At 75.9% G+C, this 55,954-nt stretch carries 54 protein-coding genes (2 of these 54 only partly in view); 21 read left to right on the forward strand and 33 right to left on the reverse strand.

Annotated features, from left to right (window positions below; all coding sequences use genetic code 11):
- A protein-coding gene (gene thrC, locus I4I82_RS06495; RefSeq protein WP_218591832.1) for a threonine synthase crosses the window boundary here: on the forward strand, window positions 1-148 show its 3' portion. It extends 1,139 nt beyond the left edge of the window; the window shows 148 of its 1,287 coding nt (coding positions 1,140-1,287); its start codon lies off the left edge, out of view; the stop codon is at window positions 146-148.
- Here thrC and I4I82_RS06500 read toward each other — a convergent pair.
- From I4I82_RS06500 to rsfS, 6 genes are all read right to left on the reverse strand, one after another.
- Window positions 54-2,504, reverse strand: a complete 2,451-nt coding sequence (locus I4I82_RS06500) for a DNA internalization-related competence protein ComEC/Rec2 (protein WP_218591831.1) — start codon at window positions 2,502-2,504, stop codon at window positions 54-56. The two genes, thrC and I4I82_RS06500, sit on opposite strands and share 95 nt — an antisense overlap.
- Entirely contained in the window at window positions 2,501-3,448 is a 948-nt protein-coding gene (locus tag I4I82_RS06505; protein ID WP_308112771.1) for a ComEA family DNA-binding protein, read from the reverse strand. The genes I4I82_RS06500 and I4I82_RS06505 overlap by 4 nt, the downstream gene beginning before the upstream one ends.
- A 140-nt stretch (window positions 3,449-3,588) precedes the next feature.
- Window positions 3,589-4,479, reverse strand: a complete 891-nt coding sequence (locus I4I82_RS06510) for a DegV family protein (protein ID WP_218593825.1) — start codon at window positions 4,477-4,479, stop codon at window positions 3,589-3,591.
- Window positions 4,480-4,488: 9 nt separating this feature from the next.
- A complete protein-coding gene (gene octT, locus I4I82_RS06515) occupies window positions 4,489-5,223 on the reverse strand; it encodes a diglucosylglycerate octanoyltransferase (protein WP_218593824.1) in 735 nt (244 codons plus the stop codon).
- 4 nt (window positions 5,224-5,227) lie between these two features.
- Entirely contained in the window at window positions 5,228-5,854 is a 627-nt protein-coding gene (locus I4I82_RS06520) for a histidine phosphatase family protein (protein WP_218593823.1), read from the reverse strand.
- Window positions 5,851-6,249, reverse strand: coding sequence for a ribosome silencing factor (rsfS, locus tag I4I82_RS06525; RefSeq protein WP_218593822.1), 399 nt, complete (start codon window positions 6,247-6,249; stop codon window positions 5,851-5,853). The genes I4I82_RS06520 and rsfS overlap by 4 nt, the downstream gene beginning before the upstream one ends.
- 163 nt (window positions 6,250-6,412) lie before the next feature.
- On the opposite strand from rsfS, the gene I4I82_RS06530 reads away from it, so the two are divergent.
- Window positions 6,413-7,153, forward strand: a complete 741-nt coding sequence (locus I4I82_RS06530) for an alpha/beta fold hydrolase (RefSeq protein WP_218593821.1) — start codon at window positions 6,413-6,415, stop codon at window positions 7,151-7,153.
- A 3-nt stretch (window positions 7,154-7,156) separates the two neighbouring features.
- Here the strand turns inward: I4I82_RS06530 and I4I82_RS06535 are convergent, their stop codons facing one another.
- From I4I82_RS06535 to I4I82_RS06555, 5 genes are all read right to left on the reverse strand, one after another.
- Window positions 7,157-7,990, reverse strand: coding sequence for a hypothetical protein (locus I4I82_RS06535; protein WP_218593820.1), 834 nt, complete (start codon window positions 7,988-7,990; stop codon window positions 7,157-7,159).
- Entirely contained in the window at window positions 7,987-8,583 is a 597-nt protein-coding gene (gene nadD, locus I4I82_RS06540) for a nicotinate-nucleotide adenylyltransferase (protein ID WP_218593819.1), read from the reverse strand. The genes I4I82_RS06535 and nadD overlap by 4 nt, the downstream gene beginning before the upstream one ends.
- A 25-nt stretch (window positions 8,584-8,608) precedes the next feature.
- The gene (locus I4I82_RS06545; protein WP_226369907.1) at window positions 8,609-9,199 is read right to left on the reverse strand and encodes an alpha-ketoglutarate-dependent dioxygenase AlkB; all 591 of its coding nucleotides are present in this window, start codon (window positions 9,197-9,199) and stop codon (window positions 8,609-8,611) included.
- A gap of 193 nt (window positions 9,200-9,392) precedes the next feature.
- Window positions 9,393-10,814: a M28 family peptidase gene (locus I4I82_RS06550; RefSeq protein ID WP_218595461.1), complete on the reverse strand. Its 1,422-nt coding sequence runs from the start codon at window positions 10,812-10,814 to the stop codon at window positions 9,393-9,395.
- Window positions 10,815-10,868: 54 nt separating this feature from the next.
- Window positions 10,869-12,299 carry a vWA domain-containing protein gene (locus tag I4I82_RS06555; RefSeq protein ID WP_443690116.1) on the reverse strand — a complete coding sequence of 477 codons (1,431 nt, stop codon included), beginning with the start codon at window positions 12,297-12,299 and terminating at the stop codon, window positions 10,869-10,871.
- 96 nt (window positions 12,300-12,395) lie between these two features.
- Between I4I82_RS06555 and I4I82_RS06560 the strand changes: the two genes are divergently transcribed.
- Genes I4I82_RS06560 through I4I82_RS06585 form a run of 6 tightly spaced genes read left to right on the forward strand, consistent with a single transcriptional unit; the run spans window position 12,396 to window position 17,020 of the window.
- Window positions 12,396-13,073 (forward strand): response regulator, encoded by a 678-nt coding sequence (locus I4I82_RS06560; protein ID WP_218595462.1) that lies wholly within the window; start codon window positions 12,396-12,398, stop codon window positions 13,071-13,073.
- The gene (locus I4I82_RS06565; RefSeq protein ID WP_226369908.1) at window positions 13,070-14,080 is read left to right on the forward strand and encodes a HAMP domain-containing sensor histidine kinase; all 1,011 of its coding nucleotides are present in this window, start codon (window positions 13,070-13,072) and stop codon (window positions 14,078-14,080) included. Before I4I82_RS06560 ends, I4I82_RS06565 begins: the two co-directional genes overlap by 4 nt.
- The gene (locus I4I82_RS06570; protein ID WP_218595464.1) at window positions 14,077-15,528 is read left to right on the forward strand and encodes a DUF4153 domain-containing protein; all 1,452 of its coding nucleotides are present in this window, start codon (window positions 14,077-14,079) and stop codon (window positions 15,526-15,528) included. Before I4I82_RS06565 ends, I4I82_RS06570 begins: the two co-directional genes overlap by 4 nt.
- 57 nt (window positions 15,529-15,585) lie before the next feature.
- Complete coding sequence (locus tag I4I82_RS06575; RefSeq protein WP_218595465.1) at window positions 15,586-15,924, forward strand: ArsR/SmtB family transcription factor; 339 nt, start codon at window positions 15,586-15,588, stop codon at window positions 15,922-15,924.
- Complete coding sequence (locus I4I82_RS06580; RefSeq protein ID WP_218595466.1) at window positions 15,921-16,397, forward strand: SRPBCC domain-containing protein; 477 nt, start codon at window positions 15,921-15,923, stop codon at window positions 16,395-16,397. The genes I4I82_RS06575 and I4I82_RS06580 overlap by 4 nt, the downstream gene beginning before the upstream one ends.
- Window positions 16,394-17,020, forward strand: a complete 627-nt coding sequence (locus tag I4I82_RS06585) for a dihydrofolate reductase family protein (protein ID WP_218591304.1) — start codon at window positions 16,394-16,396, stop codon at window positions 17,018-17,020. Before I4I82_RS06580 ends, I4I82_RS06585 begins: the two co-directional genes overlap by 4 nt.
- An 81-nt stretch (window positions 17,021-17,101) precedes the next feature.
- Here the strand turns inward: I4I82_RS06585 and I4I82_RS06590 are convergent, their stop codons facing one another.
- The 3 genes from I4I82_RS06590 to I4I82_RS06600 all read right to left on the reverse strand — a co-directional run bounded on the left by I4I82_RS06590 (window position 17,102) and on the right by I4I82_RS06600 (window position 19,230).
- Window positions 17,102-17,266, reverse strand: coding sequence for a hypothetical protein (locus I4I82_RS06590; RefSeq protein WP_218591303.1), 165 nt, complete (start codon window positions 17,264-17,266; stop codon window positions 17,102-17,104).
- 67 nt (window positions 17,267-17,333) lie between these two features.
- A complete protein-coding gene (locus I4I82_RS06595; protein ID WP_218591302.1) occupies window positions 17,334-18,218 on the reverse strand; it encodes an AAA family ATPase in 885 nt (294 codons plus the stop codon).
- A gap of 115 nt (window positions 18,219-18,333) precedes the next feature.
- Complete coding sequence (locus tag I4I82_RS06600; protein WP_218595467.1) at window positions 18,334-19,230, reverse strand: hypothetical protein; 897 nt, start codon at window positions 19,228-19,230, stop codon at window positions 18,334-18,336.
- Window positions 19,231-19,394: 164 nt separating this feature from the next.
- Between I4I82_RS06600 and I4I82_RS06605 the strand changes: the two genes are divergently transcribed.
- Window positions 19,395-21,560 carry a RecQ family ATP-dependent DNA helicase gene (locus tag I4I82_RS06605; protein ID WP_218591300.1) on the forward strand — a complete coding sequence of 722 codons (2,166 nt, stop codon included), beginning with the start codon at window positions 19,395-19,397 and terminating at the stop codon, window positions 21,558-21,560.
- A 7-nt stretch (window positions 21,561-21,567) separates the two neighbouring features.
- Here I4I82_RS06605 and I4I82_RS06610 read toward each other — a convergent pair whose 3' ends face one another.
- Window positions 21,568-22,629, reverse strand: coding sequence for a phosphotransferase family protein (locus tag I4I82_RS06610; RefSeq protein ID WP_226369910.1), 1,062 nt, complete (start codon window positions 22,627-22,629; stop codon window positions 21,568-21,570).
- Between the two features lie 124 nt (window positions 22,630-22,753).
- Between I4I82_RS06610 and I4I82_RS06615 the strand changes: the two genes are divergently transcribed.
- The 4 genes from I4I82_RS06615 (at window position 22,754) to I4I82_RS06630 (ending at window position 27,000) form a co-directional block, all read left to right on the forward strand.
- Complete coding sequence (locus I4I82_RS06615) at window positions 22,754-23,782, forward strand: LLM class flavin-dependent oxidoreductase (RefSeq protein WP_218591298.1); 1,029 nt, start codon at window positions 22,754-22,756, stop codon at window positions 23,780-23,782.
- A gap of 73 nt (window positions 23,783-23,855) precedes the next feature.
- Window positions 23,856-25,391, forward strand: coding sequence for a long-chain-fatty-acid--CoA ligase (locus tag I4I82_RS06620; RefSeq protein WP_218591297.1), 1,536 nt, complete (start codon window positions 23,856-23,858; stop codon window positions 25,389-25,391).
- 48 nt (window positions 25,392-25,439) lie between these two features.
- A complete protein-coding gene (locus I4I82_RS06625) occupies window positions 25,440-26,249 on the forward strand; it encodes an alpha/beta fold hydrolase (protein ID WP_218595468.1) in 810 nt (269 codons plus the stop codon).
- Between the two features lies 1 nt (window position 26,250).
- Window positions 26,251-27,000 (forward strand): SDR family NAD(P)-dependent oxidoreductase, encoded by a 750-nt coding sequence (locus I4I82_RS06630; protein ID WP_225920531.1) that lies wholly within the window; start codon window positions 26,251-26,253, stop codon window positions 26,998-27,000.
- Here I4I82_RS06630 and I4I82_RS06635 read toward each other — a convergent pair.
- Window positions 26,990-27,598: a TetR/AcrR family transcriptional regulator gene (locus I4I82_RS06635; protein ID WP_218591295.1), complete on the reverse strand. Its 609-nt coding sequence runs from the start codon at window positions 27,596-27,598 to the stop codon at window positions 26,990-26,992. The two genes, I4I82_RS06630 and I4I82_RS06635, sit on opposite strands and share 11 nt — an antisense overlap.
- 101 nt (window positions 27,599-27,699) lie before the next feature.
- Window positions 27,700-28,791 (reverse strand): LLM class flavin-dependent oxidoreductase, encoded by a 1,092-nt coding sequence (locus tag I4I82_RS06640; protein ID WP_218591294.1) that lies wholly within the window; start codon window positions 28,789-28,791, stop codon window positions 27,700-27,702.
- A 116-nt stretch (window positions 28,792-28,907) separates the two neighbouring features.
- Between I4I82_RS06640 and I4I82_RS06645 the strand changes: the two genes are divergently transcribed.
- From I4I82_RS06645 to I4I82_RS06660, 4 genes are all read left to right on the forward strand, one after another.
- On the forward strand, window positions 28,908-30,557 hold the full coding sequence (locus tag I4I82_RS06645; protein WP_218595469.1) for a PucR family transcriptional regulator: 1,650 nt from the start codon (window positions 28,908-28,910) through the stop codon (window positions 30,555-30,557).
- A gap of 10 nt (window positions 30,558-30,567) precedes the next feature.
- Window positions 30,568-31,863: an acyl-CoA dehydrogenase family protein gene (locus tag I4I82_RS06650; protein ID WP_218591292.1), complete on the forward strand. Its 1,296-nt coding sequence runs from the start codon at window positions 30,568-30,570 to the stop codon at window positions 31,861-31,863.
- A gap of 28 nt (window positions 31,864-31,891) precedes the next feature.
- Complete coding sequence (locus I4I82_RS06655) at window positions 31,892-32,323, forward strand: nitroreductase/quinone reductase family protein (RefSeq protein ID WP_218595470.1); 432 nt, start codon at window positions 31,892-31,894, stop codon at window positions 32,321-32,323.
- A 286-nt stretch (window positions 32,324-32,609) separates the two neighbouring features.
- Window positions 32,610-32,759 carry a hypothetical protein gene (locus I4I82_RS06660; RefSeq protein ID WP_218595471.1) on the forward strand — a complete coding sequence of 50 codons (150 nt, stop codon included), beginning with the start codon at window positions 32,610-32,612 and terminating at the stop codon, window positions 32,757-32,759.
- Between the two features lie 326 nt (window positions 32,760-33,085).
- Here the strand turns inward: I4I82_RS06660 and I4I82_RS06665 are convergent, their stop codons facing one another.
- The 11 genes from I4I82_RS06665 to I4I82_RS06715 all read right to left on the reverse strand — a co-directional run bounded on the left by I4I82_RS06665 (window position 33,086) and on the right by I4I82_RS06715 (window position 47,741).
- The gene (locus tag I4I82_RS06665) at window positions 33,086-34,267 is read right to left on the reverse strand and encodes a methyltransferase domain-containing protein (RefSeq protein WP_226369911.1); all 1,182 of its coding nucleotides are present in this window, start codon (window positions 34,265-34,267) and stop codon (window positions 33,086-33,088) included.
- Window positions 34,268-34,306: 39 nt separating this feature from the next.
- Window positions 34,307-35,362, reverse strand: a complete 1,056-nt coding sequence (locus tag I4I82_RS06670; RefSeq protein ID WP_218595472.1) for a class I SAM-dependent methyltransferase — start codon at window positions 35,360-35,362, stop codon at window positions 34,307-34,309.
- An 87-nt stretch (window positions 35,363-35,449) separates the two neighbouring features.
- Window positions 35,450-37,318 carry an ATP-binding protein gene (locus tag I4I82_RS06675; protein ID WP_218595473.1) on the reverse strand — a complete coding sequence of 623 codons (1,869 nt, stop codon included), beginning with the start codon at window positions 37,316-37,318 and terminating at the stop codon, window positions 35,450-35,452.
- A gap of 71 nt (window positions 37,319-37,389) precedes the next feature.
- Complete coding sequence (gene proB / locus I4I82_RS06680) at window positions 37,390-38,517, reverse strand: glutamate 5-kinase (RefSeq protein WP_218594654.1); 1,128 nt, start codon at window positions 38,515-38,517, stop codon at window positions 37,390-37,392.
- Window positions 38,514-40,088: a GTPase ObgE gene (gene obgE, locus I4I82_RS06685; RefSeq protein ID WP_218595474.1), complete on the reverse strand. Its 1,575-nt coding sequence runs from the start codon at window positions 40,086-40,088 to the stop codon at window positions 38,514-38,516. Before obgE ends, proB begins: the two co-directional genes overlap by 4 nt.
- Before the next feature lie 82 nt (window positions 40,089-40,170).
- Window positions 40,171-40,428, reverse strand: coding sequence for a 50S ribosomal protein L27 (gene rpmA, locus I4I82_RS06690; RefSeq protein WP_172159459.1), 258 nt, complete (start codon window positions 40,426-40,428; stop codon window positions 40,171-40,173).
- Window positions 40,429-40,441: 13 nt separating this feature from the next.
- The gene (gene rplU, locus I4I82_RS06695; protein ID WP_218595475.1) at window positions 40,442-40,750 is read right to left on the reverse strand and encodes a 50S ribosomal protein L21; all 309 of its coding nucleotides are present in this window, start codon (window positions 40,748-40,750) and stop codon (window positions 40,442-40,444) included.
- A 122-nt stretch (window positions 40,751-40,872) separates the two neighbouring features.
- Window positions 40,873-44,349, reverse strand: coding sequence for a translation initiation factor IF-2 N-terminal domain-containing protein (locus I4I82_RS06700; RefSeq protein WP_225920532.1), 3,477 nt, complete (start codon window positions 44,347-44,349; stop codon window positions 40,873-40,875).
- Between the two features lie 126 nt (window positions 44,350-44,475).
- Window positions 44,476-45,258: a TIGR03936 family radical SAM-associated protein gene (locus I4I82_RS06705; RefSeq protein WP_218593375.1), complete on the reverse strand. Its 783-nt coding sequence runs from the start codon at window positions 45,256-45,258 to the stop codon at window positions 44,476-44,478.
- A 9-nt stretch (window positions 45,259-45,267) separates the two neighbouring features.
- Entirely contained in the window at window positions 45,268-45,789 is a 522-nt protein-coding gene (locus tag I4I82_RS06710) for a GNAT family N-acetyltransferase (RefSeq protein ID WP_226369912.1), read from the reverse strand.
- A gap of 8 nt (window positions 45,790-45,797) precedes the next feature.
- Window positions 45,798-47,741 (reverse strand): TIGR03960 family B12-binding radical SAM protein, encoded by a 1,944-nt coding sequence (locus I4I82_RS06715; protein WP_218595476.1) that lies wholly within the window; start codon window positions 47,739-47,741, stop codon window positions 45,798-45,800.
- A 109-nt stretch (window positions 47,742-47,850) separates the two neighbouring features.
- Here I4I82_RS06715 and I4I82_RS06720 point away from each other — a divergent pair, with 109 nt between their 5' ends.
- The 3 genes from I4I82_RS06720 to I4I82_RS06730 are packed head-to-tail and all read left to right on the forward strand — an operon-like array spanning window position 47,851 to window position 51,039.
- Window positions 47,851-48,666 carry a class I SAM-dependent methyltransferase gene (locus tag I4I82_RS06720; protein WP_218595477.1) on the forward strand — a complete coding sequence of 272 codons (816 nt, stop codon included), beginning with the start codon at window positions 47,851-47,853 and terminating at the stop codon, window positions 48,664-48,666.
- A 38-nt stretch (window positions 48,667-48,704) separates the two neighbouring features.
- Window positions 48,705-50,249 (forward strand): AfsR/SARP family transcriptional regulator, encoded by a 1,545-nt coding sequence (locus tag I4I82_RS06725; protein WP_218595478.1) that lies wholly within the window; start codon window positions 48,705-48,707, stop codon window positions 50,247-50,249.
- A gap of 46 nt (window positions 50,250-50,295) precedes the next feature.
- Window positions 50,296-51,039, forward strand: coding sequence for an alpha/beta fold hydrolase (locus I4I82_RS06730; RefSeq protein ID WP_218595479.1), 744 nt, complete (start codon window positions 50,296-50,298; stop codon window positions 51,037-51,039).
- Here I4I82_RS06730 and dapA read toward each other — a convergent pair.
- Window positions 50,942-51,820, reverse strand: a complete 879-nt coding sequence (gene dapA / locus I4I82_RS06735) for a 4-hydroxy-tetrahydrodipicolinate synthase (protein ID WP_218593371.1) — start codon at window positions 51,818-51,820, stop codon at window positions 50,942-50,944. The genes I4I82_RS06730 and dapA overlap by 98 nt on opposite strands.
- Before the next feature lie 616 nt (window positions 51,821-52,436).
- On the opposite strand from dapA, the gene I4I82_RS06740 reads away from it, so the two are divergent.
- On the forward strand, window positions 52,437-52,583 hold the full coding sequence (locus I4I82_RS06740) for a hypothetical protein (protein ID WP_218595480.1): 147 nt from the start codon (window positions 52,437-52,439) through the stop codon (window positions 52,581-52,583).
- Between the two features lie 16 nt (window positions 52,584-52,599).
- Here I4I82_RS06740 and I4I82_RS06745 read toward each other — a convergent pair whose 3' ends face one another.
- The 4 genes from I4I82_RS06745 to I4I82_RS06760 form a co-directional block, all read right to left on the reverse strand.
- A complete protein-coding gene (locus tag I4I82_RS06745; RefSeq protein WP_218592644.1) occupies window positions 52,600-53,391 on the reverse strand; it encodes a TspO-related membrane protein in 792 nt (263 codons plus the stop codon).
- 75 nt (window positions 53,392-53,466) lie between these two features.
- Window positions 53,467-54,282, reverse strand: coding sequence for an ABC transporter permease (locus I4I82_RS06750; protein ID WP_218595481.1), 816 nt, complete (start codon window positions 54,280-54,282; stop codon window positions 53,467-53,469).
- Window positions 54,279-55,118, reverse strand: coding sequence for an ABC transporter permease (locus I4I82_RS06755; RefSeq protein ID WP_218592642.1), 840 nt, complete (start codon window positions 55,116-55,118; stop codon window positions 54,279-54,281). The genes I4I82_RS06750 and I4I82_RS06755 overlap by 4 nt, the downstream gene beginning before the upstream one ends.
- Window positions 55,118-55,954: the 3' portion of an ABC transporter ATP-binding protein gene (locus tag I4I82_RS06760; RefSeq protein ID WP_218595482.1), read on the reverse strand. The gene runs 87 nt beyond the window's last position; 837 of the gene's 924 nt are visible here — the last part of the coding sequence; its start codon lies beyond the right edge, outside the window — the gene reads right to left on this strand; it ends in the stop codon at window positions 55,118-55,120. Before I4I82_RS06760 ends, I4I82_RS06755 begins: the two co-directional genes overlap by 1 nt.

The following is a 55,954-nucleotide window of genomic DNA, read 5'->3' on the forward strand; positions in this document are numbered from 1 at the left end:
GGGCAAGCTCGACCCCGACGCCGAGACCGTCCTGCTGATCACCGGCGACGGCCTCAAGACCCTCGACGCCGTGGCCGGGCAGATCGGCCCGACCGCGACGGTGCCCTCCACCAGCGCGGCGGTGCGCGAGGCGCTCGAGAACCGCTGAGGCGCACGCGGCGGCGGCGGGCCGGCAACGGGTCGCCCCGCCGCACCAGCTCGGCCGTGCCCGTGCCGTCGGGCCCGAGCACGGCGACGTCCCCGGCCTGGTCGGTGCGGGCCACCGCGACCCCGGCGCGCTCCAGCCCGGACATCAGCCCCGGGTCGGGGTGGCGGTAGCTGTTGCCCTGCCCGACGCTCACCAGCACCGCGCGCGGTGCGACCGCGTCGAGGAACTCGACACTGGTGTAGCGGCTGCCGTGGTGCGGCATCTTCAGCACGTCGGCGCGCAGGTCGGCCCCCGACGCCACGAGGTCGGCCTGCGCCGCGAGCTCCACGTCGCCGCTGAGCAGGACCGTGCCGGCCGCGGTGTGCGCGCGCAGCACGAGCGACCCGTCGTTCACGGAGGTGCCGTCGTCGGGGTCGAGGTGCGGGTCGGGGCGCAGCGGGCCGAGCACGTCGAGCACGAGACCCGGCCACTCCAGGCGCTGCCCGGCCGCCAGCGACACGACCGCGACGCCGTGCGCGGCCGCCGTCCTTCCCACCCCGGCGAGCCCACCCGTGGGCAGGAGCACCGGCCCGACGGCCACGCCGCCCGTCGACCGCCCGCGCAGGGCGCCGTCGAGCCCGCCGATGTGGTCGGCGTGCAGGTGGCTGAGCACGACCAGCGCGAGGCTCCGCACCCCGAGGCGGTCGAGGCAGGCGTCGACGGGGCCGGTGTCGGGACCGGCGTCGACGAGCACCGCCCGCCCCGGTTCGCCCGTGGCGAGCACGACGGCGTCGCCCTGCCCGACGTCGCACGCCACCACGGCCCACCCGGGTGGCGGCCAGCCCGGCGGCACCACCCGCGTCGGGACCAGCACGAGCGCCAGCCCGAGCAGGACCGCGAGCAGCAGCGCCCGCCCGCGCCGCGCCCGCCAGACCAGGACGAGCACGACGAGGACCGCGGTCAGCAGCAGGCCGCCGGACACGCCGTCGGGCCAGGGCAGCGCCGCGTCCGGCACGGCGGCCGCGCGGTCGGCCACCGCGACCAGCCACCCGGCGAACGGCCACGCCAGCCAGGCGCACATCTGCGCGGCGCCCGCGCTGAGCGGGGAGACGAGCGCGGCCAGCACGCCGAGGACCGTGGCGGGCGCGACGGCGGGCACGGCGAGCAGGTTGGCCAGCACCGCCACCGGTGCGACCTGTCCGGACAGTCCGGCCACCACGGGGGCCGTGGCCAGGAACGCCGCCGCGGGGACGACCAGCGCCTCCGCCGCCCATCCCGGCGCGCCACGCGCCCGCAGCGCCGCCGCCCACCCGGGCGCGACGAGCACCAGCGCGCCCGTGGCCAGCACCGACAGCGCGAACCCCGGGTCGACCGCCAGTGCGGGGTCGACGAGCAGCAGCGCGAGCACGGCGACGGCGAGCGCGGGCACCGCCGAGCGCCCGCGTCCCAGCGCCAGCGCGAGCAGCACCACCGCCCCCATCGCGGCGGCCCGCACGACGCTGGGCGAGGGCCGGGCGAGCACGACGAACCCGAGCACCGCCAGCCCGCCCGCGGCGGCCGACACCCGCGGGTCGGCCCGGAACAGGCGCAGCAGCGCGAGCACGGCCCCGGCGACGATGGCGAGGTTGGCGCCGGACACCGCCGTGAGGTGCGTCAGCCCGGACGCGCGGAAGTCGTCCTGCACCTCGGTGGTCATCCGGGTCGTGTCGCCGACGGCGAGACCGGGCAGCAGCCCTCCGGGCGCCTCGGGCAGCGCGGCGGCGGCGTCGCGCAGGCCGGTGCGCAGGGCGCCGGCGCCGGTCTGCCACCACGGCGGCGGGCCGACGTCGTCGGGCGCACCGCGGACGCGCAGGACGGCGACGGTGAGGTCGGCGCGCCCGGCCGGGGCGAGCAGGCCGTGCGCGGCGAGGGACTGACCGGGCAGCAGCCCGCGCCACTCCTCACCCGGCGCGAGGAGCAGGACCCGGCCGCCGGTGTACCACGTCCCGCCCGCCGCCTCGGCGCGCACGAGCCGGGCCGCCACGAGCACCTGCGGCTCCCCCGGCACGGCCGACCGGATCGGCTTCGGATCATCGGTGGTGACGACGTGCAGAGTGGCCGCCGCCCCGGCCTCCGCCGCTGCGCGCACGGGGTGGCCGGCGACGAGGACGCCGTGCGCCGCGACCACCAGCCCGGCCGCGGCGGCGCACCCGGCGGCGGCGAGGAGCACGGCCGAACGGCGGCGCACCCCGGCCGCCGCGACGACGGCCGCGAGGGCGGTGACGACGGCCGCGGCCACCGGCCCGAGCGCCAGCCCGACGAGGACCACAGCCCAGGCGGCCAGTGCGGCCGGAACCAGGCGCAGGTCTGGCGGGCGGCGGGGGCCGGGTGGGCTCACACGACCACCAGCTCGCGGAGCTGGGCGAACCGCCGCTCGCCGATGCCCTCGATCTCCCGGAGCTGCTCGATGCGGGTGAAGCGGCCGTTGCGCCTGCGCCACTCCAGGATCCGCTGGGCGGTGACCGGCCCGACGCCGGGCAGCGCGTCGAGCTGCGCCTGCGTGGCCGTGTTGAGGTCGACCGGGCCCGTCGTCGCTCCGCCGGCCCCCGCTGCGCCCTCCCCCGGCGCCGCGCCGCCGACGGCGCCGGCGGGCCACGCCGGGGCCGCGTCCACGGCCGCCGGCACCCCGACGGCGATCTGCTCCCCGTCGAGGACGCGGCGGGCCAGGTTGAGCGTGGAGAGGTCGGTTCCGGGCAGCGCCCCGCCCGCAGCCTCCAGCGCGTCGGCCACGCGGGAGCCGTCGGGCACCTCGACCAGGCCCGGCCGCGCGACCTTCCCGGACACGCTGAGCACCAGCGGCCCGCTCGGCGCCGCGGTCGTGGGAGCTGCGGACGGCCCGACCACCGGAGCGGGTGCCTCCGGCGCGGACGTCACCACCACCGCGGGCAGCGCCGCCACCGGCTCGGACCGCGGCCGGTCGAGCCACACCCCCGCGGCGGCGACCGCCGCGGCCAGCGCCGCCACCAGGGCCAGCGCGGTGGCGCCGGGCCGCCCGGGATCGACGCGCGCCCCGCGCCAGGCCGCGGGGACGACGGCGGCGACGAGCCGCGCCCGCCACCCCTCCTGCGTCTCGTCGGGGGGCGCGGCACCGCTGCGGTCGGGTCCGGGATCGGGACCCGGATGCGGCGCGAACCCCGCCAGCAGCAGCGGCACCGTCGGCGGGTCGACGGAGCCGACCGGCTCCCGCAGGGCCGGCGGCCACGCCCCACCGGGCGGCATGCGCTCGGGCACCGACCCGACCGCCGCCGCGAGCCGGCCGCCGGGGTCTCCTCGTCTGGCCACCCCCCGACGCTAGGACCGGATCGGCCCCGCGGACGGACGAGCCGTTCCCCTGTGGACGGAGCGGGCCCGATGTGGACAACTCCCCCGTGACGACCCGTGGGCGGGTCGGCCGCCTGCCACGATCGAGCGGCGGCCGGGCCTCAGCCCGTGCCGACCGCCGGTGCCGGCGGCTCCCCCGGCACCACCACGACCCCGAGCACCCCGAGGCCCACGTGCGCACCGATCACCGCTCCCACCTCGCTCACCAGCAGCCGGGCGATCCGCGGCACCCGCTCCCGCAGCCGCGCGGCCACCTCCTCGGCCCGCGCCGCCGCCCCGAGGTGGTGCACCGCCAGGTCGACGGGGCCGTCGCCGGCCGCCCGCACCGCCAGGTCGACGAGCCGCTGCGCCGCCCGCGCCGTGGTCCGCACCTTCTCCAGCGGCACGATCCGGCCCTGCACGACGTGCAGCAGCGGCTTCACCGCGAGCGCCGTGCCCAGCAGTGCGGCGGCGGCGCCGATGCGTCCCCCGCGGCGCAGCCGGTCGAGCGTCTCGACGGAGAAGAACACCCGGCAGCGCGCGGCCACGGCGGCCGCGGCCGCCTCGACGTCGGCCCCGGACGCCCCGGCGTCGGCGGCGTCGGCGGCGGCCAGCACCGCGTACCCGAGCCCCATCGCGGCCGCCCGCGAGTCGACCACCCGCACCCGGTCCGGCCCGACCTCGTCGGCCGCGATCCGGGCCGCCTCCCACGTGCCCGACAGCTCCCGGGACAGGTGCACCGACACCACCGACGCGGCCCCGGCGTCGAGCGCCTGGCGGTAGCAGTCGGCGAACTGCGCGGGCGTCGGGCGGGAGGTCTGGACGTCGAGCCGGTGGTCGGTGAGCGCCGCGGCGAGCGCGGCGGTGTCGATGTCGATGCCCTCACGGCCGGTGCGCGAGCCGAGGCGCACCTCCAGCGGCACGATCCGCACGCCGCGCTCCTCGGCCACGCCCGGCGGCAGGTACGCGGTGGAGTCGGTGACGATCGCCGTCGGACCGGAGGAAGGGGACACGGGCGGACACTAACCGGCCCGCAGCAGGCCGCGCACGACGTCGGCGCAGGCCCGGCCCACTGCGGCGTGGGCGTCCCAGCCCCAGTGCATGCCGTCGGGGTTGCCGTGGCCGCCCAGGACGTGGTCGCCGACGAGCGCGCGCAGGTCCAGCAGCGGCACCCCGGCGGGTCCCGCCCACGCCCGGATGGCCCGCTCGGCCGCCGGGCGTCCGGGGTGCACGGGCCCGTAGACCGCCGCCCGGTGCACCGGTGGCACCGACGCGACCACGGGGATCCCGGGCCGGATCGCCCGCACGGCCGCGGTCGTGCGCTCCAGGTACTCGACGGTCAGGTGCGGGGGCAGCGCGACGGGCCCGCCGCCGGGCAGCGCCCGCGCGAACGCCCGCGCGAGCCACGGCTGCGCGCGCAGGTACCCGGAGCGGACACGGCGGCGCAGGCCCTCGGGCCGCAGCACCGGGATCAGCTCGCGCAGAGCCGTCGGCAGGGGCGAGGGCAGCGTGTCCATCCCGCCGATGCCGAACACCACCACGTCGACGTGCGGCAGCAGCGTCCACACGTGCGGGTCGTGGGTGAGCGCGTGCCAGGCGTGCCGGGCCGTCCACCCGATCCCCGCGACGAGGTCGGCCCGGCCGCCGAGCGCGGCGGCGGCCACGTTGGGCCACAGCCGCGGCTCGTCGGCGGGCTCGGCGCGGTCGGGGCCGTGGAAGCTCAGCGAGTCGCCGAACACCAGCAGCCGGGGACCCAAGCCCTCAGCCCTCGGTGCCCACGTTGTAGGCGACCAGGCGCCAGCGGGGGTGGTCGGCGCGGCGGGCCAGCGCGGCCCACCGGCAGTTGCCGATACCCCCGATGGCGGGCCACGACTCGATCGGCATGGCCAGCAGCCCGCAGACGAGCCCGGCGATCATGCCGCCGTGCGCCACGAGCACCGCGGTGGACGACTCCGAGCCCTCGGCCAGCGAGTCGTCGAGCTCGTCGACGACGGGCGTGCAGCGCCGGACGACCTCCAGGCGCGACTCGCCCCCGGGCGGTGCCCAGCCCGGGTCCTGGCGCCACACGGCGATGGCGCCGGGCCACTGCTCCTCGATCTCGGGCACCGTGCGGCCCTGCCAGTCGCCCAGGTGCGTCTCGCGCAGCCGCGGGTCGATCTCGACGTCGAGCGAGCACGCCTGGCCGACGACGTCGGCCGTGGCGGCGGCGCGCAGGAGGTCGGAGCTGATCAGCCGCTCGGGCTTGAGCCGCGCCACCTCCGGCGCCACCACGGCGGCCTGGGCGAGGCCCTCGGCCGTGAGGTGGGAGTCGAGGTGGCCCTGCATGCGGCCGGTGGCGTTGTAGTCGGTCTGCCCGTGCCGCAGCAGCACGAGCTGGCGCAGGGTCACTCGACGCCGGTCTCGAGCGGGGGGCCGTCCGGCGTGAGCGCCTCGGGGAACTCGATGCGCGGGCAGTCCTTCCACAGGCGGTCGAGCCCGTAGAACCCGCGCTCCTCGGTGTGCTGGACGTGCACGACGACGTCGACGAAGTCCAGCAGCACCCAGCGGCCCTCGCGGGTGCCCTCGCGCCGGGTCGGCTTGGCGCCGTGCAGCCGCAGCTTCTCCTCGACCTCGTCGACGATCGCCTGCACCTGGCGCTCGTTGGGCGCCGAGGCGATCACGAAGCAGTCGGTGATGACGAGCTGCTCGGACACGTCGAGCACGACGATGTCCTGGGCCTTCTTGTCCGCGGCGGCCGTCACGGCCACCCGGGCCATGTCCAGCGCCTGGTCGGTGGCGGTCACGCGTCCCCTCTCCCGCGGGTGGGGCCACCCGGGTCTCACCCGCCAGTGTCCCAGTCCCCGGTCCGGCCGACCCGACGGGTGGGGGCCGACGAGTCCGGGCGGCGGGGATCGTCTCCCCCTCGACGTCCCGACCACGACCGCCACGATCACCACGGAGCTGCGCATGACGACCACCGGATACGCCCAGGGCGACGGTGTCGCGACCTTCTTCGAGGTGCACGGCACGGGCGACCCGCTCGTCCTGCTGCACGGCGGGCTGCTCACGACCCCGCTCACGTGGGACGCGCTGCTGCCGCGCCTGGCCGCGTCGCGGCAGGTCGTGGCGATCGAGCGGCAGGGCCACGGGCACACCGCCGACACCGGGCGCGAGCTCACCCTGGCGAACCTGGCGGGCGACGTCGTCGCCGTGCTCGACCACCTCGGGCTCCCCCGCGCCGACCTGTTCGGCTTCAGCCTCGGCGCGATGGTCGCCACCGAGACCGCGGTCGCGCACCCCGACCGCGTCGACCGGCTCGTGCTCGCCTCGGTCCCGTTCCGCCCCGAGGGCTACGTCGACCTCGGCGCGTTCCCCGAGCGGATGCCGACCGCCGACGACTTCGCGCTCATGCAGCAGGCCTACACCGACGTCGCCCCCGACCCGACGCACTTCGACGCGTTCGCCGAGAAGGCGAACGTGCTGGTCGGCGGGTTCGCGGGCTGGCCCGTCGAGCAGCTCGCGGCGATCACCGCGCCGACGCTGGTACTCGTCGGCGACACCGACTTCGTCACCGTCGAGCACGCCGCCTGGATGGCCGCGACGGTGCCCGGCGCCGGCCTCGCGGTCCTGCCGCACGCCACGCACATGGACGTCCCGCGGCGGGCCGACGTCGTCGCACCGCTGGTGGAGGAGTTCCTGCGGCGGTGACGCCTACGCGTGCCCCACCAGCGCCGAGATCCGCTCGCGGAACCCGGCCAGGAGCTCGTCGCGCTGGGCGGGCGACATCGTCGTGGGGCGCACCTCGTCGCGCCAGCGGTAGTCCTCGAGCCAGGTGGCGACGGGCAGGGCCTCCCAGCGCAGGCCGCCGGTGCCGACGAACTCGCGCAGCGCGTCGATGCTCTGCGCCGCCGGCGCGGAGCCGCCGGGGCCGTGCGCGGCGCGCAGGGCGGGCAGCTCGGGCAGGTAGAGGTCGCTCTTGGCCAGCGCGAGCACGAGCCAGCGGGGGCGGCGGTGCGCGGCGATCGCCATCTTGAGGTGCGTCAGCGTCTCGTCGAGCTCGGCCTGCTCCTCGCGGCGGTGGTGCTCGACCAGCTCGTCGAGCGACAGCGCGGCGGTGGCCGGCTCGGCGCCGTCCTCGCGCCGGCTGCGGAACCCGTTGGCGACGACGTGCACCACGCCGACGACCGGCTCCGTGTGCAGCAGCCGCGCCAGCGAGGCGTAGCGCACGCCGCCCTCGCCGTGCCCGGGGACGACCCGGAAGCGCACGCCCCGGCCGCGCCACAGCGGCTGGTCGATGTGCTCCTCCTGCTCCGACCGCGCCTGCGACGGCGTGTAGCTGCGCATCCGCGAGCGCTGCAGGTGCTGGGCGAGCACGGTCTTGCCCGAGCCCGCCGCCCCCGTCACCACGACGAGCGGGAACCGCTTGCCCCGGGCCTCGGTGACGGCCCCGAGCGCGTCGCGCCCGGCCTCGGCCGCGAGCCGTGCGAGCCCCGCCGCGGTGCCGATGACGGCCCCGCCCCCGGCCCTGCTGACTGGTCTGGTCACTGCTCCCCCTGCTCCCGGTACAGCCCGCGCTTCGCGATGTACTGCACCACGCCGTCCGGAACGAGGTACCAGACCGGGTGCCCCTCCGCCACGCGGCGGCGGCAGTCGGTGGACGAGATCGCCATCGCCGGCACCTCGACGAGGGTGACCGCGCCCTCGGGCAGGTGGTCGTCCTCGAGCTCGTAACCGGGCCGCGTGACGCCGACGAAGTGGGCGAGGGAGAACAGGTCCTCGACGTCGCGCCAGGACAGGATCGCGCCGAGCGCGTCGGCACCGGTGATGAAGAACAGCGACGCGTCGGGCATCTCCGCGCGCAGGTCGGTCAGCGTGTCCTTGGTGAAGGTGGGGCCGGAGCGGTCGATGTCGACGCGGCTCACCCCGAACCGCGGGTTCGACGCCGTGGCCACGACCGTCATCAGGTAGCGGTCCTCGGCCGGCGTGACCGACCGCGCGCCCTTCTGCCACGGCTGCCCGGTGGGCACGAAGACGACCTCGTCGAGACCGAACAGGTCGGCCACCTCACTGGCGGCCACGAGGTGGCCGTGGTGGATCGGGTCGAACGTCCCGCCCATCACTCCGATCTTGCGCTGCACGGACGAAGCGTAGTGCGCGGGCCGATCAGCGCTGGTAGGCGTGCCGGAACTGCACGCTGATCCGCGGCCCGGCCACCGCGCAGCGCGGCACCGCGTGCTGCCAGGTGCGCTGGCAGGACCCGCCCATGACCAGCAGGTCCCCCGGCCCCGGGAGGTAGCCGACCGACACGCCGCCGCCGTGCGGGCGCAGCCGGAACGGGCGCACCGCGCCGAGCGACACGAGCGCGACGACGGCCGAGGGCAGCTCGCGGGCGACGCGGTCGCCGTGCCAGGCCACCGCGTCGTCGCCGTCGCGGTAGAGGTTGGCCCCGACCTGGGTGAAGGCGACGCCGTACCGCTCCCTCAGCCGTGACGCCATGGCGCGCAGCGGCTCCGGCGCGTCGACGGCCTCCCAGCGGTGGGTCAGCCGCGGCTCCACCACCATGCGGTCGTACATCCGGACCCGCCGCTGCGGGCCCCAGGGCGTGTGCGCGAGCAGGTCGGCGAACAGGGCGTCGGCGTCCGGGCACCAGCCCGGCTCGTGGTCGACCCACGCGCCGCCGGCCAGCTCGCGCCGCACGCACCCGCCGCCGACCTCGGCGCCGTCGAGCAGGGCGGGCTGCCACGCGAGGTCCACGAGCCCACGATAACCGAGATCGAACATCAGTTCGAGCCCTTTCGTCCACGAGCGAACGGCACTCTCACCCAACAGGCTTGGGTGGAAGTGCCGTTCGCGCGAGGAGGGAGGGGGGAGGGGGGAGGGGGGAGGGGGGAGGGGGAGGGGGGAGGGACGCCGCGCGGCGGGGAGGGAGGGGAGGGGCAGGGCGGGGTTACGAGGCCAGGGTGAAGGTCGCGTAGGCCACCGCGTCGACGTTCTGGTCGAGCACCGCGGTGTCGACGTTGTCGAACGTGTCGCACGCGGCGTGGTAGCAGGGGTCGTAGGCCTCCCCCGCCGTGCCGCCGTAGCGCTCCGCCTGCTCCGGGGTCTTCACGCCCTCCGCTCCGGTGAACAACCCGCCCGCCGGGATGCCCGCGGCGATGAAGGGGCCGTAGTCGGAGCGGCCGTTGAAGTCGGTGCCCTCGTAGGCCAGGCCGCGGTCGTCGTAGAACCCCTCGAACACGTCCTCGATCGCCGCGGAGCCCTCCGGGCCGGCCGGGGCGCCGACGGCGTCGGAGTCGTCGCCGTCGTAGACGAAGCGGACGGCGTTGGGCGAGCCGACCATGTCGAAGTTGAGGTAGGCGCGGATCCGCGCGCGCTCGGGTCCGGGCAGGTTCGTCACGTAGGAGTCGGCGCCGACCAGGCCCAGCTCCTCGGCGCCCCACCAGGCGAACCGGACCGTCCGCGCGGTCTCGGCGCCCGCCATCGCCTGCGCGACGGCGAGGACCGCGGCGCTGCCGCTGCCGTTGTCGTTGATGCCGGGGCCATCGGGCACCGAGTCGAGGTGCGCGCCGACCATGAGCACCTCGTCGCCGGTGCCGGGCTTCTCCGCGAGGACGTTGGTGGTGGTGCCGGTGCCGCTCTGCGAGGTCGTCGCGAGCGAGACGGTCGCACCGGCCAGCGCGTCGGCGAGCGCCGCCGTGGTGCCGACGACCGGCAGGTCGACCGGCTCGCCCAGGGTGGCCTGGAGGAGCCCGGAGTTCTCCGGCGTCTCCCCGGAGTTGACGACGATCGCGGCGACGGCACCGGCGTCGAGCGCGTTGGCCGCCTTGACCCCGAACGGGCACGTCCCGCGCTGCAGCAGCGCGATCTCCCCCTCCGGGAAGTCGGCGAAGTCGACCGGCTCGCAGCCGCTGGTCGACGACCCGCGGGGCGGGACCTGCAGGTCGACGGGCACCGCGGTGCCGGTGACGTCGCCGCTGCCGGAGAACGACATCGTGGCGAAGTCGGTGCCGGCGACGAACTCGGTGCCGCCCGCCTCCAGCGACTCGCTCTCCACCTCGAAGAACGGGAACTCGACGGCCTCGGTGGTGACGGTCAGCCCGGCCTCGCGGGCCGTGCGCGCGACGTACTCGACCGACGCGTCGTAGCCCGGCGTGCCCGACGCGCGGTTGCCGCCGTTCGCGTCGGCGACGTCCTGCAGCGCCCGCTGGTGCGCGCGCACGGCGTCGACGGTGACGCACTCCACCAGCGCCGCGTCCGCCGGGGCGGCCCCGTCGCACCCGGGGGCGCTCGACGCGGCGGTGGTGGCGACGACGGAGGCGGCGAGCCCCACGACCGTCGTGACCGCGATGGCCCAGCCTCGTACCGACATCCGTCAGACAGTGCCGACCCGCCCGTGGGCCGTCAAATCGGCTCGCCCGGCGGCTCACACGGGCAGCAGCGCCTCCACGACGTCGGCCAGCTGGGCGGCCGTGCGGCACTCGTGCATCGGGAGGACGTCGGCGTAGCGCAGGGCCGCGGAGTCGCCGCTGCCCCACTGCCGGCGGGGCTCCGGGTTCAGCCAGTGGGCGTGCCGGGCCGCGCCGGTGATGCGGCGCAGGACCGTGAGGTTGGGGTCGCGGTAGTTGGTGCGGCCGTCGCCGAGGATGAGCAGCGAGGTCTTCGACGTGATCGCCTCGCCCCAGTGCTCGGCGAAGCCGCCGAAGGAGCTGCCGTAGTCGCTGTGGCCGTCGAACGCGACGAGCTCGGCCTCGCGCAGCACCCGCTGCATGACGCCCGACAGCTCGGCCCCGGGCTCGAACAGGTGCGTGACCTCGTCGGCGCGCTCGACGAACGCGAACACCCGCACCTTCGAGAACTGCTCGCGCAGCGCCTGCACCAGCAGCAGCGTGAAGTGGCTGAACCCGGCGACCGACCCGGACACGTCGCAGAGGATCACCAGCTCGGGGCGCCCGGGACGGCGCGTGCGGTAGGCCGGGCGCATCGGCACGCCGCCGGTGGACATGGAGCGGCGCAGCGTGCGGCGCATGTCGAGCGTGCCGCGCTTGGCGTGCTTGCGGCGCACCGCGAGCCGCGACGCGAGGCGCCGCGCCAGCGGGTGCACGGTGCGGCGCAGGGCCGTGAGCTGCTCGGCGTAGGCGGAGAGGAACTCGACCTGCTCGGTCTGCTTGGGCACCGCGGTCTTCGCGACCTGGTCGCGCCCGCGCGTCTCGGCCGTCCGGCGGCGCACCTCGTCGGTGATCATCTTCCGGAACGCGGCGATCCGGTCGCGGATCTCGCGGCGCAGGACCTCGTCGGCGAAGGCGTTCTCCCCGTCCTCGCCGGACCGGAGGTCGTCCATGATCCGGGCCAGCAGCGTCTCCGGGGAGAGCATCCGCAGCGCCTGGTAGGCCGACCAGCTCGGCTGCCCGCCGGTGCCGCGGATGCCGGTGCCGGCCGCACCGGCGCTGCCCAGGGCGTCGACGACCGCGCGGGCGAGGTCCTCCAGCGCGGCGGTGTCGCCGTCGCGGAGCAGGTCGGCGAGGATGTCGCGCAGGGCGTCGATGTCGACGGGACCGCCGTCGGCGTCGTCGACGCGGGGCACCTCCACCTCGCCGACGCCCCCGCCCAGCGCGGCCGGGAAGTACAGCTCGAAGAGCGTGTCGAACACCTGGCGCTGCCCGGACCGGCGCAGGACCGCGGCCGCGAGGCCCTCGCGCAGGTGCTCGCGGTGCAGCAGGTCCAGGGCGGCGAGCACGCGGGCGGCGTCGATCGTCTCCCCCGGCCCGACGGCGACGCCGTGACGGCGCAGCGCGGCCACGAAGTCGACCAGGTGCCCGGGCATACCGTGGTCGGAGGCGATGCGCGCGGTGTCCACACCACCATCATGCGGGCACCTCCACAGGATCTCCACACCGATCCCGGGACCCCTCCACAGATCCTCACTACGTTTCCCCGCATGGCGTTTCCCCGCATGGCTGCACGCAGGGTCCTGGTCGTCGACGACGAACCGACGATCGCCGCATCGGTCGCCGCGCGGCTGCGGTCGGAGGGGTTCGCGGTCGAGGTGGCGCACGACGGGCCCTCGGCGATGGCCGTCTTCGAGGCCGTCGAGCCGGACCTGGTCGTCCTCGACGTCATGCTCCCCGGGTTCGACGGCCTCGAGGTCTGCCGCCGCATCCAGTCCCGCCGGGCCGTTCCGGTGCTCATGCTCACCGCGCGCGACGCCGAGACCGACCTGCTCGTCGGGCTCGCCGTCGGTGCCGACGACTACCTGACCAAGCCGTTCTCGATCCGCGAGCTCGCCGCGCGGGTGCACGTCCTGCTGCGCCGCGTCGACCGGGCGCAGGAGCGCGCGGAGACCCGGATCGTGCTGGGCGAGCTGGAGATCGACGTCGCGCAGCGCCGCGTCGCGCGCGCCGGGGAACCCGCGCACCTGACGCCGCTGGAGTTCGACCTGCTCGTGCACCTGGCCGGGCGGCCGCGCACCGTCGTCACGCGCGAGGCGCTGCTGGCGAGCGTGTGGGGCTGGTCGGACGGCGCGGGCGCGCGGACCGTCGACTCCCACGTCAAGGCGCTGCGCCGCAAGCTCGGTGCCGACCTGATCCGGACCGTCCACGGTGTCGGCTACGCGTGCGAGGTCCCGGCGTGATTCGGCCCCTGGACCGCGTGCGGTCGATCAAGCTCAAGATCAGCATCCTGCTGCTCGTGTCGGGCGGGGTGGGCCTGGCCTACCTCTGGCTCGAGTTCCGCTGGCAGCCGCCGGTCCCGACGACGCTGGTGACGATCGCGCTGGTGCTGCTCACCGCGCAGGTGCTGGGCAACGGGATGACGCGCCCGGTGCGCGAGATGATCGACGCCGCGCGCGCGATGGCGTCGGGCGACTACACCCGCCGGGTGCGCGCCACCTCCCGCGACGAGGTCGGCGAGCTGGCTGCGGCGTTCAACCGCATGGCCGCCGACCTCGCCGACGCCGACCAGCGGCGCCGCGAGCTGATCGCCAACGTCTCCCACGAGCTGCGCACGCCGATCGCGGCGCTGCAGGCGGTGCTGGAGAACGTCGTCGACGGGGTGGCGGAGCCCGACCCGGCCACGCTCGGCACGGCACTGGCGCAGACGCAGCGGCTGGGGCGGCTGGTCACCGAGCTGCTCGATCTCTCGCGGATCGACGCCGGCACCTACGTCCTCGACGCCCACGACACCGACCTCGAACCGCTGCTGGCCCAGGCGGTCGCGGAGGCGGAGGTCGCGGCGCGGGTGGCCGGGCGCGGCATCCGGTTCGGCGTCGACGTCGTGCCGGGCACGTCGCTGCACGCCGACCCGGAACGGCTGCACCAGGTGGTGGTCAACCTGCTCGACAACGCGGCGCGGCACGGGCCGCCCGGCAGCGAGGTGCACGTGAGCGGACGGCGCGAGGGATCCGACATCGTGATCGAGGTGCGCGACGAGGGCCCGGGGATCGCCCCGGAGGACCGGGAGCGGGTGTTCGGCCGCTTCACCCGCGGCGAGCGGGCGGTCGGCGGCGGCACGGGGCTGGGGCTGGCGATCGCGCGGTGGGTCGTCGACCTGCACGGCGGCCGGATCCAGGTCGCGCCGACGACGCCCGGGTGCCGGATCCGCGTGACCCTGCCCGTCGCCGGTGTGCGGAGCGCGGCGTGAGCGCCCCCGCCGTCGACCTCGTCAAGCGGGCCCCGGAGCGGCTGCTCCCGCCGGCTCCCCCGCTGTTCCCGGCGCGCTGGCCCGGCCCGCCGCCGCCCGCGCCGCGGACGGTGCTCGCGGTGTCCGGCGTCGCGGGGCTGGGGGCGGCCGTCGCGGTGCCGGCGGGGGCGCCCGGGCTGGGCTGGGCCGTCGTCGCCGTGCTGCTGGCCGCGCTGACGTGGACGGTCCGGCGCCGCCCGCACCCCGTCGACGCGACGTGGGGGCTGCTCGCCGTCGCGCTGGCGTCGGTGGCCGCGCTCCGCGACGCCTCGTGGCTGGTGGAGCTGTGCCTGGTGGCGGCGTGCGGCGCGGGGTCGCTCGCCGTCGCGGGCCGCTCGTTCCGCGGGGTCCTCACGGGCGCGCTGGTGCTGCCGGTGGCCGCCGTACGCGGGCTGCCGTGGGCGGTGCGGGGGCTGCCGGGGCTGCGCGGCCACGTCCGGCTGCTGGTCTCGGGCGCCGTCGGGATCGCGCTCGTGGCGGTGTTCGGCGCGCTACTGACCTCGGCCGACGCGGCCTTCGCCGGCCTCGTCGACGGGCTGGTGCCCGCCTTCGACCTCGCCGGCGCCGCCCGCGGCCTGTGCCTGTTCGGACTGGGTGCGACGGGGATGGTCGGCGCGTGCTTCCTGCTCGCCGCGCCGCCCGACGCCCCCGAGCCGCGCGCGGTGCCGCCGTCGCGGCTGCGGCCCGCGGAGTGGGCGCTGCCCGTCGGACTGCTGGTGGGGCTGTTCGCGGCGTTCGTCGCGACGCAGTTCGCGACGCTGTTCGGCTCCGACGCCCACGTCCTCGCGGCCACCGGCCTCACCTACGCCGAGTACGCCCGCAGCGGCTTCTGGCAGCTCCTCGCGGTCACGGTGCTCGCGCTCGGCGTCATCGTGCTGGGGGCGCGCTGGGCGCCGCCGCGGGCCGGGCGGCGCGGGCTGCTCGCGGCGCTCGCCGTGCTCACGCTGGTGATCGTCGCGTCGGCGCTGGGCCGGATGTGGCTCTACCAGGAGGCGTACGGCTTCACGGTGCTGCGGCTGCTCGTGCTGGCCTGCGAGCTGTGGCTGGGGCTGGGGTTCGTGCTGGTCCTGGGCTCGGTGCTGGCCCGGCGCCCGCGCCGGCCGCTGCGCGGGATGGTCGTCGCGGGGGCGGTGGCCCTGCTCGCGCTGGCGGTGCTCGACCCCGAGCGGTTCGTGGCGCAGCGCAACGTGGAGCGGTTCGCGGTGACCGGGCAGATCGACGTCGACTACCTCTCCGGGCTCTCCGCCGACGCGGTGCCCGCGCTGGCCGGGCTGCCCGAGCCCCTGCGCTCCTGCGCGCTGGGCCCGATCGCGGCGGGCACGGGGTCGGGCGACTGGCGGTCGGCGAACACGAGCCGGGCAGCGGCGCGCGACGTGCTGGCCGGCGTCACGCCGTCGCGGGGGTGCTGAGCGCCTCCCGGTACTGAGCCATTGAGCTCACCGTTGACCTCTGCCACACTTAGCCTCGTGGCACAGTATTTGACGGAGCTCGACGGCGTGCTCGTCGCGCTCGCCGACCCGACCCGGCGCGGCGTCATCCGGCGCCTCGGTCACGGGCCGAGGAGCGTGGGCGACCTCGCCGGCGAGTTCCCGATGACCCTGCCCTCGTTCATGAAGCACGTGCGCGTGCTGGAGACGAACGGCCTGATCAGCACGGTCAAGCGCGGCCGGGTGCGCACCTGTGCGCTGCGGCCCGGCCGCCTCGCCCTCGTCGACGACTGGCTCGCCGAGCAGCGCCGCATCTGGGAGGACCGCACCGACCGGCTCGAGCACCTCCTCACCGACCCCCCGAAGGAACGACGATGAACCCCGATCTCGACCTGACCCTGGAACGGGTCATCCGCGCCCCGCGGGACGCCGTGTGGAGCGCGTGGACCGACCCGTCCCGCCTGGAGCAGTGGTGGGTCCCGGCCCCGACGGCATGCCGCGTCGACCGCCTGGACGTCCGGTCCGGCGGCGCGTTCGTGACGCGGATGAGCGAGGACGGGGCGCGGTTCGTCCCGCAGATCGACGCGACCTTCCTCGTCGTCGACGAGCGGGAACGGATCGTGTTCACGAACGCGGTCGACAGCGCCTGGCGGCCCGCGGTCCCCACCCCGGTGGCCATGACGGCCGAGATCACGCTCGCCGACCACCCGGACGGCACCCGCTACCGGGTGCTCGTCCGGCATGGCGATCCCGCCGCGCGCGCCCGTCACGCCGAGCTCGGGTTCGCCGACGGCTGGGGCACGGTCACCGGTCAGCTCGCCGGGGTCGTGGAGAGCCGGGTCGAGCGGTGAGGATCGTCCTCACGGAGTTCGTCACCCTCGACGGCGTCAGCCAGGGCCCGGGCTCGCCGACCGAGGACACCAGCGACGGCTTCACCATGGGCGGCTGGCTCGTCCCCCACCTGGACGACGCCTTCGTCCGGCGCACCTCCGAGTGGTTGGACCTCGCCGACGGCCTGTTGCTCGGGCGACGCACCTACGAGGCGTTCGCCCGGGACTGGCCACGGATCACCGACCCGGACGACCCGTTCACCGAGCGGATGAACGCGCTGCCGAAGTACGTGGTCACGAACTCCCTCACCGAGGGTTCCTGGCACCCGACGACCGTGCTCCGCGGCGATCCGGTCCGGACCGTCGGGGCGCTGCGGGCCCGTCCGGGACGGGAGCTGCAGATCCACGGGAGTGCGCGCCTGGGCCGCACCCTGCTCGCGGCCGGCCTCGTCGACGCGCTCCGGCTCGTCGTCGCGCCGACCGTCGTCGGGTCCGGGCGGCGGCTGCTCGACCACCCGGGCGGGCCCGTCGGCCTCCGGCTCGTCGGTCACGAGGTGACGGGCAACGGCCTGCTGCTGCTGGAGTACGAGGCCGCCGGTGCCGCCCCGGTGGCGGAGTACGAGGGCCTCGCGGCCTTCGTCTGACTCCCGGACGGCGCTAGCCTGGTCGCCGAGTCCGACGCCGTGGCGGTGGTGCTCGCCCTCGCCGAGGAGCGCCAGGAGCCGTCACCGGCTCCCGGCGACCGCCTCCTCCGACTTGCACTCCCACGCCCCGCGCCGCTGCGCCGCCAGCTCGCGGCGGGCCGGCGCCCCCACGACGTCGATGACCGTCACGACCAGGGCCAGCAGCGCCATCAGGGCCGCGCCCACGCACATCAGCAGGATCACCATGCGCAGAGCGTGCGCCGGTCGGGCGCTCCGGACGTCGTCCCCGGACCGGCCCGAACGTGCATTACTCCTAGTTGAGCCGCAGCTCCGACGCCGCCTTCACGGTGTCGGACTGGTGCTTGAGCACGACGCCCAGGGTGGCGCGGACGGCGTCGTCGTCGAGGGTGTCGAGGCCCAGGGCGAGCAGCGTGCGGCCCCAGTCGATCGTCTCGGCGACGCTGGGCGACTTGCGCAGCTCCAGCGTGCGCAGCACCCGGACCGTGCGGACCAGGGCGTCGACCATCGCCTCCGTCAGCTCCGGCACCCGCGACGCCACGATGCGGCGTTCCAGGTCGGCGTCGGGGAAGTCGAGGTGCAGGAACAGGCAGCGGCGCTTGAGCGCCTCCGACAGCTCGCGCGTGGAGTTCGACGTCAGCAACGCGAACGGGCGGCGGGTGGCGCTGATCGTGCCCATCTCCGGGACGGTCACCTGGAAGTCCGACAGCACCTCCAGCAGCAGGCCCTCCACCTCGACGTCGGCCTTGTCCATCTCGTCGATGAGCAGCACCGTCGGCTCGCTGCGCCGGATCGCGGTGAGCAGCGGGCGCGGCAGCAGGAACTCCTCGGAGAACACGTCGTCGCGCGTCTCGTCCCACGACTCCTGGCCCTGGCCCGCGGTGATGCGCAGCAGCTGCTTGGCGTGGTTCCACTCGTAGAGCGCGCGGGCCTCGTCGATGCCCTCGTAGCACTGCAGGCGCACCAGGCCCGAGCCCGTCGCCTGCGCCACGGCCTTGGCCAGCTCGGTCTTGCCGACGCCCGCGGGACCCTCGACGAGCAGCGGCTTGCCGAGGCGGTCGGCCAGGTAGACGGTGGTGGCGACGGCGGTGGAGGCCAGGTACCCGACCCCGGCCAGCCGCTCGGCCACGTCGGCCACGGACCCGAACAGCGGCGGCTGGGGAGCACTCACGCGGCCCATCCTGCCTTGAGCCCCGCCGATCCGCCCAGGGCGGCCGCCATACGTCACCGCACCGCCGTCGCGGGGTCCGCACCGCTGTCCCGACGGCGGTGCGGACGACGCGACGGCGGTGCGGTCAGTTCGGCAGCCGGCGCGCCACCTCCGCGAAGGCCGCGAGCTCACCCCACGTCCACCGGGTGAACCCGCGCAGCACCGTGCGCATGGCGTCCTCGCGGCGCTTCTCGGCCACGACGACGTCGGACGCCTGCTGCCCGGTCCGTCCGTACTTCACGAGCCCGTCGAACTCCCCGGCCCACCCGTGCTCCGGCCAGCCGAAGTCGGCTGTGCCGAGCACCACGCCGCTGGGCGACCGCACCTTCCACTGCAGCACCGGCATCGCCACCCCGAGCCGGGCCATCGCCACCCGGCTGCGCGACTCCCCCGGGCTGGCGGCACCCGGGTCGGCGAACGCGACGGCGCGGCGCGCCGCCGGGACTCCCGGCCAGCGAGGCATCCGCGCGAGCACGGCGTGCAGCTCCTCGCGGCTGACCAGGTGCCGGCGCAGCGCCGCGTCGAGGACCACGACGGCCTGCTCGAACGCCGCGGTGCGGGCGACGTCGGCGAGCGTCCGCGCCACCGACGTCGCGCGGACGCCGCCGACCTCGCAGACGTCCTCCGCGCAGAGCGGGGCGGTGTGGACGTGCAGCCGCCCGGTGCGCACGGCACTGGTGCGCCGCGGGCGGGTCGTGTGGACGCGGTCGAGCGCGAGGGCCCATACCGGCAGGCCGTGCAGCACGGCCGCGGACACATGGCTGACGACGGCGTCGGCCGCGACCCGCGGGACCGCGGCGGCCACGAGAAGGGCGTGCCGGTCCTCCGGGCGGCGCAGGCGGGGGTCTGCGGGGTCGGCGTACGCGCCGCGCGCCAGCACGGCCAGCCCGCCGGTGCGGCGCAGCCGGCGCAGCTCGTGGTCGGTGACGCCGGCGGCGAGCAGGCCGGGCCTGAGCAGGGGCCCGGAGAGCGGGAGGTCCACCGGCGCAGCATGCGCGGGGCGCCGGGTCACCCGTGGCCGTTCCGGCAGATCGCCTCCACCGCACCGCCGTCCTGGGCACCGCACCGCCGCCGGAGCGGCGGTGCGGACGCGGCAACGGCGGTGCGGTGCCCGGACTGTCGGACCCCTGGTGAACCATCGACGCCATGACCACCACCGAACAGGACCTGCGCGCCCGGGCCGAGAAGGTGCTCACCACCCTCGCCGGGCCCGACGCCCGGCTGCGCGAGGACCAGTGGACCGCGATCCACGCGCTCGTCGCGGAGCGGCGGCGGGCGCTGGTCGTGCAGCGCACGGGGTGGGGCAAGTCGGCGGTGTACTTCGTGGCCACCGCGCTGCTGCGCGAGCAGGGCGCGGGCGCCACGGTGATCGTCTCGCCGCTGCTCGCGCTGATGCGCAACCAGATCGACGCCGCCGCGCGCGCCGGGATCCGCGCGGCCACGGTCAACTCCGCCAACACCGCCGACTGGGAGCGCACCTACGAGGCCGTCGAGGCCGGGGAGGTCGACGTGCTGCTGGTCAGCCCGGAGCGGCTCAACAACCCCGACTTCCGCGACCGCGTGCTCCCCCGGCTCACCGCGTCGGCGGGGATGCTCGTCGTCGACGAGGCGCACTGCGTGTCCGACTGGGGCCACGACTTCCGCCCCGACTACCGCCGCCTGCGCGCGCTCATCGCCGAGCTGCCCGACGGCATCCCCGTGCTGGCCACCACGGCCACGGCCAACGACCGCGTGGTCGTCGACGTCACCGAGCAGCTCGGGCTCGCGGCCGGGGAGCCGCTGGTGCTGCGCGGCTCGCTCGACCGCGAGAGCCTGCGGCTCTCGGTCGTGACGCTGCGCACCGCGGCCGACCGCCTGGGCTGGCTCGCCGCGCAGATGGACGCGCTGCCCGGCGCCGGCATCGTCTACACGCTCACGATCCAGGCGGCCGAGGAGGTCGCGGAGTTCCTGCGCGAGCGCGGCCACCCGGTGGCCTCCTACACGGGGAAGACCCCGCCCGAGGAGCGCCTCGCGGCGGAGGGCGACCTGCTGGCCAACCGCGTGAAGGCGCTGGTGGCCACGTCGGCGCTGGGGATGGGGTTCGACAAGCCCGACCTCGGCTTCGTCGTGCACCTGGGTGCGCCCGCCTCGCCGGTGGCCTACTACCAGCAGATCGGCCGCGCCGGGCGCGCCGTCGAGCGTGCCGAGGTGGTGCTGCTGCCCGGACACGAGGACCAGGACATCTGGCGCTACTTCGCCTCCCTGGCCTTCCCGCCCGAGCCCGTCGTGCGCCAGACGCTGGCCGTGCTCGGGCACAGCTCCGATTCCTCCGGTCCGCTGTCCACCGCGGCGATCGAGACGCGCGTCGACCTGTCGCGCACCCGGCTGGAGATGCTGCTCAAGGTCCTCGACAGCGACGGCGCGGCGAAGCGCGTCAAGGGCGGGTGGGTCGCCACCGGCCAGGACTGGGTCTACGACGAGGAGCGCCACCGCCGGATCGCGCAGGCGCGCAAGGCCGAGCAGCAGGCGATGCTCGACTACCTGGCCACCGACCGCTGCCGGCTGGTGTTCCTGCGCGAGCAGCTCGACGACCCGGGCGCCGCGCCGTGCGGGCGCTGCGACGTGTGCGCGGGCACCGCGTGGAGCACCGACGTCGACGCCGGTGCGGCCGAGGCGGCCGCCGAGCGGATCGCGCGCCCGGGCGTCGAGGTGGCGCCGCGCAAGCAGTGGCCCACCGGCATGGCCGAGCTCGACGTGCCCGCGTCCGGGAAGATCCCGGCGGGCGAGCTGGCCGGCACCGGCCGCGTGATCGGGCGCCTGTCCGACATCGGCTGGGGCACCCGGCTGCGCGAGCTGCTCGACCCCGCCCCGCCCGCCGACGACGAGTTCGGCCCCGACCTCGACCCGGAGACCGGCGAGGCCGTCAGCGGCACCGACCTGCCCGTGCCCAAGGACGTCCTCGACGCCGTCGTGCGCGTGCTCGCCGGATGGGGCTGGGAGGAGCGGCCGGTCGGGGTCGTCGGCATCGGCTCGCGCACCCGCCCGCACCAGCTCGAGCACCTCGCCCGCCGGATCAGCGAGATCGGCCGCCTCCCCCTGCTCGGCACGCTCGTGCCGGCCGGGCCACGGCCCGCCGCGCACGCCAACTCCGCGCAGCGCCTCGCCGCGGTGTGGCACGGGTTCGAGGAGCCGTCGTTCACGCTGCCCGACGGGCCGGTCCTGCTCGTCGACGACCTGATCGACTCCGGCTGGACGATGACGGTGGCCGCCCGCCTGCTGCGCCGGGCCGGCGCCGGGTCGGTGCTGCCGTTCGCGCTGGCGCAGTCGGGGTGAGGGCGGCTCAGACCCCGGCCACGCCCGCGGCCCGATCCAGCAGGTCGACGGCGTTGCGGTGCAGCCGCTCGCCGACCGCGCGCTCGGCCTGCCCGGCCTGCGCGCGGGCGTGCGTGCCCTCGATGACGATGGCGAGCTTGAAGCCGGCGAGGACGGTGTACCAGTCGAGCGCGGAGAGGTCGCGGCCGCTGCGCGCGCCGTAGTGCGCGGCCAGGTCGGCGGGGGCGGGCAGGCCGCCCAGCGCGGCCAGCGCGCCGCCCGCGATCGGGTCGGCGAGCCCGTCGGGCCAGGTGACGAGCAGCCAGCCGAGGTCGAGCAGCGGGTCGCCGATCGTGCACATCTCCCAGTCGACGACGGCCGCCACCCGGGGCGCGTCGACGGCGAGGAGCACGTTGTTGAGGTGGTAGTCGCCGTGCACGATCCCGGGCCGGGCGTCGGGCGGGCGGTGGTCGGTGAGCCAGCGGGCCAGCGCGTCGACGTGCGGCAGCGTCGAGCCGGGGTAGCCGTCGATCCGGTCGTAGGACGCGAGGTGCTCGACCCAGCGCGGCACCTGCCGGGCGAGGAACCCCTCCGGGCGGCCGAGGTCTCCGAGCCCGACGGCCTCGTGGTCGAGGGCGGCGAGGCGGGCCAGCGCGTCGGCCGTGTCGAGCGCGGCGGCGCGCCGGGCGGCGGGGTCGTCGGCGCACACCCCCCGGATCAGGTCACCCGGGTTGATCCCGTCCACGGCCTCCATCAGGTAGAACACGACGCCGCCGAGCACCGACTCGTCGTCGCAGCCCAGGACGAACCCGGGGTGCGGCACGTCCGACCCGGCGAGCGCGGCGAGCACCCGCATCTCGCGGCGGAGCACCGCGTTGCTGGAGGCGCGCGGATGCTCGGGCGGGCGGCGCAGCACGAGGTCGCGCCCGGCCCACGTCATCCGCAGCACGATGTTCTGCGTGCCGCCGCCGATGCGGCGCACGTCCTCGACGGGGCCCTCGGGCAGCCCGTGCTCCGCTGCCCAGCGGACGACGGCGGCGAGATCGACGACCTCCGGGGAGAGCCAGTCGGGCTGGGCCGTGGTCGTCACGCCCGCCACCGTAGCGGCGACGCCCGGCCCCGGGCGGCGACCGGGGACCCGGCGTTGGTGGAGTCGACAACGACCCGCACCCGGGCGCCGTGACACGGACCACAGGGGCGGCCACGCTGCGGACATGACCGAGCAGAGCGCGGCGAGCGGCCCGACCTTCGGACTCTGGTACGACTTCCGCAACCCCGATCCCGACCGCCCGTTCAGCTCCTTCTACGCGGAGGTCCTCGACCAGATCGCGTGGGCCGAGCAGCGCGGCGTCGACTCGGCCTGGCTCACCGAGCACCACTTCTGCGCCGACGGCTACAGCCCCTCGCCGTTCGTGCTGGCCTCGGCGATCCTGCAGCGGACCTCGCGGATGCGCGTCGGCACGAACCTCATCGTGTCGCCGCTGCACGACCCGGTGCGCCTCGCCGAGGACTCCGCGACGCTGTCGCTGCTCTCGGGCGGGCGCTTCGACCTCGGCGTCGGCCAGGGCTACTGGGTGCGCGAGTTCGAGGCGTTCGGCAAGCAGGTCCGCCAGCGGCCGAGCCTGCTGGAGGAGGGCGTCGAGGTCATCCGGCGCGCGTGGTCGGGATCGGCCGAGGGCTTCTCGGGCAAGCGGTACTCGCTGCCACCCGTCGCCGTCACGCCCGTGCCCGAGCGCACCCCGCAGCTGCTGGTGGGAGCCATGGCCGACGTCGCGATCGAGCGCGCGGCCCGCATCGCCGACGGCTTCCTCAGCACCCAGAACGCCCACCACGCCGCGTACCTCGCCGCCGTCGAGCGGACCGGCGGGTCGGTGGCCGACGCGAAGATCTACGCCGGGCAGTGGTCGATCATCGCCGAGGACCCGGAGGAGGTCTGGTCGCGGATCGGGAAGCACGCGCTCTACCAGCTCAACGAGTACATCTCCTGGGGCGCGTTCGGCCCGCCGGACGACGTCCCGCGCTTCGCCGACCCGGCCCAGATCCTGGAGGCGGGCGCCTACCGGCTGATGGACGCCGAGACGGCCGTGACCGAGCTGACCGACATGCTGCGCGCCTGCCCGCAGATCAAGGACGTGCACTTCTGGGCCCAGCTGCCCGGCGAGCCCGTCGACTCGGGGTCCGAGCGGATCGCGTACCTGGCCGACAAGGTGGTGCCGGCCGTGCGGGAGCGGCTGGCGACGTGACCGAGCCTGCGAGGTCACCGTTCGGCGCAGCACCGCCGGGCGCGCCTACGACGAGCGTCAGCGAGGAGTGGGCGTGACCGAGCTGCTGGTCACCGACTTCCTGGAGCGCGCGCGGCGCCACCACCCGCGCCGCCCGATCGTCGGTTATGACGACGGCGCCGAGGTCGTGCGCTACGACTACGGCGCCTACGCCGCGCGGGTCTCGCGACTGGCCGGGGCGCTGCGCGCGCTCGGGGTCCGGCCGGGCGACCGCGTGGCGAGCCTGTCGTGGAACCACCACCGCCACCTCGAGCTGTACGCGGCGGTGCCGCTGGTCGGCGCCGTCCTGCACACGCTCAACCTGCGCCTGTCCGCCGAGGAGATCGCCTACATCGCGGGCCACGCCGACGACCGGCTGATCCTGGCCGACCCCGACCTCGTGCACCTGCTCGACGGCGTGCACCCCGAGCTGGGCGTCATCGACACCGGCGACGCCTACGAGGCGCTGGTCGCGGCCGGGCCCGAGCTCACCGAGCCGCCGCCGCGCTCCGAGCACGACCTCGCGGTGCTCTGCTACACCTCCGGCACCACGGGCCGGCCCAAGGGCGTCGGCTACACCCACCGCGGGCTCGTCCTGCACACCTTCGCCGCCTGCCTCGCCGACGGCCACGCGATCTCCGCGCGCGACACGGTCCTGCACGTCGTGCCGCTGTTCCACGCCAACGGCTGGGGCGTGCCGTTCGCGGCGACGATGGCCGGCGCCGCGCAGGTGCTGCCCGGCCCGCACCCGAGCGTCGCGCAGATCGCCGACATCATCGAACGCGAGCGCGTCACCTACGTCGGGATGGTGCCGACCGTCGCCGTCGACCTGCTCGACCGCGTCCGCACCCACGGCGGCGACCTGTCGAGCCTGCGGGCGCTGGTGCTCGGCGGCTCGACGCCCCCGCTCGACCTGGTCCGCGGACTCGACGAGCTCGGCGTGCCGGTCTTCCAGGGCTGGGGCATGACCGAGATCTCGCCGATGGCGACGTTCACGCGACCGCCCGCGCCGATCGAGGACGCCGACGAGCGGTACCGCGACACGCGCACGCAGGGCAGGCTCCTGCCCGGGCTGCGGTGGCGGATCGTCGACGACGCCGGGCACGAGCTGCCCTGGGACGGCACCGCCGTCGGGGAGCTGCACGTCCGCGGGCCGTGGGTGGCCACGTCCTACTACCTCGGCGAGGCTCCCGACCGCTTCGACGACGGCTGGCTGCGCACCGGCGACGTCGCGACGATCGACGAGCAGGGCCGGCTGCACGTCGTCGACCGCACCAAGGACCTCATCAAGAGCGGCGGCGAGTGGATCAGCTCGGTGGCCCTGGAGCAGGCGCTGCTGGCCGACCCGGACGTCACCGACGCGGCGGTGGTGGCGGTGCCGCACCACCGCTGGCAGGAGCGGCCGCTGGCGGTCGCGGTGCTGCGCGCGGGCGCGGAGGCCTCCGGGGCGGAGCTGCTCGCGCGGCTGGAGGAGCGGGTCCCGCGCTGGTGGCTGCCCGAGGACGTGGTGGTGGTGGACGCGCTGCCGCGGACCAGCGTGGGCAAGACCGACAAGCGGCGGCTGCGCAGCCGGTACGCCGGGCGCACCTGACCCGATCACGATCACGAACCCGAGCACGGACGACGAAGGAGGCAGGACATGGCGTTCCTCGAGGTGGAGGACGGCAAGCGCGTCTACTACGAGCACCACGCGGGGGCGGGCCGCCCGGTGGTCCTCGTGCACGGCTGGGGCGTGACCTCGCGCTGCTGGGACACGACGCTGCCCGCGCTGCGCGCCGCGGGCCACGCGGTGGTGACGCTCGACCACCGCGCCTGCGGTCGGTCGGACAAGGACTTCGCCGACACCTCGATCGCGGCGATCGCCTCCGACGTGGTCGCGATCGTCGAGCACCTCGGGCTGCGCGCGCCCGTGCTCAACGGCTGGTCGCTGGGCGGCGCGGTCGTCACCGAGGCCGCGTCCCGGCTGGGCTCGAACATCAGCGGCCTGGTGCTGACCGGTGGCGCCACCCCGCGCTACACCTCGGCGGAGGGGTGGCCCTACGGCGGCACGCCCGCCGACGTCGAGGGGGTGCTCGCCGGGCTGGCGGCCGACCGGGCATCGACGTTCCGGGCGGTGGCGGGCGCGGTCTGCGTGAAGCCGGTCGGGGCCGACGTCGTCGAGTCGATGTGGCTGCAGTTCATGGAGTCCGGGCCCCGCGCCGACGACACGCTGCGCGACCTCGCCGGCATCGACCAGCGGGAGATCCTGCCGGCGCTGCCCTGCCCGGTGCTGCTGCTGTGCGGGCGCGAGGACGGGTTCGTGTCCTTCGACGGCGTGAGCGCCTCCCGCACGCTCTTCCGCGACGCCCGGCTGGTCGAGTTCGGCGGGGTCGGGCACGCGCCGTTCGCCGAGGACGGCGAGACCTACCGCACCGAGCTGCTCTCCTTCGTCGGCGGGCTGCCGGACTGACATGGGTCGCACGTGGGTGGTCACGGGGGGATCCCGCGGGATCGGGCGAGCGGTCGTCGACCGCGCGCTCGCCGCGGGCGACGCGGTCTACGTGCTGGCCCGGTCGGCGGCGCGGGCGCAGTGGCCGGCCGGGGGGCGGGTCGTGCCGGTGCCCGTCGACGTCGCCGACCCGGAGTCGGTGGCGGCCGCGTTCGCGCGGGTGCGGGAGGGCACCGGCTCGGTCGACGTGCTCGTGAACTCGGCGGGGGTGCACCGCGGCGGGCTCATCGAGCAGGTCGGCGACGCGGCCTGGAACGAGGTGCTCGCCACCAACCTGACGGGCGCGTTCACCGTGGTCCGGGCCGCGCGACCGCTGCTGGCGGCGGGCGCGTCGGTCGTCAACATCGGGGCGGTGGTCGGGTTGCGGGGCTTCGCGGGCGACGTCGCCTACGGCTCGGCGAAGGCCGGGCTGTCCGGGCTGACGCAGACGCTCGCGATGGAGTTCGCGCGCGACGGCGTGCGGGTCAACCTGGTCGTGCCCGGGTTCGTGGAGACCGACATGACCGACGGCATCCCGCCCGCGGCGAAGGCGCGGATCATGGCCGGCATCCCGCTCGGGCGGCCCGCACGGGCCGAGGAGATCGCCGACGTCGTGTGGTCGGTGGCGGGGTCGTCGTACATGACGGGCTCGACGGTCGCCGTCGACGGCGGGCTGCTCGCCTCGTTCGGCGCGCCGGCCGGGCGGCCCCGCACGGAACCTCTCAGGGACTGAGCTGGCGCACCGCGAGGACGGCGTAGCGGTCGGCGATCTGGTCGATGGTGAGCCGTCCGGCGGGGTCGAACCACTCGTTGAGCCCGTTGATCATGTCGAGGATCGCGAGGCTGACCAGCCGCGGGTCGTCGCAGTCGAACTCGCCTGCGCGGGCGCCGTCGGCCAGGTGCTGCGCGATCCGGTGCTGGTAGCGGCGCCGGTAGACCTGCACCTCGTCGAACCGGTCGGGCGAGAGCGCCCGCAGCTCGCGCGAGGCGACCCACCAGGCGTCGCGGTTGTCGGCGATGTGGCGGACGTGCCCGCGCACGAGCCGGACGAGCCGCTCGCGGTGCGTGCCGGGGCCGTCGAGGATCGGGAGCTGGTCGACGATCAGGTCGCGGTCGACGACGAAGATCGCCTCGAGGAGCAGCTCCTCCTTGTTGCGGAAGTGGTGGTAGAGCGAGGCGGCCTGCATGTCGGCGGCCTCGGCGAGGGTGCGCATGCCGACGCCGTGGTAGCCGCGCTCGCGGAACAGGCGGCTGGCCAGCGCGACGAGCTCGGCGCGCCGGGCGCCGCCGCGGCGGGCCGGGGGCGTCTCGCGCTGCTCGGCGGTGGTCATCACCGGTCCTTCCGGTCGTGGTGCGGGCGGGACCCGGCGCGCCGGGAGCGTTCCAGGGTCCCACCCCGGGACGGGCGGCGACACCGCCCGTCCCGCGACCGTCAGGCCGGGACCGCGGTCTTGACGCCCATCTTGTGCAGCTCGGGCACGACCTTCTCGGCGAAGAGCTTCATGCTCGCGCGCACCTTGTCGAACGGCAGCCCGGCGAACGAGGGCGCGACGTTGGGCTGGTGGTCGCCGAACAGCTCCACGCGGTGGCGGTACTTCTCGATGATCTGCTCGGGCGTGCCCCAGATCTGGGTGTCGGCGTAGCCCGCGCCGGCCGCCTCCATGCCCGCCTCGCGGATCATGTCGGCGCCGGACTGGTAGGCCTCGTAGCCCTTGGTCTCGCGCCAGTGCTCCCCGGCGAAGTCGTAGTGCTTGATGACGGAGAGGAAGTAGCGGCTGAGGTGGTCGCGCGCGGTCTGCTCGGCGACCTCGGCGTCCTCGTGGCAGTAGATGAAGTCCTGCGTGAGGATCGGGCCCGGCTCGCGGTGGTGGGTCTCGCGGTAGACCTCGCGGTAGCGCTCGATGGCCGGCACGTGCATCTCCGCCGGGTACTGCATGAAGGTCATCATCCGGGCGCCGAGCTTGGCGACGGCGGGCACCGAGTCCGGCGACATCGCGACGCCGTAGATCCGGTCGGCCCACTGCGTGCCCGCCTCCGGGCCGGGGCGGACGTCGACCCGCGGCTGCACGTAGATCGGGCCGTCGTTCTCGACGTAGCCGTTCTCCAGCCCGCGGATGATCAGCTCGGCGGCCTCGTCGAACCGGTCGCGCGAGGTGTTCATGTCGACGCCGAAGCCCTCGTACTCCATCTTCGCGAGGCCGCGGCCCATCCCGAACAGTGTGCGCCCGCCGGACAGGATGTCGAGCATCGTGACCTTCTCGACGACCCGCAGCGGGTTGTTCCACGGCAGGATCACCGCGCCCGTGCCGAGCTTGATCCGGCTGGTCCGCGCCGCGAGGTAGCTCATCAGCTGCAGGTTGTCCGGGCACATCGAGTAGTCGTCGAAGTGGTGCTCGGCTGCCCAGACGGAGTCGTAGCCGTACTCCTCGGCGAGCACGCCCAGCTCGGCCTCCTGGCGGAACATCTCGCCGTCGCTGAGGTTCTCGTGCCAGTTCTGGAAGACCAGCAGTACACCGACGTCCATGGGGGTGTCCTTTCCCGACAGATCGAGCCCAGGGGGTTGCCTAACGATCGTTAGGGCTGTCACGGTAGTGCTGTTGCTCACATGGGGCAAGCACACCGATGGAGGTGACCGGACGGATGCCGAGCCCGACGGCGGTCGAACCGGTCGCGCCCGCAGCCCCGTCACCGGGGGCCGACCCGGTGCTGTCGTTCCTGGTCGGGGCCGTGCGCGAACGCCTGGGCCTGTCCCGCTGCGCCGTGCTCCTCGCCGAGGGCGGAGGCGCGTCCGCGGGTGGTGACGGCGCCTCCCCCGCCGCGCGCGCCGCCCTCCGTGACCGCGCGACCGCCCGGCACGCGGGCGCGCTCGCGGTGCCGCTGCGGGTCGGCGGAGAGGTCCGCGGGGTGCTGGAGCTCGTGCCCGGGCCCGTCGACGGGGTCGACCTGGCGGGCGCCGTCGCGCTCGCGGAGGCGGCGCTCGGCCGGTGCACGCGGCCCTCCCCGGCCGATCCCCTGCGCTCGATCCCGGCGCAGCTCTCGCGCGCGGTCCTCGCCGGCGCGGAGCCCGAGGACGTCGTCGCGCTGCTGGCCGAGCTGCTCGGCCGGCCCGTCGCCCTGCTCGGCCCCGACCTGCGCGTCCGCACCTGGGCGGCGCCGCCCGCACTGCGCCTGGCCGAGCCGCCCGCGCTGCCGGCCGCCACGGCCGCGGAGCTCGATGTGCTCGGTCCCGACCGGCAGTCGACGGTGCTGCTGCCGCACCCGCTGTCCGGCCTCACCCGCCGCCACCTCGTCGCGGTGCTCGTCGCCGAGGGCGCGACCGCGGGCTACCTCGACCTGATCGAGATGGGCCGCCCCCTGGCCCCGGCCGAGACGCCGCTCGCCGAGCACGCTGCGACGCTGCTGTCGCTGCAGGTGCTGGGCGAGGCGCGCCGGCTGCGGGCCGCCGCGCTCGCCCGCGACGACGTGCTGGCCGACCTGCTGCTGGGCTCCCGCGGCGGCAGCCCGCGCTCGCTCGAGGACCTGCGCCGCCTCGCCGCGCACGTGGGCCTGGACCTGGCGCGCCCGCAGCTCGTCGTCCGGCTGCCGGTGGCGCCGCACCGCTCCCCCGCCGCGTGCCGCGACGCCGTCGCCGACGCACTGGCGCCCGTCCTCGACGGGCCGCCGCCGGCCCACGCCGGGCCCGACGACGTCGTCCTGCTCGTCGCGCTGCCCGCCGACGCCGACCCGTCGGCGCTGCGGCGGGTGCACGCGGCCCTGCGGACGGGCCTCGACGCGGTGGCCCGGCACACGGGCGTCCGGCGGGCGGTGGTGTCGGGCGTCTGCCACGACCTGCCCGACCTCCCGCCCGCGCTCGCGGAGACCCGGGAGGTCGACCGGATCGTCGACGCGCTGGGCGGGCGCGCCGACGTCGTCGCCGTCACCGAGCTGTCGACGCTGCGGCTCGTCGTCAACGGCGACCGCGCGGACGTCGCGCTGCGCTTCGCCGAGCAGTGCCTCGGGCCGCTGCGGCGCAGCGACGAGACCGGCGGCGGCGACCTCGTCGAGACCCTGCGCCGCTACCTCGACTGCGGCGCCCAGGTCCGCGCGACGGCGAAGGCGCTGGGCGTCCACGAGAACACCGTGCGGTACCGGCTCGGGCGGATCGAGCACGTGACGGGGATGGACGTGCGCCGGTTCGACACCCTGCTCGCCGCGCAGCTCGCCTTCCAGGTCGAGGGGCTGGGCGCGGGGCTGGAGACCTCCACAACCGCCGCGGACGGCGCGGTTGCCGCCCGCGGCGCCCGCTCCTAGCGTCGCGACGATGTGGGACTTCGAGACCGAGCCCGGCTACCAGCGCGACCTCGACTGGGTCGACGCCTTCGTGCGCGACGAGGTCGAGCCGCTCGACCTGGTGCTCGGCGACCCCTACGACAAGACCGACGAGCGGGCGCGGCGGCTGGTCCGCCCGCTGCAGGACCAGGTCCGCGAGCGCGGGCTGTGGGCGTGCCACCTGCGCCCCGAGCTCGGCGGCCAGGGCTACGGCCAGGTGCGCCTGGCCCTGCTCAACGAGCTGCTCGGGCGCTCGCGCTGGGCGCCGTCGGTGTTCGGGTGCCAGGCGCCCGACTCGGGCAACGCCGAGATCCTCGCCCGTTACGGCACCGAGGAGCAGAAGGCCCGCTACCTGCAGCCGCTGCTCGACGGCGAGATCTCCTCGTGCTACTCGATGACCGAGCCGCACGCCGGCGCCGACCCGACGCTGTTCACGACCCGCGCCGTCCGCGAGGGCGACGAGTGGGTGATCGACGGCGAGAAGTGGTTCTCCTCCAACGCCCGGCACGCGGCGTTCCTGCTGGTCATGGTCGTCACGAACCCCGAGGCCGGGCCGCACCGCAGCATGTCGATGTTCATCGTGCCGGCCGGCACCCCGGGGCTGGTGAACGTCCGCGACGCCGGGATCGGCACCGAGTCCCCCGAGCACTCCAGCCACGGCTACCTGCGCTTCACCGGCGTGCGCGTGCCGGCGGAGAACCTGCTCGGCGAGCCCGGTGAGGCGTTCGCGATCGCGCAGACGCGCCTGGGCGGCGGGCGCATCCACCACGGCATGCGGACGATCGCGCAGATGCGCCGCGCGTTCGACCTCATGACCGAGCGCGCGGTCTCGCGCACCACCCGCCACGGCCGTCTGGCCGAGATGCAGTCGACGCAGGACAAGATCGCCGAGAGCTGGATCGACATCGAGCAGTTCCGGCTGCTCCTGCTGCGCACGGCGTGGCTGATCGACAAGCACCAGGACTACCGGGCCGTGCGCAAGGACATCGCGGCGGTGAAGGTCGCGATGCCGCGGGTCTACCACGACGTCGTGCAGCGGGCGATGCACCTGCACGGCGCTCTGGGGATCTCCAACGAGATGCCGTTCTCGGCGATGATGGTCGACGCGCAGGTGATGGCCACCGCCGACGGCCCCACCGAGGTCCACCGCCAGACCCTCGCGCGCCAGGTGCTGCGCGACGTCGCACCCGGCGAGCCGCTCTTCGGCTCCGGCCACCTCCCCACCCGCACCGAGGCGGCCCGGCGCCACGTCGCCGCCCGGCTCGAGCACGAGGTGGCCGCGCTCTGAGGTGGCCGGTCTCTGACAGGATCGGGGCATGCCGTCGGACTCCATGCTCAAGGCCATGAACACCCTGCACCGCCTGCTGGTGAAGGTCACCGGCGGGCGCGTCGGGTACGACGCGATGGGCATGGACGTGGTGGAGCTGACGACCGTGGGCCGCAGGTCCGGTGAGCCCCGCTCGGTGATGCTCACCGTGCCGCTGCACGAGGACGGCCACCCGGTCGTCGTGGCGTCGCGCGGCGGCGACGACCACCACCCCGCCTGGTTCCACAACCTGCGCGCCCGGCCGGAGGTGCAGGTCTCGGTCAAGGGCGGCCCCCGCACCCCGATGACGGCCCGCGTCGCATCGCCGGAGGAGCGGGCGCGGATGTGGCCGCAGATCGCGGGGAAGTACCGCAACTACGCCGGCTACCAGAAGCGGACCGACCGCGAGATCCCGCTGGTGGTGCTGGAGCCGCGCGCCTGACCCGCCCGCCCTCCCCACCCTCCTCGAACATGCAGCAAGGCCACCTTGTGGACGCTTTTCGTCGTGAAGGTGGCCTTCCTGCAACGCGGGACGGGCTCGTGATCACCACTCACCGCACCTCACGGTCCTCAGCGCGACAGTGCTGTGCGGCTCGTCGCGATCCTCCTCGCCCGCGCAGTCGGTGGGTGATCGCGCACCGGCGGCCGAACCGCGTTCCGCGGAACGCACTCGGGCGCCATCTCCGCCGACCCGTCCGTCGTGTCCTGCTGGCCGGCGAATCGCGACCATGATCACTGCCGATCGCGCCCCAGGGCAGCAGGAGCAGCAGTGCGTGCGCCCGGCGGCGTTCCGCGGAACACACGGATCGGCGGTCGGCGCGACGCTCGACCCGGTGCTGCCGAGCGGCGGGTGCATGATCGCCGCGGACCGCACCTGACGGCGGCCGGAGCAGCCGTGGTGTGCGGCCGACGACGATCACCACCGCCGTGATCACCACCCGCCGCACCTCACGGTCCTCATCGCGACCGTGAAGTGCGGCTCGTCGCGATCTTCCTCGCTCGCACGCCCGACCGTCGGGTGATCGCATCGGCCGGCCGGCCGGCCGGCTCGCGTTCCGCAGAACGCACCCGCCCGACGTCGCCGGTCCCGCCCCCCGAACCTGCAGCAAGGCCACCTTGTGGACGGTTTTCGTCCTGAAGGTGGCCTTCCTGCAACAGGGACCGGGCAACAGTGACCGGGCAACAGGGACCGGGGAGCAGCGCCCTACCGCACCAGGTCCAGCAGCAGGTGGTGGTGCGCCGTCCGCACCACCCGCACCCCCTCCGGCGGATCACCCGACCCCGCCCGCACCACCGCCACCCTCCAGTCCGGGCCGCCCGGCGAACCGGCCGCGGTCCACGCCCGCAGCGCCCCGTCCAACCGCCGGGCCAGGTCCGCGCCCTCGGCGCCGAACACGTGCACCCGGGCGTCCGGCCCGGGCACCACCGAGGCCAGGCCCGCGGCCCCCACCAGCACCAGCGCAGGCGCGTCGGTCGAGGGCAGCATGCGCCCCGCGCCCGGTTCGGTGAGCGCCAGCCACAGGCCGAACCCGTCCCACAGGTCGGCGCGGCCCAGGGAGACCGGAGGGCCGGAGGGTCCGCGCGGGTCGGCCAGCACCGCGGCCACCGCGTCGGCCTCCACCGCCGGGCCGTCGGAGGGCACCAGCAGCGACCCGACGCCGGGCACCTCGACCGCCCCCTCGTCGACCGCCCCCAGCCCGCGCAGCCGGATGAACCCGCAGCTGCGCACCGAGTGGCTGCGCAGCACGCCGTCGGGGCCCAGGTCGAACGCGGTCGAGAGCTGGGTGCCGCGCACGGCCAGCGGCAGCAGCAGCCGCCCGCCCGGCACGAGCTGCTCGACCCAGGCCGGCCAGACGTCGTCGCTGCCGACGGTGAGCACGATCCGGTCGTAGGGCGCGCCGTCGGGGACGCCGAGCACCCCGTCGCCGCTGCGCAGCCGCACGTCGGTGACACCCGCCGCGGCGAGGTGGCGCCCGGCGGAGTCGACGAGGTGCGGGTCGATGTCGACGGTCGTGACCGCCCCGGTCGGCCCCACGATCCGCGCCATCAGCGCGGCGTTCCACCCCGTGCCGGCGCCGATCTCCAGCACGCGCATCCCCGGCCGGAGGTCGAGCTGCTCGAGCATGATCGCCACCATCGACGGCTGCGACGCCGAGCTCGTCGCCACCCCCTCGACGCGCTGCACCGCGATCGCGTCGTCGGCGTAGGCCGTGTCGACGGTGGCCTCGGGCAGGAACAGGTGCCGGGGCACCGACCGGAACGCGTCCTCGACGGCCGGGCTGCGGATGCGCCCGGACGCCGTCAGCGCGTCCACGAGAGCGGTGCGCGCGACGAGAGCGGTGCGCGCGACGAGAGCGGCGCGGGCGACGTCCTCGGCGGCGGGCACCCGCTGAGTGTGCCGCGCCGCGCCGATCACGCAACCCCGCTACGGCCGGATCTCGTAGACGTGGTTGAACGGGGTCTCGGCCGCGCGCCGGAACCGGGTGAAGCCGGCGTCGGTGGCGACCCGGCGGATCGCGGCCTCGCCCGCCTGCGCGCCGAGCGCGTAGCCGCCGGGCTGTGAGAGCCCGTTCGGGACGCACAGGAACGTGGACCCCGAGTAGTACAGCCGGCCCACCGGGTTGAGGTTGTCCTCCACGCGGTCGCCCGCCGCGGGCTCGACCACCATCCACGTGCCGTCCGCGGCCAGCGCCCCGCGCACGTGCTGGGCCGCGCCGACCGGGTCGCCCATGTCGTGCAGGCAGTCGAAGGAGGTGACGAGGTCGTAGCCGGTGCCGGTGAACGTCTGCGCGGACGCCTCCTCGAACCCCACGCGCGACGCCACCCCCGCCTCGGCCGCGGCCTTGCGCGCCCGCTCGATCGACGGGCCGTGGTAGTCGGAACCGACCACCCGCGCCCGTGGGAAGGCCTGCGCGAGCAGCACCGTCGACGCCCCGAGGCCGCACCCGATGTCGGCGACGGCCGCCCCGGCTGTGAGCTTCTCCACGACCCCGTCGAGGGCCGGCAGCCAGTTCGTCGTCAGGTTCGCCAGGTAGCCGGGCCGGAAGAACAGCTCGGTGCCGACGAACAGGTCCTCGTGGTGCTCGTGCCAGCCGACGCCCTCGCCCGTCCGGAACGCCTGCGTGATCGCCGGTTCCGACCGGAGCATCGCCAGCGCCAGCACGAACGCCCCGGGCAGGTACACCGGGCCGTTCGGGTCGGTCAGGGCGAAGGCCTGCTCCTCGGTCATCGAGAACGCGCCGGTGGCGGCGTCGTACTCGACGTACCCGCTCGCCGCCTGGCCCCGCAGCCACTCGGTGAGGTAGCGCGGGTGGCAACCGGTGCGCCCGGCGAACTCCTCCGGTGTCGCGGGTCCCTGCGCGAGCGACGCGTACAGGCCGAGCCGGTGCCCGACCACCACGCTGCCCGCGGCGGCCGTCGCACCCATGTCCCCCACGAACTTCCCCAGCAGGTCCATCAACCTGCCCTCGTCGACGGCCATCCCGGCGCTCCCGTCCTCCCGGGCGGCGCGCCGGGCGGACCGATCCGCCGGTCACGCTCGCCGCGCGCCACCCTGGGCCCGGGCGTTTCAGCCCCGTCGCAGGCGGGCTGCAACCTCCCGGGGTCGGGCGGGCCGGCGGGCGGCGGCCTGGTCGGCGGCACGCACCCCCGGGGGCGCCGACGCGGCCACCACCTCGTGCACCAGCTCGTTCGCGAACGCGTACGCGCGCCCGGCCGCCACGAGCAGCCCCGCGTCCGCGGCTCGCTGGCACCTCCGTGCCGCGACGTGCGGGGCGACGCCGAGCACCCCCGCCAGCACGAGGGGGTCGACGACGCCGCCCAGCACCGCCCCGGCGCGCAGCACCTCCTCGACGCCGGCCCCCAGGCGCCGGGCGCGCGCGAGCACGACGGTCCGCACCGCCTCCGGCACGCCGCGCTCCCCCGACGCGCGCCCGCGCAGCTCCTCGACGACGAGCAGCGTGTGCCCGTGGGTGCGCCGCAGGACCTCCGACGCCCGCGCGCCCTGCCCGGCCGCAGCGGCCAGCACCGCCACCGCGTCGGGGGGCAGCGGCCCCAGGTCGAGCCGGTCGACGAGGCCCCCGAGGGCGTCCCACACCGCCGAGCCCTCCTCCGGGCGCAGCGTGGCGAGCACCAGCAGGCGCGAGCGGCCGCGGTGCCGGGCCAGGAAGTGCAGGAACTCGACGGTCGAGTGCCCCGCGTCGTGCAGGTCGTCGAGCACGAGCAGCGTCGGGCGCAGCGCCGCCATCCCGCGCAGCGCCGCCGCCACGGCCTCGTAGGCGCGCCGCACCACGACGTCGGCCGGATCGGGACCGGCGGGCGGGCCGACCGCGTCGGCCAGGTCGGGGAACAGCCCGGCCAGCGCGGCCGCCCGCGGACCGGCGAGCTCCCGCACCCGCGCGGCCGGCAGCGCCGCCAGCACCGGGCCGAGCCCGTCGACCAGCGGTTGCAGGAACATCCGGCGCTCGCTGCGGTAGCAGCGCGCGCCGACGACCTGTCCGCCCGTGGCCCGCACGACCGCCTCGACCTCGGCCACCAGCCGCGTCTTGCCGATGCCGCCCTCTCCGACGACCAGCACCACGCCGCCCTCCCCCGCCGTGGCGCCCGCCCAGGCCCGGGTCAGCACGGCGATCTCGCCCGAGCGTCCCGGGAGCGGCCGCGACGTCGGCGCCGCGGCCCGGCGCGCGATGGCCGGACGGGCGTCGGCCAGCACCGCGAGGTGCAACGCGCGGGTCTCCGGGGCAGGGTCGACGCCCAACTCCTCGGCCAGTTCGGCGCGCAGCCGCTCGAACTCCGCGAGCGCCCGCGCGGGCTCCCCCGCCGAGCGGTGCGCGGCCATGAGCAGGCGGTGCGCCGTCTCGTCGAACCGGTCGGCCGCGACGGCCGCGGCGGCGATCCCGGCGGCCCCGACGGGGTCGGCGGCGTCGAGCAGCGCCCGCGCGGTGGCGTGGCGCGCCGCGCGGAGGAGGGCGCCGTGCCCGCTGCGGACGTCGCGGACCCACGCCGCGTCGGACTCACCGGCCAGCGCCGGGCCGTCGCCGAGCAGGTCGCACGCCCGCCGGCCGGCTGCGGCCGCCAGCCGAGGGTCGCCACGCGAGCGGCACTCCCCCACGAGCCGCGCCGCCTCGTCGACGTCGACGTGGATCGCCGGCGGTCGGCCCAGCCGGTAGCCGTGCGGGCCGCCCTGCACCGCGTCCGACCCCAGCGCCGCCCGCAGCCGGCTCACCAGCGTGGCCACCGCGCGCGCCGGCCGACCGGGCGCACCGGCCGGCCAGAGGACCTCGACGATCGTGTCGACGGGCACCGGCCCGCCCCCTCGGGCGGCCAGCAGCGCCAGCAGGGTGCGCGCCTTCCGGCCGCACACTGCCGTCCCCGTGCCCGGAGCACCGTCCCGCAGCACCGCGACGGGCCCGGCCAGCCGGACGGTCGGCCCGCCCATCCCGAGAGGGTAGCGACGCCGGGACCCGCGGCGGGAGGGCCGGACGGCCCATCCCCACGGGTTCCTCCAGGTCAGTTCAGCGGAACGAGGTCGTCGGCGTGCACGACCTCCCGGCGCTGCTCCGGGGCCAGGTCGCGGCTGCGGCGCCCGATCAGGGCGGGCAGCTCGACGGCGTCGAACCCGACCACCCCGCGCGCCACGACGGCCCCGTCGGCCCCCACGAGGTCGACGACGTCGCCCGCCACGAAGTCGCCGGAGATGCCGTGGATGCCGGCCGCGAGCAGCGAGCGGCGCTTGCCGATCACCGCGGCGACCGCGCCCTCGTCGAGGTCCAGGCGCCCGCGCACGTCGGCGGCGTGGCGCAGCCAGAACCTCCGCGCCGACATCCGCCGCCCCGACGGCCGGAACGCGGTGCCGACCTTCGGGCCCGCCGGGTCGAGCGCGTCGGCGACGTCCTCGGCCGCGGCGAGCAGCACCGGGATCCCCGACGCCGACGCCATCGCCGCCGCGGTGATCTTCGTGGCCATCCCGCCGCGGCCCAGGCCGCCCTGCCCGGGCGCGGCGATCCGCACCGCGCCCAGCTCGTCGGGCGCCCCGACCTCGGGGATCAGCGACGATCCCGCCCGGCGCGGGTCACCGTCGTAGAGCCCGTCGACGTCGGAGAGCAGCACGAGCGCGTCGGCCCCGATCAGGTGCGCGACCAGCGCGGCGAGCCGGTCGTTGTCGCCCACGCGGATCTCGTCGGTGGCGACGGTGTCGTTCTCGTTGACGACCGGCAGCACGTCGAGCCCGAGCAGGCGCTCCAGCGTGCGCTGGGCGTTGCGGTAGTGCGCGCGCCGGATCATGTCGTCGGCGGTGAGCAGCACCTGCCCGATCGCGCGGCCGTGCCGGGCGAACGACGCCGCGTAGGCCTGCGCGAGCAGGAGCTGGCCGACGGCCGCCGCGGCCTGCTGCGTGGCGAGGTCGCGCGGGCGCTTGGTCAGCCCGAGCGGGGCGAGCCCGGCCGCGATGGCCCCGGAGGAGACCAGCACGACCTGGCTTCCGGCCCCGCGGCGGGCGGCGAGGGCGTCGACGAGCCGGTCGAGCCGGGCGGGGTCGAGCCCGCCCGACAGCGACGTCAGCGACGACGACCCCACCTTGACGACGACCCGCCGCGCCGCGCCCAGCAGCGCCCGCGGCGCGGGCGCGGCGCCCGTCATCGGGTGGGGGGCGGGGCGGCCTCGGCCGGCTGGGCGTCGTCCCAGACGCCCTCGTCCCAGGCGTCCTCGCGCTCGGCGGCGGCCAGGCGGTCGCGCTCGTCGGCCGCCTCCGCCTCGGCGCGCTCCTCGGCCAGCTCCGCGTCGGTGCGGTGCAGGCGGCGCGCGTTGCGGGCCACCTTGCGGTCGGAGGCGGGGATGCGGTCGTCGATCTCCAGGCGGCGGTCGGTGCCGCGCCCGGACATGAGGACCGAGACCCCGGCCGGGGTGGTGGGCTCCCAGTCAAACGTGACGTCGCCGATCGTGACCGGCGTGCCGCGGTGCGCCCCGGCCCGGGCCAGGGCCTCCTCGACGCCGAGGCGGGCGAGGCGGTCGGCCAGGTAGCCGACGGCCTCGTCGTTGTCGAACGACGTCTGGCGGATCCACCGCTCGGGCCGCGCGCCGAGCACGAGGAACCCGCCCTCGATCTCTGGGTCGGGCTCGATCGTGAACCCGGTGTCGTCGACGGCGGTGGGCCGCAGCACGATCCGGGTGGCCTCCACGACAGGCTGGGCGGCGCGGAACGCCACGACCTCCTCCGCCATCGCGAACGTGAGCTCGCGCAGCCCGGCGTGGGTCGCCGTGGAGATGGCGAGGACCCGCCAGCCGAACCGCTCCTTCAGGTCGGCGGCCACGATGTCGGCCATGTCGGCCGCGTCCGGGACGTCGATCTTGTTGAGGGCGATCAGCCGGGGCCGGTCGGCCAGCTCCCCGCCGAGCGCGGGCGTGTACTGCGCGAGCTCGGCCTCGAGCGCCTCGATGTCGGCGGCCGGGTCGCGGCCGGGCTCGAACGTGGCGCAGTCGACGACGTGCACGAGCACCGAGCAGCGCTCGATGTGGCGCAGGAAGTCCAGGCCCAGGCCACGGCCCTGCGAGGCGCCGGGGATGAGGCCGGGCACGTCGGCGACGGTGAACACCTCGGAGCCCGCGGTGACGACCCCGAGCTGCGGGACGAGCGTGGTGAACGGGTAGTCGGCGATCTTCGGCCGGGCCGCGGACAGCGCCGCCACCAGCGACGACTTGCCCGCGGACGGGAACCCGACCAGGCCGACGTCGGCCATGGAGCGCAGCTCCAGCACGAGGTCGCGCTGCTCGCCGGGCTCGCCGAGCAGGGCGAAGCCGGGGGCCTTGCGCGCGTTGGAGGACAGCGCGGCGTTGCCGAGCCCGCCCCGCCCGCCCTCGGCGGCCACGAAGCGCGTGCCCGGTCCGACCAGGTCGGCGACGATCTCGCCGTCCTCGGAGAACACGACGGTGCCGTCGGGGACGAGCATCTCGATGTCCTCGGCGTTGGCGCCCATCTTGAACCCGCCCTGGCCCTGCTTGCCGTTGCGGCCGAGCGCGTGCGGGCGGTGGTGGAAGTCCAGCAGCGTGTGCACCCCCGGGTCGACGACGAGCACGATCGACCCGCCGCGCCCCCCGTTGCCCCCGTCGGGGCCGCCCAGCGGCTTGAACTTCTCGCGGTGCACCGAGGCGCAGCCGTTGCCGCCCGCCCCCGCCGTGGCGTGCAGCACCACGCGGTCCACGAACCTCGACATCGACCTACTCCTTCGACAGACGAACGGCGGGCCACCCCCAGGGCGGCCCGCCGTCGTCAGGAACTCTGTGGTGGTGCTGGTCTCAGACCGAGACCGGCACGATGTTGATGACCTTGCGGCCACGCGTGTAGCCGAACTCGACGGCGCCGGCGGCGAGGGCGAACAGCGTGTCGTCGCCGCCCCGCCCGACGTTGACGCCCGGGTGGAACTTCGTGCCGCGCTGGCGGATCAGGATCTCGCCGGACTTGACGACCTGGCCCCCGAAGCGCTTGACGCCCAGGTACTGGGCGTTCGAGTCGCGGCCGTTGCGGGAGCTGGACGCACCCTTCTTGTGTGCCATGAGTGCGTCTCCCCTACTTCGAGATCTTGGTGACCTGGACCTTCGTCAGGGGCTGACGGTGCCCCTGACGCTTGTGGTACCCGGTCTTGTTCTTGAACTTGTGGATGCGGATCTTCGGGCCCTTGGTGTGCTCGACGACCGTGGCCGTCACAGCCACCGAGGCCAGCGCGTCCGCGGCGCTGGTGACGTCGTCACCGTCGACCAGGAGCACAGCCGGGAACGAGATCTCGGCGCCGGGCTTGCCGACGATCTTCTCGACGGTGAGCACGTCGTCGACGGCCACCTTGTACTGCTTGCCGCCGGTCTTGACGATCGCGTACATGGACGCACTGCTCCTGAAGCTCGGGGGACGAAGCGGGGAGTCACCTCTCCGCGGGCCGCGACTCGCAGGGTGCACGGAGTGCGGCGCAGGGGTCCCAGGGTACGGAAGGGCTCACGCAGGGGTCAAACCGGGTCTCCCCCACCCGTCTGCGCGGTCGTGCCCGCGTCGGCGGGCGGCGGTCCGGCCGGCCGTGACGCGGTGCGCCGGGCGCGGCGCGCCCGGGTCGTGGCGGGGGCCGGCTCGGGCTGCGGGGGCACCGCGGCGAGCGCGGGCTCCACGACCGGGGCCGGGGCCGGGGCGGCCACCGGGGAGGCCACCGGAGCGGCGGCCGGGGCCGCCTCCGGGGCGCTCGGCGGGGTGGCCGGGACCGTGAGGACCACGGCGGCCGGGGTGTCGCCCGCGGTGGCCGTGGGGGCCCCCGCGGTGCGGGTGACGCGGCCGCGGCGGCGGGCGGGCCGGGCCTGGTGGCCGGCCTCCTCGCCGATGCCGGGGTCGACGTCGGTCAGCACCGCCGGGGCGGGCGTGACGGGTGCGGGCTCGGCGACCGGCGCGGGCTCGGCCGCGACGGGCTCGGCTGCGACGGGCTCGGCTGCGACGGGCGGGGCGGCGGGCTCGCTCCGCGTCACCGACCGCTCGACGACGGCCTCCTCCACGGCGTCCTCGACGCCCCCGGCGACGACGCCCGTGGTCTCGGGCTCCGGGGCGGCCGCGGGCGCGCCCACGTCCAGGGAGGCGGTGGCCGACGACGCGGCGATCGTGGACACCGCGCCGGTGACCGCACCGGCCGACGCCGCCGCCACCTCGGCCACGCCGTTGCGGGTGTGCCCGTTGCGGCCGCTGTCCGAGGGTGCCGCGTCGTGCCCGTTGCGGTCGGAGCCGTTGCGCTCCTCGTCGCGACGTCCGCGACCCCCGCGGGTGCGGCGGCCGGAGCCCTCGCCCGCACGGGCCTGCTCGCGCCCGGCGTCGAGCTTCTCCGGCGCCGGGTCGGCGTCGATGAGGACCCCGCGCCCGCGGCAGTGCTCGCAGGTGGTCGAGAAGTGCTCCAGCAGGCCGCCGCCGACGCGCTTGCGCGTCATCTGCACCAGGCCCAGCGAGGTGACCTCGGCGACCTGGTGGCGCGTGCGGTCGCGCGAGAGGCACTCGGTGAGCCGGCGCAGCACGAGGTCGCGGTTGGCCTCGAGCACCATGTCGATGAAGTCGATGACGATGATGCCGCCGATGTCGCGCAGCCGGAGCTGGCGGACGATCTCCTCGGCCGACTCCAGGTTGTTGCGCGTGACCGTCTCCTCGAGGTTGCCCCCGGAACCGGTGTACTTGCCGGTGTTGACGTCGATGACCGTCATGGCCTCGGTGCGGTCGATCACCAGCGTGCCGCCCGAGGGCAGCCAGACCTTGCGGTCCAGCGCCTTGAGCAGCTGCTCGTCGATGCGGTACTCGGCGAAGACGTCCTTGCTGCCCACGTGCCGGTGCATCCGGTCGACGAGCTCGGGCGCCACGTGGCCGATGTAGTTGTGCAGCGTGTCCCAGGAGTCGTCGCCCTGGATCACGAGGCGGGAGAAGTCCTCGTTGAACTGGTCGCGGACGACCTTGATCAGCAGGTCGGGCTCCTCGTAGAGCAGCACCGGCGCCTTCGGCTTGCTGGGCCCGGTGGCCTTCGCCTTGGCGTCGACGACCTCCCACTGCGCCTGCAGGCGGCGGACGTCGCGCTCCAGCGCCTCGTGGCTGACGCCCTCCGACGCGGTGCGGATGATCACCCCGGCCTCGGGCGGGACGATCTCCTTGAGCATGTCCTTGAGCCGCTTGCGCTCGACGTCGGGCAGCTTGCGGCTGATCCCCGCGGCGCCGCCGCCGGGCACGTAGACCAGGAAGCGGCCGGCCAGGCTGATCTGCGTGGTCAGGCGGGCACCCTTGTGCCCGACGGGGTCCTTGGTGACCTGGACGAGCACCGCGTCGCCGCTGTGCAGGGCCTGTTCGATCTTCCGGGCCTTGCCGCCGAGACCGGCGGCGTCCCAGTCGACCTCGCCGGCGTAGAGCACGGCGTTGCGGCCGCGGCCGATGTCGACGAACGCAGCCTCCATCGACGGCAGCACGTTCTGCACGCGGCCGAGGTAGATGTTGCCGACCATGGAGCCGCCGTCGCGCCCGGCGACGAAGTGCTCGACGAGGACGCCGTCCTCCAGGACGCCGATCTCGACGCGATCGCCGCGCTCGCGGGCGACCATCACCCGGTCGACGGCCTCGCGGCGCGCCAGGAACTCGGCCTCGGACAGGATCGGGACGCGGCGGCGGCCGGCGTCGCGGCCGTCGCGGCGGCGCTGGCGCTTGGCCTCCAGGCGGGTCGACCCGCGGACGCCCTGCACGCCGTCACCCTCGACGTCGTCGGCGCGCTCGGAGCGCTCCGAGCGCTCGCGGGGGGCGCGGATGCGCGTGACGGTGCCGGGCGGGTCGGACTCGTCGCCCGCGTCGTCGCCCGATCCGCGACGGCGGCGGCGACGGCGGCGGCGCGACCCGGAGGCCCGCTCGTCGTCGCCGTCCTCGTCGGAGCCCTGGTCCTCGGAGCCCTGGTCCTCGGAGCCCTGGTCCTCGGGGCTCTGGTCCTCGGAGTCCTGGTCCTCGGCGTCGACGGAACCGGAGCCGTCGGCGCCCGACTGCTCGTCGGCCCGGTCGGCGTCGCCGGGGGCGTCGTCGTCGGCGTCGCCGCTGCCGGACTCGGCGTCGGTGGTCTCGTCGTCGGACTCGTCGTCGGCACCGCGGCCACGGCCACGGCCGCGACGGCCCCGGCGACGGCGGCGGCGGGCGCCGTCGTCCCCGTCGTCGTCGCCCTCGGGCCCGCCGGCGGGCGCCTCGGACGCGGTCGCGGCCTCGGTCTCGTCCGCGGGCTCGGGCGCGGCCTCGGCGGGCGCCACGACCTCGGGCTCGGGGGCCGCCTCCGCGGCGGGCTCCTCCACGGCCGGGCGGCGGCGGGTGCGGGTGGGCCGCGAGGGCGCCTGGAACAGGGGAGCGGGCGGCGCGAACAGCGGGGCGAGCGCGGAGGGTTCGGCCGCGGGAGCGGGGGCGGCGGGCTCGTCGCCGCCGAACGGCACCGCGACACCGGGCACCGGCACGCCGGACGCGGCGGGGACGGCGTCGGCGAGGTCGGAGAGGGAGAGCTCGGAGAGGGCGGCCTCGACGGCCGTCGGCTCGGCGGGAGCGGCCTCGGCAGCGGCCGGCTCGACGGGAGCGGTCTCGGCGGGAGCGGCCGCGGCGGGCGCCTGCGGGTCCGCGGCGGCGGCACCGGCCGCCCGCGTGGCGCGACGGCGGCGGGTGCGGGGCGCGGGGGCGTCGGCGGGCGCCTCGACGGCCGGGCTCTCCACCGCGGGGCTCTCCACTGCGGGAGCGGGAACCTCGGCCACCGGCGCCACGGCGGCGGGCTGCAGCGCCGACACCACCTGCTCGGCGGCCTTGCGGTCGATGCTGGACTGCGGGCTGCGCGCCGCGACCCCGAGGTCGGCCAGGACGGCCAGGACCTCCTTGCTGGTGCGGCCCAGCAGGCGGGCGAGCGCGTGCACCCGCATCTTGTCGGGGAGTTCGGGCAGTTCGGGTACAGCGGTGTCAGACATCGAGCTCCTCCGCCCCCGGGCGCCTCCGGTGAAGGGGGCGGCCGCTCAGGGGCCACGTGCGTCTCTCCCCGCGCGGTGCGCGGGCAGCAATCCTGGTCTGCTCGGCGGCGTGGGCGTCCGGGCCGCTCAGGCCTGGGTGGTGACCCGGGGCGGACCGAGCGGATCGGCGAGGTCACCCCGGTCGTCGAGCAGTCCCTGAGCCATCCGGGTCGCCTTCGCGGGGACCGGAGGCCTGAGGCCTGCGACAACGTCGAGTGCACCCAACACGTCGTCGGGCCGAACGGCGGGTGTCGTCTGCCGCACGACCGCGGTCAGTATCGCACAGACTCCCGCTCCTCCGGTCGCGCTCGCGCCCGAGTCGTCCGACGTCACGTCCACCGACGCCGACGCGACGGCGGCCCGGACGTCGATCTGGCGGCGTCCCGAGGGCATCACGCGGTCGACGACGAGCGTCTCCAGGGCGAGCAGCGCGTCGACCGCGGCGCGCAGCTCGGCGGGGTCGACGCCGGGCAGCTCGACGACCCAGCGGCTCGCGTCGATGCGGTCGGGCAGCGACGGGGCCTCGGCGACGACGGCGTCGAGGATGTCGAGGCCGTCGGGCAGCGCCGCGTCGAGCGCGGAGACCAGCGCCGCGGGCTCGACGGGCGAGGTCAGCCCGATCTCCAGGTACTCGGCCTCGCTGGCCGTTCCGGTGGGGGCGGCGCCGACCCAGGACAGCCGCGGGTGCGGGCTGAAGCCGTGGGAGTGCGCGACGGGGACGCCCGCGCGGCGCACGGCCCGCTCGACCGAGCGCGCGACGTCGCGGTGGGACAGGAACCGCAGCCGCCCGCGCTTGGCGAACCGGATGCGGATCCGCTGCACCGTGGGTGGGGCGGGGTTCGCCGCCTCCCCCGCCTTCACTCGGGCCATGGGCGCAGCCTACTGACCGCGCTCGCGCGGCTCGGCGGGCGCCGCGGACTCCGGGCCCAGGACCAGGAGCGTCTCGCCCGCCGGGGCGAACCCCGCGCGCCGGTAGAAGGGCGCGCTGCCCGGTGTCGGCGCGAGCACGAGGCGGCGGTAGCGGCGCTCCCGGGCGTGCGCGACGGCGCGGGCGAGCAGCGCGCGGGGCACCCCGCGGTCGGCCCAGGAGGCGATGACGAACGCGTTGCCGACGTGCCCGATCGCTCCCCCGCGCGCACCCGGGCGCGGCATGTGCACGATCTCGACGACGTTGAGCGAGCCCACCGCGGTGAACCCGGTGCGCTCCGTGCCCGTCTCGGCGATCCAGAACGTCCGCCGCGGCAGCTCCGAGCGCCACCACTGCGCGAACGCCGGCTCGAACGACGGGTCGTCGACGGTTCGGCCCAACCGCTCCTCCAGCCAGGCGCGCCGGAGCCGGGCCAGCGCGACGACGTCGCGCTCGTCGGCGACGCGGACCGTGAAGTCCGGTCGGTCCGCCACCCCGGAGGTCAGCGGTTCTGCGTGAGCGGGTTGACGACGGTCAGCGGGAGCAGGGTGGTGCCGCTGGGGCCCACCTCGATGTCGGTGCCGGTCGAGGGGCACACGCCGCAGTCGAAGCACGGCGTCCAGCGGCAGTCGTCCTGCTCGCGGCCGGCCAGCGCGTCCTGCCAGTCGTCCCACAGCCAGTCGCGCTCGAGGCCGGAGTCGAGGTGGTCCCAGGGCAGGACCTCGTCGCGGCCGCGCTCGCGGGTCGTGTACCAGTCGACGGAGACGCCGAGCGGTTCGAGCTCCGCGGCCGCCGCCGTCATCCAGCGCTCGTAGGAGAAGTGCTCGCTCCAGCCGTCGAACCGGCCGCCCTCGCGCCACACCCGCTCGATGACCGCGCCGACGCGCCGGTCGCCCCGGGCCAGCAGTCCCTCGACCAGCGAGGGCTGCCCGTCGTGGTAGCGCATGCCGATGTTGCGGCCGATCTTGCGGTCGGCGTTGACGGCGGCGCGGAGCTTGCGCAGCCGGTCGTCGACGACGTCGGGGTGGGCCTGCGCGGCCCACTGGAACGGGGTGTGTGGCTTGGGCACGAACCCGCCGATGGAGATGGTGCAGCGGACGTCGTTGCGCCCCGACGCCGCGCGCCCGGCCTTGATCACGCGGTGCGCCATGCCCGCGATCTCCAGGACGTCCTCGTCCTCCTCGGTGGGCAGCCCGCACATGAAGTACAGCTTCACCTGCCGCCAGCCCTGGGCGAACGCCTCGGAGACGGTGCGGATCAGGTCCTCCTCCGACACCATCTTGTTGATCACGCGGCGGATGCGCTCGGAGCCGCCCTCGGGGGCGAAGGTGAGCCCGGAGCGGCGGCCGTTGCGGCTGATCTCGTTGGCCAGGTCGATGTTGAACGCGTCGACGCGGGTGCTCGGCAGCGACAGCGAGGTGTTGGTGCCCTCGTAGCGGTCGGCGAGGCCCTTCGTGATCTCGGCGATCTCGGAGTGGTCGGCGCTGCTCAGCGACAGCAGCCCGACCTCGTCGAAGCCGCTCGCGCGCACGGAGGCGTCGACCATCCTGCCGATGCCCTCCAGCGACCGCTCCCGCACCGGCCGCGTGATCATCCCGGCCTGGCAGAACCGGCAGCCGCGGGTGCAGCCGCGGAAGATCTCGACCGACGCGCGCTCGTGCACGGTCTCGGCCAGCGGCACGAGCGGCGCCTTCGGGTAGGGCCACTCGTCGAGCTCGGTGGTGGTGCGCTTGGTGACCGTGCGCGGCACCCGCGCGTCGACCGGCTCGACCGCGGCGATCCCGCCGTCCTCACCGTAGGTGACCTCGTAGAGCGAGGGCACGTAGCAGCCGTCGGTGGCCGCCAGGCGCAGCAGCAGCTCGCGGCGGCCACCCGGGCGGCCCTCGGCCTTCCAGTCGCGGACGACGTCGGTGATGTCGCCGACGACCTCCTCGCCGTCGCCGATCGCCGCGACGTCGACGAAGCGCGAGACCGGCTCCGGGTTGAACGCCGCGTGCCCGCCCGCGACGACCACGGGGTGGGTCTCGTCGCGGTCGGCCGCGTGCAGCGGGATGTGCGCGAGGTCGAGCGCGGTGAGCAGGTTGGTGTAGCCGAGCTCGGTGGAGAAGCTGACGCCGAGCAGGTCGAACGCGCCCAGCGGGCGGTGGCCGTCGACGGTGAACGCGGGGACGCCGTGCTCGCGCATCAGCGCCTCGAGGTCGGGCCACACGGAGTAGCAGCGCTCGGCGAGGGCGTCGACCCGCTCGTTGAGGACCTCGTAGAGGATCTGGACGCCCTGGTTGGGCAGCCCCACCTCGTACGCGTCGGGGTACATGAGCGCCCACCGCACGTCGGCGGCGTCCCAGTCCTTCAGCTGCGCGTTGAGCTCGCCGCCCACGTACTGGACGGGCTTGGAGACGCGCGGGAGCAGGGCTTCGAGGTCAGGGAACACGGACGCGGCAGTCACGCTGCCCCAGGGTAGCCCCCGGTCCCGGCGCGCACGCCCCCGCACGACCCTGCACGTCCTCCGCAGGACGCACACGCTCCCGCACACGCCCGGCCACCACGGTGGGCCCATGAACACGACCACCACCCCTGACCTGTCCGCCATCGGCACCAGGCACCGGGCCCTGTGGGCGTCCGGCGACTACCCGGCCGTCGCCGCCGACCTCATCCCCGACCTCGGGGCGACGCTCGTCGAGGCCGCCGGGGTCACGGCGGGCCAGCGCGTCCTCGACATCGGCGCGGGCACCGGCAACGCCGCGATCCCGGCCGCGCTCACCGGCGCCGACGTCGTCGCCTCCGACCTCACCCCCGAGCTGCTGGCCGCGGGCGAGCGGATCGCCGCCGGGCGCGGGGCGCACCTGCAGTGGGTCGAGGCCGACGCCCACGCGCTGCCGTTCGAGACCGGCGAGTTCGACACCGTGCTGTCCTGCGTCGGCATCATGTTCGCGCCCTTCCACGAGAGCTCGTCCGCCGAGCTGCTGCGCGTGTGCCGGCCCGGCGGCACGATCGGCCTGCTCAGCTGGACGCCCGAGGGCTTCGTCGGGCGGCTGTTCGCGACGATGAAGCCGTTCGCGCCCGCGCCCCCGCCCGGAGCCTCGCCCGCTCCGCTGTGGGGCAGCGAGGACCACCTGCGGACGCTGTTCGGCGACGGTGTGCGCGAGCTGCGGGCGCAGCGGCGCACCACGAGCTTCGCCGTCTCCGACTCCCCGGAGGCGTTCCGCGAGTGGTGGAAGCAGAACTACGGGCCCACCATCGCCGTCTACCGCGGCCTCGACGCCGACCGGGCGGCCGAGCTCGACGCCGCGTTCCTCCGGATGCTGGAGGAGACCCGGTCGGACGGAGCATGGGAGGCGGAGTTCCTGCTGGTCACCGCCATCCGGGCCTGAATCGGGAGTACCGTGCGGCGAGCACCTTCGGAGGCGTCATGACCGTCGTGCGTCTGCTGGGCCCGCCCCACCTCCCGGGGGCCGCGCCCGTGCCCGGGCGCGGCCGCAAGCCGTGGGCGCTGGTCGCGCTGCTGCTGTGCTCCACCGGCCCGGTGCCGCGCAGCCGCGTGATCGACCTGCTGTTCCCCGACGCCGCAGATCCGCAGGCCGCGCTGCGCTGGACGCTGAGCCAGGCGCGGCGCACCGTCGGCGACGCGGTGACGGTCGGCGGCGACCCCCTGACCTGGGAGCTGGCCGACGGCGTGCACGTCGACGTGCTCGACGTGCTCGCCGGGCGCGCCCCCGTCGGGTGGCCGGTGTCGGAGGCCGCGCTACCGCTGCTGGAGGGCGCCGAGCCCGACGTGGCGGAGTTCTCGGCGTGGCTGCACGGCCGCCGGCTCGACCTCGCGGCGGCCGGCGCCCGCCTGCAGCGGGCGCAGCGCACGCGGACCTGCTCCCCCGCCGGGCGGGGAGCGGTCCGCGACCTCGTGCGGGTCGGCGAGCAGGTGATGGACGCGGGCGCGCCCCGCGACGGCGCCGCGATCCTCGCCGGGGCCGTGCGGCGGGCCCGGGTCCTGGGCGACGACGCCGTGCTCGCCGAGGCGCTCGCCCACTACGGGCACGGGATCGTGCACGCCGTGGCGAGCACCGACCCCGGCGCGGCCGCGGCGCTGCGGGAGGCCGACCGCCTGGCCACCCGCCACGGGCTGGCCGACGTCGCCGTGCTCGCGCGGCGCGAGCTGGGGTTCGTCGCCACCGCCACCGGCGACCAGGCGGGTGCACTGGCCCAGTTCGCACGGGCCGCGGCCGCCGCGGAGGGCCGCCCGGAGCAGGAGGCCGGCGTGGCCTGCGGCCGCGGGTTCGCGCTGGTCGACACGCTCGCCTCGGGCGGCGCGGTGCGCGAGCTCGACCGCGCCGTCGCGCTGGCCGAGGTCGCCGACCGGCCCCGCGCCGCGGCCGCCGCGCTCGCCATGCGCGGGCGGGCCCGGCTGCAGCGCGACGAGGACGAGCTCGCCGAGCAGGACGTCCGCCGCGCGCGGGCCCTGGTCGGCGAGCTCGGCTGGACCGCGCTGCGCCCGTGGGTGGAGTTCCTCCACGGCGAGGTGCTGCTGCGCGCGGGCCGGCCCGCGGAGGCCGAGGTGGTGTTCGCCGACGCCCGCACGCTGGCCGAGGTCCTCGACGACGCCTGCTGGATCGCGCTCAACGCGCGCGGGGTGGCGTCGGCGCGGGCCCGCCGGGGCGACCCCGCGGGCGCGGCGGCGGCGCTGCGGACCGTCTGCGAGACGCTCGTCGCCGACGCCGACATCTGCTGCTGGATCGAGCTGCACGTGCGCGACACGCTGTGCGCGGTCACGGCGTCGTTCGACGGGCCCGCGGCGCTCGCGGAGTCCCGGTTGCTGGCCGAGCGCGCCGACCGGACCGGGCTCGGCGAGTTCGCCGTCCGCGCCGCCCGCCACCGGGCCCGGCTCGGCGACCCGGACGCCTCCGGCGAGCAGCGGGCGCGGGCCGGGCGGTACGACAACCCGGCGCTGCTGCGGACCTGAGCGCGCTCCCGCGAACCGGCACGGGTGCGGCGCCGAACGCCGGGCGATGAACGAGCGATTCGTGCGGGTCGGGGACGTCGAGCTCTGCTACGAGTCCCTCGGCGACCCCGCCCACCCCACCGTCCTGCTGGTCATGGGCCTCAACCTGTCGATGGACCGGTGGCGCGACGACTTCTGCGCCGACCTCGCCGGGCGCGGGTTCCACGTCGTCCGCTTCGACAACCGCGACGTCGGCCGCTCGACGCACGTGGGCGGCCCCGGCATCAGCGCGTGGCAGTTCCTGCGCCGCCGCGCCACGCCGGTCTACACGCTCGGGGACATGGCCGACGACGCCGCGGGCCTCGTCGCGCACGTCGACCCGCACGTCGTCGGGGCGTCGTTGGGGTCGATGGTGGCGCAGGAGGTCGCGATCCGGCACCCGCACCTGACCCGCTCGCTCGTGTCGATCATGGGGCGGCCCGGCGACGGGCGCACCGGCAAGGTCCACTGGACGCGGGTGCCCGACTTCCTGCGCCCGCCCGCGGCCGACCCCGTCGAGGGGATGGTGGCGGCGTTCCGCCGGATCGGCTCGGACGGCCGCACCGCGCAGGACGACCGGGAGCCACCCGGCTCGCACACACCTCCGGGGGCTCGCACACACCTCCGGCCCTGTGTGCGGGCCCCGGAACCTGTGTGCGAGCCGCGCGGAAGCGTCAGCTCAGCAGGCCCGCCGACCGCAGCGCCGCCCGCACGTCCTCGTGGTGCACCGGGTCGAGCGGCACCAGCGGCAACCGGATGCCCGGCGGGATGAGCCCGAGCTCGGCCAGCGCCCACTTCACCGGGATCGGGTTGGGCTCGGCGAACAGCGAGCGGTGCAGGCCGGCGAGGTCGGCGTCGATCTGGGCGGCGAGCTCGGCCTCGCCCGCGAGCGCGGCAGCGCACATCCGCGCCATCGCCTCGGGCGCGACGTTCGCGGTGACCGAGATGTCGCCGTGGAAGCCCGCCAGGATGCTCGCGCGGGCCGTGGCGTCGTCGCCGGAGTAGAGGGCGAAGTCGGGCAGGTCGAGCGCGACGAGGTCGCGGACCCGGTCGAGGTCGCCCAGCGCCTCCTTGAGCCCGACGATGTTCGGCACGGCGGCGAGCCGCTCGACGGTGGAGGGCAGCATGTCGCAGGCCGTGCGGCCGGGGACGTTGTAGAGGATCTGCGGGAGGTCGACGGCCTCGGCGACGGCCTTGAAGTGCCGGTACAGCCCCTCCTGCGGGGGCTTGTTGTAGTACGGCGTGACGAGCAGGGCGGCGTCGGCGCCCGCGGCCTTCGCGGCGGCGGTGAGGTGGATCGCCTCGGCCGTGGAGTTCGCGCCGGTGCCCGCGATGACCGGCACCCGCCCGGCGGCGACCTCGATCGTGCGGCGGATGACGTCGGTGTGCTCGGCGACGTCGAGCGTGGCCGACTCCCCCGTCGTGCCGACCGACACGATGGCCGCGGTGCCCGCCTCGACCGCACGGTCGACGACCTTCGCGAGCGACTCGTGGTCGACCGCACCGTCCTCCCGCATCGGGGTGACCAGGGCGACCAGACTTCCGGTGATCATGGACTCTCCTCCGCGCTCCGTCGGACCGGGACGCTACCTCCTCGGCGCCCGCGCGGTCACACGATCGTGACCCGCGACCGGTGCGCGGGCGGCTACCGTCGCGGCGCCGGTCCTCCCCGGCCGGGAGGGGCTTCGGCGGGGCGCGCCGGATCGACGACCGGACCCGTGGCGCGTGTCGTCGCGGCCACGGTCCTGACCGCGGGCTCCGCGGCGGCGCTGCTCCTGCCGTGGTGGCACGCCGGCGGTCCGCCCCCGGTGCTGCTGACCGACGACCTGCCGCTTCCCCTCCCGCCCGACGCCCGGTCCGGGTGGGAGGTCGTCGGCGCGCCGGTGGCGGTGCTGCTGGTGGCCCTCGTGCTGGTCACCGTGGTGGCGACGGCGCTGGCGGCCGTCGCGCGGACCGGGCTCGCCGGGGCGGGGACCGGTGCCGCCGCGGCCGGTGCCGCCGGGGGGGGGGGCCGCGGCCGGCGTCGGGCTGGTGGCGTGACTGTGGAGCACGGCGGGCGGGGCGTGGGTCACGGGCCTCGCCGGGCTGGCGGCGGTGGTCCTGGCCGTGCTCGTGCCGGGCGGGAACGGCGAACTCGCCGGGCGCGGTCGGCGAACTCGGCGGACGGGGGTGGTCGGGACCGTGGTGGTGGTCGACGACGCGGGCGCGGTGGCGGTGGTGGCGCAGGACCGCCGCCTCGACGAGCCCGTCACCGTGGAGGGCGGGCTCGTCGACGAGCAGGACGGGGTGCTGCGGCGCGTGGAACTTCCGGGCTGACGGCCGGGCCGACCGATCAGCCGAAGGCCGCGCGCACCGGGTTGCCCGCGGTGGTGATGCGGCGGGCGGTGGCGCCGAGCACCGCGATGATCGCGACGAGCCCGGTGGCGGCGACGGCGGCGGGCGGGTCGTTCAGCGCGATCCCGGACAGCGCCCACACGGACGCGGCCGCGTAGCCGACGACGGCCGTGCCCGAGAGCACGACCCACATGAGGATCGCGGCCGCCGCCAGCAGGACGACGACGGCGGCGATGGTGGCCAGCGCGCCGCTGCCCGGGAGGCCCGCCCACACGCCGGTGGACGCGGTGCCGAGCACCGTGGCCAGCGAGACCCACCCGGTGTAGAGCGCGATCGAGCCGCGGAAGACCACCCGCTCGAGCACGCCCGAGGCGGGCTCGCGGCTGAGCCGGCCGAACACGACGGCCAGGCAGACCAGCAGCGCGATGATGAGCAGCTCGGCGACCGGCACCCAGCGCGCCCCGAACGCGAGGATCCACGCGGGATTGAGCACGGCCGACGCGACGAGCCACCAGCCGGTGGTGCGGTGGATCTCGCGGCCGCGCTGCGACGGGAGGAGCTGGTAGCCCGCGTAGGCGAGGAACCCCAGGTAGATCAGGCCCCAGATGGAGAAGGCCCAGCCGGCGGCGAGCAGCGGCGTGGCGTAGTCGCGGGCGACGACGCCGACCGACTCGCCGACCGTCCCGCTGCCCCCGAGGGCCGACACCACGATCTGCACGACCGCGAGCACCGCCACGGTGGAGCTCCGGACGAGGTCGCTGGTGGCGGAGCGCCGGGACGTGACGGTCATGGCGCCATCATCTCCCCGATCCGGCGGCACCGGCCACCCGAGTCGCCCGACGGGCGCAGCGCCCGGCGCGTCGCGCTACCGCAGCAGCAGCGCGTCGAGCCGCCGGGCCGCGACCGCGACCCCGAGGACGATCATCACCGCGAAGTAGGCCAGGTTGCCGAGCATCCCGACGTGCACCGCCCCGGTCGTGAGCCCGCGCATCAGCTCGACGGCGTGGTAGAGCGGCAGGCACTGCACCACGGTCTGCAGCACCGGCGGGTAGACCGAGAGCGGGTAGAAGGTGGTGGAGAACAGGAACATCGGCAGGATCGCGAGCGTGACCAGGTCGAAGTCCTGCCACGACCGCATGAACGACGTGGCCGCCATCCCCACCGCGGCGAACGCGAACGCCACCACCAGCGCGGCGGGCAGCGCCAGCAGCGCCCACGGCGAGACCAGCAGCCCGAACCCGGCCATGACCGACAGGAAGCCCAGGGCGTAGAGGCCGCCGCGGATCAGCGCCCAGCCGATCTCGCCCAGGGCGATGTCGACCGGCCCGAGCGGCGTGGCCAGCATCGCGTCGTAGAGCTTGGCGTACTTGAGCTTGAAGAAGACGTTGTAGGTGGAGTCGAACACCGCCCCGTTCATCGCCGACGCCGCGAGCAGCCCGGGCGCGATGAACGCCGCGTAGCTGATCGGGCTGCCGTCGGGGCCGGGCAGCGTACCGACCAGCGAGCCGAGCCCCTGCCCCATCGCGACGAGGTAGAACACCGGCTCGAAGAATCCGGACACGAACGCCAGCCAGCCCCGCCGCGACACGATCGCCGAGCGCTCCAGCAGCACGCCGGGCCGGCCGGCGTAGTTGGTGCCCGGCATGAGGCGGGCTATCCCGCCGAGCCCCGCCGCGGTCATCGCGTCAGCCTCCGGCGGTAGAGCCGCGTGACCAGCACGGTACCCACGGCGAGCAGCCCGGCCAGCACCGCCGTGTGCCCGAGCACCGCGAGCGGGCGCCACACGCCGAGCGCGGCGTCGCGGGCGAGCTCGGTGCCGTGCCAGAGCGGGGAGACCCAGGTGAGCGGGCGGATCCACTCCGGGAGCCGGTCGACGGGGAAGAACGTGCCCGAGAACAGCGTCATCGGGATGACGACGAACCGGAACAGGGCGTTGAACGGGCCGCCCTCGTTCTCGACGGTGGCCGAGAACGCCATCACCAGCGACGCCACGGCCGCGCCGGTGAGCACGGCCGCCAGCAGCGACAGCACGATCGCCGGCCCGGTGACGCCGCCGAACACGGCGATGACCGCGACGTACACCGCGCCGGACCCGGCCATCTTCGCGACGGTCCAGGACAGGTGCCCGAGCGCGATCTGCGCCGGGGTGATCGGCCCCGCCGCCATCGCGTGGTAGACCCGCTGCCACTTGAACGCCGAGAGCACCGGGTAGGTCGACTCGAACGCGGCGCTCTGCACGGCCGACACCGCGAGCAGCGCGGGCGCCAGCCACACGAGGTAGGGGGCGCCGCCGGTGGCCTGCGCGGCCTGCCCGCTACCGGCGACGAGCGAGCCGAACCCCACCCCGAACGCGAGCAGGAACAGCAGGGGCTGCAGCACCGACGACACGGCGGTGGCCCGCCAGTTGCGCCGGTACCAGGTCCAGAAGCCCTCGGCGACGATGAGCACGCCGCGCGTCCAGGACGGGACGCGGCCGGTGGAGCGCGGGGCGACGACGCCCGCGGGGACGGCGGCCATCAGTCGACCAGCGTCCGTCCGGTGAGCCGCAGGAACACGTCCTCCAGTGACGCCCGGCGCACCAGCGCGGAGAGCGGGTGGTGCCCGGCGGCGGCGACCTCGGCCTGCGTGCGCTCGCCGTCGACCGTGTAGAGCAGCAGCCGGTCGGGCAGCTCCTCCACGCGGTCGGCCACGCGCGCGAACGCGTCGGCCGGGGGCCGGTCCTCCGGGGCGAACCGCAGCTCCAGCACCTCGCGGGTGGCGTGGCGCTCGATCAGCTCGGCGGGCGAGCCCTCCGCCGCGATCACCCCGCCGTCCATGACGACGAGCCGGTCGCACAGCTGCTCGGCCTCGTCCATGTAGTGCGTGGTGATGATCTGGGTGACGCCCTCGCGCTTGAGGCGGTACAGCCGCTCCCACAGCAGGTGCCGGGCCTGCGGGTCGAGCCCGGTGGTGGGCTCGTCGAGCAGCAGCAGCTCGGGGTCGTTGACCAGGGCGCGCGCGATCGTCAGCCGCCGCTTCATGCCGCCCGACAGCGGCTCGACGGCGTCGTCGGCACGGTCGGCGAGCCGGGCGAACTCCATCAGCTCGACGGCCTTGTCGCGCACGTGCCGCTTCGACAGTCCGAAGTAGCGCCCGTACACCTGCAGGTTCTGGCGCACCGTGAGCTCGGCGTCGAGGTTGTCGAGCTGCGGCACGACGCCGATGCGGGCCCGGATCCGCGGACCGTCGACGTCGGGGTCCATCCCCAGGACCTGCAGCGTGCCGCCGGTGCGCGGCGACACGCACGCCACCATCCGCATCGTCGACGACTTGCCGGCGCCATTGGGTCCGAGGAAGCCGAAGACCTCCCCCGG

The sequence above is a fragment of the Pseudonocardia oceani genome (assembly GCF_019263585.2).
Classification (GTDB): domain Bacteria; phylum Actinomycetota; class Actinomycetes; order Mycobacteriales; family Pseudonocardiaceae; genus Pseudonocardia; species Pseudonocardia oceani.

What these genes read in the sequence shown, in the direction of transcription:
- I4I82_RS06530 (WP_218593821.1), top strand. Translation starts at nt 6,413, where the DNA reads ATGACGACCACCGGATACGCCCAGGGCGACGGTGTCGCGACCTTCTTC.
- I4I82_RS06550 (WP_218595461.1), bottom strand. Translation starts at nt 10,814, where the DNA reads ATGTCGGTACGAGGCTGGGCCATCGCGGTCACGACGGTCGTGGGGCTC.
- I4I82_RS06560 (WP_218595462.1), top strand. Translation starts at nt 12,396, where the DNA reads ATGGCTGCACGCAGGGTCCTGGTCGTCGACGACGAACCGACGATCGCC.
- I4I82_RS06580 (WP_218595466.1), top strand. Translation starts at nt 15,921, where the DNA reads ATGAACCCCGATCTCGACCTGACCCTGGAACGGGTCATCCGCGCCCCG.
- I4I82_RS06590 (WP_218591303.1), bottom strand. Translation starts at nt 17,266, where the DNA reads ATGGTGATCCTGCTGATGTGCGTGGGCGCGGCCCTGATGGCGCTGCTG.
- I4I82_RS06595 (WP_218591302.1), bottom strand. Translation starts at nt 18,218, where the DNA reads ATGGGCCGCGTGAGTGCTCCCCAGCCGCCGCTGTTCGGGTCCGTGGCC.
- I4I82_RS06605 (WP_218591300.1), top strand. Translation starts at nt 19,395, where the DNA reads ATGACCACCACCGAACAGGACCTGCGCGCCCGGGCCGAGAAGGTGCTC.
- I4I82_RS06615 (WP_218591298.1), top strand. Translation starts at nt 22,754, where the DNA reads ATGACCGAGCAGAGCGCGGCGAGCGGCCCGACCTTCGGACTCTGGTAC.
- I4I82_RS06625 (WP_218595468.1), top strand. Translation starts at nt 25,440, where the DNA reads ATGGCGTTCCTCGAGGTGGAGGACGGCAAGCGCGTCTACTACGAGCAC.
- I4I82_RS06630 (WP_225920531.1), top strand. Translation starts at nt 26,251, where the DNA reads ATGGGTCGCACGTGGGTGGTCACGGGGGGATCCCGCGGGATCGGGCGA.
- I4I82_RS06635 (WP_218591295.1), bottom strand. Translation starts at nt 27,598, where the DNA reads ATGACCACCGCCGAGCAGCGCGAGACGCCCCCGGCCCGCCGCGGCGGC.
- I4I82_RS06640 (WP_218591294.1), bottom strand. Translation starts at nt 28,791, where the DNA reads ATGGACGTCGGTGTACTGCTGGTCTTCCAGAACTGGCACGAGAACCTC.
- I4I82_RS06645 (WP_218595469.1), top strand. Translation starts at nt 28,908, where the DNA reads ATGCCGAGCCCGACGGCGGTCGAACCGGTCGCGCCCGCAGCCCCGTCA.
- I4I82_RS06650 (WP_218591292.1), top strand. Translation starts at nt 30,568, where the DNA reads ATGTGGGACTTCGAGACCGAGCCCGGCTACCAGCGCGACCTCGACTGG.
- I4I82_RS06655 (WP_218595470.1), top strand. Translation starts at nt 31,892, where the DNA reads ATGCCGTCGGACTCCATGCTCAAGGCCATGAACACCCTGCACCGCCTG.
- I4I82_RS06660 (WP_218595471.1), top strand. Translation starts at nt 32,610, where the DNA reads ATGATCACTGCCGATCGCGCCCCAGGGCAGCAGGAGCAGCAGTGCGTG.
- I4I82_RS06670 (WP_218595472.1), bottom strand. Translation starts at nt 35,362, where the DNA reads ATGGCCGTCGACGAGGGCAGGTTGATGGACCTGCTGGGGAAGTTCGTG.
- I4I82_RS06675 (WP_218595473.1), bottom strand. Translation starts at nt 37,318, where the DNA reads ATGGGCGGGCCGACCGTCCGGCTGGCCGGGCCCGTCGCGGTGCTGCGG.
- proB (WP_218594654.1), bottom strand. Translation starts at nt 38,517, where the DNA reads ATGACGGGCGCCGCGCCCGCGCCGCGGGCGCTGCTGGGCGCGGCGCGG.
- obgE (WP_218595474.1), bottom strand. Translation starts at nt 40,088, where the DNA reads ATGTCGAGGTTCGTGGACCGCGTGGTGCTGCACGCCACGGCGGGGGCG.
- rpmA (WP_172159459.1), bottom strand. Translation starts at nt 40,428, where the DNA reads ATGGCACACAAGAAGGGTGCGTCCAGCTCCCGCAACGGCCGCGACTCG.
- rplU (WP_218595475.1), bottom strand. Translation starts at nt 40,750, where the DNA reads ATGTACGCGATCGTCAAGACCGGCGGCAAGCAGTACAAGGTGGCCGTC.
- I4I82_RS06700 (WP_225920532.1), bottom strand. Translation starts at nt 44,349, where the DNA reads ATGTCTGACACCGCTGTACCCGAACTGCCCGAACTCCCCGACAAGATG.
- I4I82_RS06705 (WP_218593375.1), bottom strand. Translation starts at nt 45,258, where the DNA reads ATGGCCCGAGTGAAGGCGGGGGAGGCGGCGAACCCCGCCCCACCCACG.
- I4I82_RS06720 (WP_218595477.1), top strand. Translation starts at nt 47,851, where the DNA reads ATGAACACGACCACCACCCCTGACCTGTCCGCCATCGGCACCAGGCAC.
- I4I82_RS06725 (WP_218595478.1), top strand. Translation starts at nt 48,705, where the DNA reads ATGACCGTCGTGCGTCTGCTGGGCCCGCCCCACCTCCCGGGGGCCGCG.
- I4I82_RS06730 (WP_218595479.1), top strand. Translation starts at nt 50,296, where the DNA reads ATGAACGAGCGATTCGTGCGGGTCGGGGACGTCGAGCTCTGCTACGAG.
- dapA (WP_218593371.1), bottom strand. Translation starts at nt 51,820, where the DNA reads ATGATCACCGGAAGTCTGGTCGCCCTGGTCACCCCGATGCGGGAGGAC.
- I4I82_RS06745 (WP_218592644.1), bottom strand. Translation starts at nt 53,391, where the DNA reads ATGACCGTCACGTCCCGGCGCTCCGCCACCAGCGACCTCGTCCGGAGC.
- I4I82_RS06750 (WP_218595481.1), bottom strand. Translation starts at nt 54,282, where the DNA reads ATGACCGCGGCGGGGCTCGGCGGGATAGCCCGCCTCATGCCGGGCACC.
- I4I82_RS06755 (WP_218592642.1), bottom strand. Translation starts at nt 55,118, where the DNA reads ATGGCCGCCGTCCCCGCGGGCGTCGTCGCCCCGCGCTCCACCGGCCGC.